At 66.6% G+C, this 56,609-nt stretch carries 51 protein-coding genes and 1 tRNA gene (1 of these 52 only partly in view); 13 read left to right on the top strand and 39 right to left on the bottom strand.

The features are described 5' to 3' along the window. The 3 genes in view from AC1VV3_RS03730 to AC1VV3_RS03720 are tightly spaced (at most 47 nt apart) and all read left to right on the top strand, a layout consistent with a single transcriptional unit that may run on beyond the window. Positions 1–148 carry the final stretch of an SDR family oxidoreductase gene (locus AC1VV3_RS03730; RefSeq protein WP_314465627.1) on the top strand. 590 nt of this gene lie to the left of the window's left edge, so the window shows 148 of its 738 coding nt (coding positions 591–738); its start codon lies beyond the left edge, outside the window; the stop codon is at positions 146–148. A gap of 47 nt (positions 149–195) precedes the next feature. Then, entirely contained in the window at positions 196–1,680 is a 1,485-nt protein-coding gene (locus AC1VV3_RS03725) for an aldehyde dehydrogenase family protein (protein WP_431567059.1), read from the top strand. Between the two features lie 19 nt (positions 1,681–1,699). Next, a complete protein-coding gene (locus AC1VV3_RS03720) occupies positions 1,700–2,527 on the top strand; it encodes a TetR/AcrR family transcriptional regulator (RefSeq protein ID WP_465128106.1) in 828 nt (275 codons plus the stop codon). Positions 2,528–2,586: 59 nt separating this feature from the next. Here AC1VV3_RS03720 and AC1VV3_RS03715 read toward each other — a convergent pair whose 3' ends face one another. From AC1VV3_RS03715 to infA, 14 genes are all read right to left on the bottom strand, one after another. Beyond that, positions 2,587–4,020: an efflux transporter outer membrane subunit gene (locus tag AC1VV3_RS03715; protein ID WP_431567058.1), complete on the bottom strand. Its 1,434-nt coding sequence runs from the start codon at positions 4,018–4,020 to the stop codon at positions 2,587–2,589. Next, the gene (locus tag AC1VV3_RS03710; protein ID WP_431567057.1) at positions 4,017–7,217 is read right to left on the bottom strand and encodes an efflux RND transporter permease subunit; all 3,201 of its coding nucleotides are present in this window, start codon (positions 7,215–7,217) and stop codon (positions 4,017–4,019) included. The genes AC1VV3_RS03715 and AC1VV3_RS03710 overlap by 4 nt, the downstream gene beginning before the upstream one ends. An 8-nt stretch (positions 7,218–7,225) precedes the next feature. Further along, positions 7,226–8,407: an efflux RND transporter periplasmic adaptor subunit gene (locus AC1VV3_RS03705; RefSeq protein ID WP_134093267.1), complete on the bottom strand. Its 1,182-nt coding sequence runs from the start codon at positions 8,405–8,407 to the stop codon at positions 7,226–7,228. Between the two features lie 288 nt (positions 8,408–8,695). After that, a complete protein-coding gene (locus AC1VV3_RS03700) occupies positions 8,696–9,718 on the bottom strand; it encodes a family 8 glycosyl hydrolase (protein WP_132263161.1) in 1,023 nt (340 codons plus the stop codon). A gap of 32 nt (positions 9,719–9,750) precedes the next feature. Continuing rightward, entirely contained in the window at positions 9,751–10,212 is a 462-nt protein-coding gene (gene bcsD / locus AC1VV3_RS03695; protein ID WP_132263159.1) for a cellulose biosynthesis protein BcsD, read from the bottom strand. Continuing rightward, entirely contained in the window at positions 10,209–13,712 is a 3,504-nt protein-coding gene (locus tag AC1VV3_RS03690; RefSeq protein WP_431567056.1) for a cellulose synthase subunit BcsC-related outer membrane protein, read from the bottom strand. The genes bcsD and AC1VV3_RS03690 overlap by 4 nt, the downstream gene beginning before the upstream one ends. After that, entirely contained in the window at positions 13,709–18,175 is a 4,467-nt protein-coding gene (gene bcsA, locus AC1VV3_RS03685; RefSeq protein WP_431567055.1) for a UDP-forming cellulose synthase catalytic subunit, read from the bottom strand. Before bcsA ends, AC1VV3_RS03690 begins: the two co-directional genes overlap by 4 nt. After that, complete coding sequence (locus AC1VV3_RS03680) at positions 18,172–18,903, bottom strand: cellulose synthase operon protein YhjQ/BcsQ (RefSeq protein ID WP_132263155.1); 732 nt, start codon at positions 18,901–18,903, stop codon at positions 18,172–18,174. The genes bcsA and AC1VV3_RS03680 overlap by 4 nt, the downstream gene beginning before the upstream one ends. Beyond that, complete coding sequence (locus AC1VV3_RS03675) at positions 18,903–19,250, bottom strand: hypothetical protein (RefSeq protein WP_132263153.1); 348 nt, start codon at positions 19,248–19,250, stop codon at positions 18,903–18,905. Before AC1VV3_RS03675 ends, AC1VV3_RS03680 begins: the two co-directional genes overlap by 1 nt. 261 nt (positions 19,251–19,511) lie before the next feature. Further along, positions 19,512–19,587, bottom strand: a tRNA-Phe gene (locus AC1VV3_RS03670). Between the two features lie 139 nt (positions 19,588–19,726). Further along, entirely contained in the window at positions 19,727–19,882 is a 156-nt protein-coding gene (gene yacG, locus AC1VV3_RS03665) for a DNA gyrase inhibitor YacG (RefSeq protein ID WP_132264136.1), read from the bottom strand. A 74-nt stretch (positions 19,883–19,956) separates the two neighbouring features. Beyond that, positions 19,957–20,931 carry a ribonuclease E/G gene (locus tag AC1VV3_RS03660; protein ID WP_431567054.1) on the bottom strand — a complete coding sequence of 325 codons (975 nt, stop codon included), beginning with the start codon at positions 20,929–20,931 and terminating at the stop codon, positions 19,957–19,959. Continuing rightward, a complete protein-coding gene (locus tag AC1VV3_RS03655; RefSeq protein ID WP_431567053.1) occupies positions 20,924–21,541 on the bottom strand; it encodes a Maf family protein in 618 nt (205 codons plus the stop codon). Before AC1VV3_RS03655 ends, AC1VV3_RS03660 begins: the two co-directional genes overlap by 8 nt. Before the next feature lie 2 nt (positions 21,542–21,543). Beyond that, positions 21,544–21,789 carry a translation initiation factor IF-1 gene (infA, locus tag AC1VV3_RS03650; RefSeq protein WP_132263148.1) on the bottom strand — a complete coding sequence of 82 codons (246 nt, stop codon included), beginning with the start codon at positions 21,787–21,789 and terminating at the stop codon, positions 21,544–21,546. A gap of 355 nt (positions 21,790–22,144) precedes the next feature. Here infA and AC1VV3_RS03645 point away from each other — a divergent pair, with 355 nt between their 5' ends. The 3 genes from AC1VV3_RS03645 to AC1VV3_RS03635 all read left to right on the top strand — a co-directional run bounded on the left by AC1VV3_RS03645 (position 22,145) and on the right by AC1VV3_RS03635 (position 29,796). Further along, on the top strand, positions 22,145–24,805 hold the full coding sequence (locus AC1VV3_RS03645; protein WP_431567052.1) for a TonB-dependent receptor: 2,661 nt from the start codon (positions 22,145–22,147) through the stop codon (positions 24,803–24,805). 146 nt (positions 24,806–24,951) lie between these two features. Beyond that, positions 24,952–26,895, top strand: a complete 1,944-nt coding sequence (uvrC, locus tag AC1VV3_RS03640; protein WP_431567051.1) for an excinuclease ABC subunit UvrC — start codon at positions 24,952–24,954, stop codon at positions 26,893–26,895. A 198-nt stretch (positions 26,896–27,093) separates the two neighbouring features. After that, on the top strand, positions 27,094–29,796 hold the full coding sequence (locus tag AC1VV3_RS03635; RefSeq protein ID WP_465128103.1) for a M1 family metallopeptidase: 2,703 nt from the start codon (positions 27,094–27,096) through the stop codon (positions 29,794–29,796). 113 nt (positions 29,797–29,909) lie between these two features. Here AC1VV3_RS03635 and AC1VV3_RS03630 read toward each other — a convergent pair whose 3' ends face one another. From AC1VV3_RS03630 to AC1VV3_RS03595, 8 genes are all read right to left on the bottom strand, one after another. Further along, positions 29,910–30,770 (bottom strand): transcriptional regulator, encoded by an 861-nt coding sequence (locus AC1VV3_RS03630; RefSeq protein WP_431567049.1) that lies wholly within the window; start codon positions 30,768–30,770, stop codon positions 29,910–29,912. After that, entirely contained in the window at positions 30,767–31,921 is a 1,155-nt protein-coding gene (locus AC1VV3_RS03625; RefSeq protein WP_431567048.1) for a GNAT family N-acetyltransferase, read from the bottom strand. Before AC1VV3_RS03625 ends, AC1VV3_RS03630 begins: the two co-directional genes overlap by 4 nt. A 130-nt stretch (positions 31,922–32,051) precedes the next feature. Beyond that, positions 32,052–34,145 carry a sodium-translocating pyrophosphatase gene (locus AC1VV3_RS03620; RefSeq protein WP_314465596.1) on the bottom strand — a complete coding sequence of 698 codons (2,094 nt, stop codon included), beginning with the start codon at positions 34,143–34,145 and terminating at the stop codon, positions 32,052–32,054. A 138-nt stretch (positions 34,146–34,283) separates the two neighbouring features. Then, positions 34,284–35,243 (bottom strand): thiamine-phosphate kinase, encoded by a 960-nt coding sequence (gene thiL, locus AC1VV3_RS03615; RefSeq protein WP_482961956.1) that lies wholly within the window; start codon positions 35,241–35,243, stop codon positions 34,284–34,286. A gap of 82 nt (positions 35,244–35,325) precedes the next feature. Continuing rightward, positions 35,326–35,772 carry a transcription antitermination factor NusB gene (nusB, locus tag AC1VV3_RS03610; RefSeq protein WP_134093033.1) on the bottom strand — a complete coding sequence of 149 codons (447 nt, stop codon included), beginning with the start codon at positions 35,770–35,772 and terminating at the stop codon, positions 35,326–35,328. Continuing rightward, complete coding sequence (gene hisD, locus AC1VV3_RS03605; protein WP_431567046.1) at positions 35,769–37,058, bottom strand: histidinol dehydrogenase; 1,290 nt, start codon at positions 37,056–37,058, stop codon at positions 35,769–35,771. The genes nusB and hisD overlap by 4 nt, the downstream gene beginning before the upstream one ends. Next, positions 37,058–37,726, bottom strand: coding sequence for an ATP phosphoribosyltransferase (gene hisG, locus AC1VV3_RS03600; protein ID WP_132263134.1), 669 nt, complete (start codon positions 37,724–37,726; stop codon positions 37,058–37,060). The genes hisD and hisG overlap by 1 nt, the downstream gene beginning before the upstream one ends. 70 nt (positions 37,727–37,796) lie before the next feature. Further along, positions 37,797–38,069, bottom strand: coding sequence for a BolA family protein (locus AC1VV3_RS03595; RefSeq protein WP_207912811.1), 273 nt, complete (start codon positions 38,067–38,069; stop codon positions 37,797–37,799). Positions 38,070–38,108: 39 nt separating this feature from the next. Here AC1VV3_RS03595 and AC1VV3_RS03590 point away from each other — a divergent pair, with 39 nt between their 5' ends. Further along, positions 38,109–38,708 carry a J domain-containing protein gene (locus AC1VV3_RS03590; RefSeq protein ID WP_132263131.1) on the top strand — a complete coding sequence of 200 codons (600 nt, stop codon included), beginning with the start codon at positions 38,109–38,111 and terminating at the stop codon, positions 38,706–38,708. Between the two features lie 45 nt (positions 38,709–38,753). Here AC1VV3_RS03590 and AC1VV3_RS03585 read toward each other — a convergent pair whose 3' ends face one another. The 7 genes from AC1VV3_RS03585 to AC1VV3_RS03555 all read right to left on the bottom strand — a co-directional run bounded on the left by AC1VV3_RS03585 (position 38,754) and on the right by AC1VV3_RS03555 (position 43,038). Beyond that, positions 38,754–39,212 (bottom strand): SRPBCC family protein, encoded by a 459-nt coding sequence (locus AC1VV3_RS03585; protein WP_482961955.1) that lies wholly within the window; start codon positions 39,210–39,212, stop codon positions 38,754–38,756. A gap of 26 nt (positions 39,213–39,238) precedes the next feature. Next, the gene (locus tag AC1VV3_RS03580) at positions 39,239–39,904 is read right to left on the bottom strand and encodes a glutathione S-transferase family protein (RefSeq protein WP_431567044.1); all 666 of its coding nucleotides are present in this window, start codon (positions 39,902–39,904) and stop codon (positions 39,239–39,241) included. Beyond that, complete coding sequence (locus tag AC1VV3_RS03575) at positions 39,901–40,416, bottom strand: VOC family protein (protein ID WP_431567043.1); 516 nt, start codon at positions 40,414–40,416, stop codon at positions 39,901–39,903. The genes AC1VV3_RS03580 and AC1VV3_RS03575 overlap by 4 nt, the downstream gene beginning before the upstream one ends. Next, positions 40,413–41,039 carry a glutathione S-transferase family protein gene (locus AC1VV3_RS03570; protein ID WP_431567042.1) on the bottom strand — a complete coding sequence of 209 codons (627 nt, stop codon included), beginning with the start codon at positions 41,037–41,039 and terminating at the stop codon, positions 40,413–40,415. Before AC1VV3_RS03570 ends, AC1VV3_RS03575 begins: the two co-directional genes overlap by 4 nt. A gap of 133 nt (positions 41,040–41,172) precedes the next feature. Further along, on the bottom strand, positions 41,173–41,979 hold the full coding sequence (locus AC1VV3_RS03565; protein WP_431567041.1) for a VOC family protein: 807 nt from the start codon (positions 41,977–41,979) through the stop codon (positions 41,173–41,175). Continuing rightward, complete coding sequence (locus AC1VV3_RS03560; protein WP_134093027.1) at positions 41,976–42,362, bottom strand: DUF1428 domain-containing protein; 387 nt, start codon at positions 42,360–42,362, stop codon at positions 41,976–41,978. The genes AC1VV3_RS03565 and AC1VV3_RS03560 overlap by 4 nt, the downstream gene beginning before the upstream one ends. 10 nt (positions 42,363–42,372) lie before the next feature. Further along, entirely contained in the window at positions 42,373–43,038 is a 666-nt protein-coding gene (locus AC1VV3_RS03555) for a glutathione S-transferase family protein (protein ID WP_431567040.1), read from the bottom strand. 140 nt (positions 43,039–43,178) lie between these two features. Between AC1VV3_RS03555 and AC1VV3_RS03550 the strand changes: the two genes are divergently transcribed. Both AC1VV3_RS03550 and cobS read left to right on the top strand, forming a co-directional pair. After that, on the top strand, positions 43,179–43,946 hold the full coding sequence (locus AC1VV3_RS03550; RefSeq protein WP_465128102.1) for a winged helix-turn-helix transcriptional regulator: 768 nt from the start codon (positions 43,179–43,181) through the stop codon (positions 43,944–43,946). A 156-nt stretch (positions 43,947–44,102) separates the two neighbouring features. Further along, on the top strand, positions 44,103–45,095 hold the full coding sequence (cobS, locus tag AC1VV3_RS03545) for a cobaltochelatase subunit CobS (protein WP_132263117.1): 993 nt from the start codon (positions 44,103–44,105) through the stop codon (positions 45,093–45,095). An 84-nt stretch (positions 45,096–45,179) separates the two neighbouring features. Here cobS and truA read toward each other — a convergent pair whose 3' ends face one another. Next, entirely contained in the window at positions 45,180–45,926 is a 747-nt protein-coding gene (gene truA, locus AC1VV3_RS03540) for a tRNA pseudouridine(38-40) synthase TruA (protein WP_431567038.1), read from the bottom strand. Between the two features lie 96 nt (positions 45,927–46,022). On the opposite strand from truA, the gene AC1VV3_RS03535 reads away from it, so the two are divergent. After that, positions 46,023–46,589: a cupin domain-containing protein gene (locus AC1VV3_RS03535; RefSeq protein WP_243654073.1), complete on the top strand. Its 567-nt coding sequence runs from the start codon at positions 46,023–46,025 to the stop codon at positions 46,587–46,589. 3 nt (positions 46,590–46,592) lie between these two features. Here AC1VV3_RS03535 and fmt read toward each other — a convergent pair whose 3' ends face one another. Beyond that, a complete protein-coding gene (gene fmt / locus AC1VV3_RS03530) occupies positions 46,593–47,504 on the bottom strand; it encodes a methionyl-tRNA formyltransferase (protein ID WP_431567037.1) in 912 nt (303 codons plus the stop codon). Between the two features lie 60 nt (positions 47,505–47,564). On the opposite strand from fmt, the gene recR reads away from it, so the two are divergent. The 3 genes from recR (at position 47,565) to AC1VV3_RS03515 (ending at position 50,472) form a co-directional block, all read left to right on the top strand. After that, entirely contained in the window at positions 47,565–48,161 is a 597-nt protein-coding gene (gene recR / locus AC1VV3_RS03525) for a recombination mediator RecR (RefSeq protein WP_132263112.1), read from the top strand. Between the two features lie 62 nt (positions 48,162–48,223). Then, on the top strand, positions 48,224–48,793 hold the full coding sequence (def, locus tag AC1VV3_RS03520; protein WP_431567036.1) for a peptide deformylase: 570 nt from the start codon (positions 48,224–48,226) through the stop codon (positions 48,791–48,793). A gap of 68 nt (positions 48,794–48,861) precedes the next feature. Then, positions 48,862–50,472 (top strand): DNA recombination protein RmuC, encoded by a 1,611-nt coding sequence (locus AC1VV3_RS03515; protein ID WP_431567035.1) that lies wholly within the window; start codon positions 48,862–48,864, stop codon positions 50,470–50,472. A 3-nt stretch (positions 50,473–50,475) separates the two neighbouring features. Here AC1VV3_RS03515 and AC1VV3_RS03510 read toward each other — a convergent pair whose 3' ends face one another. From AC1VV3_RS03510 to AC1VV3_RS03475, 8 genes are all read right to left on the bottom strand, one after another. After that, positions 50,476–50,907 carry an META domain-containing protein gene (locus AC1VV3_RS03510; RefSeq protein WP_431567034.1) on the bottom strand — a complete coding sequence of 144 codons (432 nt, stop codon included), beginning with the start codon at positions 50,905–50,907 and terminating at the stop codon, positions 50,476–50,478. Between the two features lie 50 nt (positions 50,908–50,957). Continuing rightward, positions 50,958–51,803: a TrmH family RNA methyltransferase gene (locus AC1VV3_RS03505; protein WP_431567033.1), complete on the bottom strand. Its 846-nt coding sequence runs from the start codon at positions 51,801–51,803 to the stop codon at positions 50,958–50,960. Next, complete coding sequence (locus AC1VV3_RS03500) at positions 51,800–52,078, bottom strand: HPr family phosphocarrier protein (RefSeq protein ID WP_132263103.1); 279 nt, start codon at positions 52,076–52,078, stop codon at positions 51,800–51,802. The genes AC1VV3_RS03505 and AC1VV3_RS03500 overlap by 4 nt, the downstream gene beginning before the upstream one ends. Beyond that, positions 52,075–52,482, bottom strand: a complete 408-nt coding sequence (locus AC1VV3_RS03495; RefSeq protein WP_132263101.1) for a PTS sugar transporter subunit IIA — start codon at positions 52,480–52,482, stop codon at positions 52,075–52,077. Before AC1VV3_RS03495 ends, AC1VV3_RS03500 begins: the two co-directional genes overlap by 4 nt. A gap of 55 nt (positions 52,483–52,537) precedes the next feature. Further along, a complete protein-coding gene (gene rapZ / locus AC1VV3_RS03490) occupies positions 52,538–53,416 on the bottom strand; it encodes an RNase adapter RapZ (protein ID WP_243840873.1) in 879 nt (292 codons plus the stop codon). A 149-nt stretch (positions 53,417–53,565) separates the two neighbouring features. Beyond that, positions 53,566–53,994, bottom strand: a complete 429-nt coding sequence (locus tag AC1VV3_RS03485; protein WP_431567032.1) for an HPr kinase/phosphorylase — start codon at positions 53,992–53,994, stop codon at positions 53,566–53,568. Between the two features lie 2 nt (positions 53,995–53,996). Continuing rightward, a complete protein-coding gene (locus AC1VV3_RS03480; RefSeq protein WP_132263097.1) occupies positions 53,997–55,574 on the bottom strand; it encodes a sensor histidine kinase in 1,578 nt (525 codons plus the stop codon). A gap of 66 nt (positions 55,575–55,640) precedes the next feature. Further along, on the bottom strand, positions 55,641–56,444 hold the full coding sequence (locus AC1VV3_RS03475) for a response regulator transcription factor (protein ID WP_132263095.1): 804 nt from the start codon (positions 56,442–56,444) through the stop codon (positions 55,641–55,643). Positions 56,445–56,609: the final 165 nt, after the last annotated feature.

The raw sequence follows: 56,609 nt of genomic DNA, 5'->3' as shown, positions 1-56,609 counted from the left end.
CCACGGCGGTTGCGCCGCAAAGGGCATCGACCTGCGCACGCGGCCGATCTCGCAGACCGAAAACGTCACCGGCGTGTTCCGCTCAGTGCTCGACCTGCCGCCAGACGTGCGCGTGCTGCACGTCTCGGTCGGGGCGCGCCGCCCATGAACGCTCCCGATCTCGTGCAAGAACCCGTTTCCGCCAAGGACCCGAACATGACCACTCTTCCCGAAGCCAAGCTCTATATCGACGGCCAACTGCGCGGCGCCAGCAACGGCGCCACGTTCGATGTGATCAGTCCCTGGACGGGCGAGCCGGTGGGCAAGGCCGCGGATGCCACTGCCGATGACGTGAACGCCGCGATTGCCGCGGCCCGCCGCGCCTTCGACGAAACCGACTGGGCCACCAATGTCGAAAAGCGCGTGGCGCTGGTCAAGAAATACCGCGAGCTCTTCGAAGCCGCGCGCCCGCGTCTTGGCGAACTGGCGATGTACGAGGCCGGCGCGGCGCAAGGCGCGGTGAACCGCGCGCATGTCGACATGGCGCTTGACGGTTGGGACGATTACATGCGCGTCTTCGACCAGCTGGAGTGGGAAAAGGACTACGGCGAGAAGCCGGCCTTCGGCATGATCCACAAGCGCGTCGGCGTACGCGAGGCGGTGGGTGTGGTCGGTGCGATCACGCCTTGGAACGTGCCGCTCTATGTGAACATCGGCAAGATGGTCGCCGCGCTGCTGGCCGGCTGCACCGTGATCCTGAAGCCCGCGCCGGATACCCCGGGCATGGGCGCGATCTTCGGCGAACTGGCCAAGGAAGCCGGTTTCCCGGATGGCGTCATCAATGTTGTCTTCGGCGCCGATCCGGCTCTGGCGGGCGAAATGCTGGTCACCGATCCGCGCGTGGACCTGATCTCCTTCACCGGCTCCACCGGCGTCGGCAAGCGCATCATGGAGCAGGGCGCGCCCACGCTGAAGCGCGTGTTCCTCGAACTCGGCGGAAAGTCGGCCAAGATCGTGCTCGACGACGCGCCGAATTTCGCGATGGAAGTGGGCATGGCGATGCTGGTGTTCCACGCCGGGCAGGGCTGCGCCGTGCAGTCGCGTCTGCTGGTGCCTAGGAGCCGCTACGACGAAGCCAAGGCCATCCTCAAGGGCGCCTATGGCAACTTCGGCGACAACTGGGGCGATATCGCCAATCCGGCGCATATCATGGGCCCGGTGATCTCCAGGCGTCAGATGGAGCGTGTGAAGAGCTACATCGACCTTGGCCAGGAAGAAGGCGCAACCCTGCTGGCGGGCGGCAATATCCGTCCCGACAAGGGAGGCGGTTATTTCGTGGAGCCTACCTGCTTCGTGGACGTTACCAATGACATGCGGATCGCCCAGGAAGAGATTTTCGGCCCGGTGCTTGTCGTCATTCCCTACCAGGACGACGAGGACGCCGTGCGGATTGCCAACCAGAGTTCCTATGGCCTATCGGGCGGTGTCAGCTCGGGCGACCTGAACCGGGCCATCAATATCGCCAAGCGCGTGCGCACGGGTTCGATGAGCGTCAACAACGGCATGTGCATTGCCGGCGACATTCCGTTCGGCGGATACAAGGCGAGCGGCATGGGCCGCGAATGGGGCGTTGAAGGCATTGAAGAGTTCACCGACGTCAAGATCCTCGCCTGGCCGGTCGGCCAGGTCCAGGCAGCCTGACGGCGAACGGCCCGGCCCGGTGGAATCCACGTCGCAGGATGCCGGGCCAGAAGCTGCCGGGAATCAGAAGATAGCGTCCGAAGAGACTGGCAAGAACGAGACTGGCAGGGACGAGGCGGCGATCGGGCTTTCCGCTTTGCCGCCCTTGCTGGCTGCGGCCGTCACGGACGCCAGTGCGGGGATCAGCCACAACCTTCACGGACAGCGGCTGGGCAAGAAAGGTCGGATCACGCGCGAGCGCATTCTCGCGGCTGCGATCGAACTGGTCGAGAAGACCGACGAACCCGTCACGCTGGGCGCGGTTGCGCGTGCAGCGGGGCTGGGGATGACCTCGCTCTACAACTACTTCACCGATTTCACGGAATTGCTGCTGGCGATCCTCGAGCCGGTCATGGGCACCGCTCAGGAGGAATATTTCGCGCAAGTCCGCGACTATTGGCCTGACGACGACTTGTCCTCGCGCGCCATGTCCTTCGTGCGATCGTACCACCAGTTCTGGGCCCGCCACACCGGACTGCTCCACTTGCGCAATGCCATGGCGGACCAGTTCGACGTTCGCATCATGCATCAGCGCGTCAACTCCACCCGGCCGTTGATCGGTCTGTTCGTGGCGCAGATGGACCAGCGCGGAATCCTGGGCGATACTGCCGTGCTCATGGCCACGACGCTGATGACCGGGATCGAGCGTTCGATCACGCTGGCGACCGACCGCAGGCTGCGGCGCATCCTGGGCACGCTGCCCGGGCGGCGGGACGAAAGCCTGCTCGAGATCAACGCCCGGCTGATGGAGCTGGCCATCCGCGACACGCGTGAGCGCGCGGCCGCAGAAGAGGCGCAGTCCCGTTAAGGGACTGGCCAGGCTTCAGCCGCGGTAGGCTTGAGCCGCGAACTTGCCTGAATTCTGCCTCACTGGCCCGATGCAGGCGTGGCCTGATCGCCGCCGAGCACGCGGTAAAGCGTGATGCGATTGCTCGCCGCAGCAAGACGTACCGCGATTTCCTGCTGCCTGGCGCTGTAGAGGCTGCGCTGCGCGTCCAGGTTTTCAAGCGAACTGGTGATGCCCTGCCGGTAGCTGGCCTCGGTCAGCCGGGCGGTATCGGAGGCGGCCTCGGTGAAACGGGAGGCAGCGCGCATCCGCTCGTTCAGCGTGCCCTGGTCCGCCAAAGCGTCGGCCACTTCGCGGAAGGCGGTCTGGATGGCCTTTTCGTAAGTTGCCAGTGCGGCGTCGCGCTGGGCCTTGGCGACGTCGACATTGGCCACTCGGCCACCGGCGTTGAAGATCGACCAGCTGGCATTGGCGCCCAGGCTTGCCGTGAAGGCGCCCTTGTCGAACAGGGCGGACAGTGCATTGCTGGCGAAGCCGAGCAGGCCGGTCAGCGAGATCGAGGGGAACAGCTCAGCCCGCGCCGTGCCGATATCGGCATTGGCCGCGCGCAGCGAATATTCGGCTTCCACCACGTCGGGGCGGCGAAGCAGGACTTGCGAACTGGTGCCCGCTGGCAGGACGGCGAGCGACTGGTTCACTTCGTCGACGCTGGCGGGAAGCAGGCTCTGGTCGAAATCCGCGCCGACCAGGAGGCGGATCGCGTTCACATCCTGCGCCAGTGCCGTTCTCTGCGACGCGACATCGCCGCGCGCGGTTTCCAGCACTTGTTCAGCCTGCCGCAGATCGGTGCGCGGGGCAACGCCGCCCTTGAGGCGGGCGCTGGTGAGCGTAACGCTACGCTCGGCATTGGCGGCCGTGGCCTGGGCAATGCGGAGCAGGTCGTTGTCGGCGGCGTAATTGGCCCATGCCTGCGCGAGGTCTGCGACGAGGCCGAGGCGAACCGTGCGCGCTGCCGCCTCGGTGGAGAGGGCGGTGTCGCGCTGGGCCTGGGTGGCGCTGGCATATTTGCCGAAGAAGTCGAGTTCGAAGCTCGAGATACCGCCCTGCACGGAATAGGAGGTGCGGTCTCCCGTCCCGTTGGTGCCTGATCCGTTCGTCGTGCTGCCGCTGCCCGCTTCGGTGCGCGTGACCGATCCGGTGACACCCACGGCCGGGAACTGGTTCGCGCGGACCACCCTGACTTGCGCGCGGGCGGCGGCCAGGTTGGCCGCGGCGACCCGCAAGTCACGGTTGTTGGTGAGCGCCTGTTCTACCAGCGACTGCAAGCGGCGGTCGCGGAAGATCTCGGCGTAGGACACCAGTGGCAGCGCCGCCTCGCTCTGCGCGAGATAGGCGTCTCCGACCGGCCAGGAGACCGGGACGGGCGGGGCCGGCGCGACATATTTCGGGGCCATAGAGCAGGCGCCGAGCGCGAGGGTAAGCGCGGAAAGACCCGTGAAACGAGAGCGGATCATGCGGCGCCTCCCTTGCGCGCGCGGCGCTCCTGCATGCGGCGGCGGACCGAGGCGATGCCATCGCGTACGCCGCGGCGAACGAGCACGAAGAAGAGCGGGATGAAGAAGATCGCCAGCAGGGTTGCGGTCAGCATGCCGCCGACCACGGCGGTGCCGATGGCGATGCGGCTGTTGGCGCCGGCACCGCTGGCGATGGCCAGAGGAACCACGCCGAAGATGAAGGCGAAGCTGGTCATCAGGATCGGCCGCAGGCGGATGCGGGCGGCTTCGAGGGCAGCGTCGATCACGCGCTTGCCCTGTCGCTCGGCCTGTTCGGCGAACTCGATCATGAGGATCGCGTTCTTGGCGGCCAGACCCATCGTCGTAAGCAGGCCGATCTGCAGGTAGACGTCGTTTTCCAGCCCGCGCAAGGTGACGGCGAGGATGGCGCCGAGCAGACCCAGCGGAATGACCAGGATCACCGCGATCGGGATCGACCAGCTCTCGTAGAGCGCGGCGAGGCAGAGGAACACGACCAGGAGCGAGAGTGCATAGAGCAGCGGCGCTTGGCCCGAGGAGAGCCGCTCCTGATAGGACGATCCGGCCCAGGCGACGGCGGTGCCGGGGATCTGGCTGGCCAGTTCCTCCATCACGTCCATGGCCGTGCCGGAGCTGACGCCGTCCCCGGGGCTGCCTGAGAATTCGTAGGCCTGAAGGCCATTGAAGCGCGAGGACGTGCTGGGCGCCGTGGACCAGCTGATCGTCGAGAAGGCCGAGAAGGGCACCATCTGGCCGCTCGTGCCGCGCACGAACCAGTTGGCGAGATCCTCCGGCCGGGACCGGAACTGGGCGTCACCCTGGACGTAGACACGCTTGACGCGGCCCTTGTCGATGAAATCGTTGACGTAAGTGCCGCCCCAGGCCGTTTGCAGCGTGGAATTGGCATTCGCCGCCGTCACGCCGTAAGTCGTCAGCGCGCGGGTGTTGGAATTGACCTTCAGGGTCGACACGTCGGGAAGGTCGCTCAGGCGCACGTTGGTGAGGCGGTCGTCGGCGCCGGCCTTGGCCAGCAGTTCGTCACGCGCCTTCTGGAAATCGGCGCGGGCCATGCCGTTGCGGTTCTGCAGTTCCATCGTGAAGCCCGAAGACGAGCCGAGACCCCGGATCGCGCCCGGAACCAGTGTGAATACTTGCGCATCGCGAATGCCGCGGAACGCGCCATTGGCCCGCTGGACGATGGCATCGGCGGTGTTCTTGCTGCCCGGGCGTTGCTCCCAGTCCACCAGCGTGACGAAGGCCTGACCGGTGTTCTGGCCTGCCGCACCCTGGCCGCCGCCCGAAAGCGTGAACATGCTGGCGATGTTCGCCTTTTCGTATTTGGTGAAATATTGCTCGACCTGGCGCTGCACGTCTTCGGTGCGGGTGCGCGGGGATCCGGCCGGCAGGCGCCACTGAACGATGATCGTGCCCTGGTCCTCGTTCGGCAGGAAGCCGGTGGGCAGGCGCTGGAACAGGCCGTACGTGGCGACGCAGGCAATGGCGAAGAGCAGCAGCCAGCGCCACTTGTGCTCGACCACGCGGCCGACGCGGTGGGCATAGGCCTCGGTCAGATTCTCGAAGCTGCGGTTGAACCAGGTGTGGAAGCGCTCCCAGGGCCTCACGACCCAGGGCATCCGGCGCTGGACCCAGCTGGGGACTTCCTCGCCCTCGATGTCCTTGGGCTTGAGCAGGGTGGCCGTCAGCGCCGGGCTGAGGATCAGCGCGACCAGCACGGACAGCACCATGGCGACCACGATGGTCAGCGAGAACTGGCGGTAGATCACGCCCGTCGAACCGCCGAAGAAGGCCATCGGCAGGAACACCGCCGAGAGCACCAGCGCGATCGCCACGAGCGCCGTCTGGATTTCCTCCATCGACTTGATCGTGGCCTCGCGCGCGGACATGCCCGGGTTTTCCTCAAGCAGCCGCTCGACGTTCTCCACCACGACGATCGCATCGTCCACCAGCAGGCCGATGGCGAGGACGAGGCCGAACAGGGTCAGCGTGTTGATCGAGAACCCGGCCACGTAGAACACCGCGAACGTGCCCAGCAGCACGACCGGCACCGCGATCGCCGGGATCAGCGTGGCGCGCCAGCTTTGCAGGAACACGAACATGACGATGACGACCAGCACGATCGCCTCGAACAGCGCCTTTTCCACTTCCGCGACGGAGAGCTTGATGAAAGCGGTGGAATCGTTGCCGTACGTATAGGCGAGGCCGTCGGGCATGCCCTTGGCCAGCTCGGTCATTTCCGTCTTCACCAGCTCCGCCGTGGCCAGCGCGTCGGCGCCCGGCGAGAGCGAGATCGAGATACCGGCGCCGGGGTGGCCGTTGATGCGGCTGATCGAGCTGTAGTTCTCGGCGCCGATCTCGACGCGGGCGACATCGGCAATGGTGACGACGGAGCCGTCGCTGTTGGTCTTGAGCACGATGTTGCGGAACTGCTCGGCCGTCTGGAGGCGCGAGCCGGCCGTGACGATCGCGTCGATCGCCTGGTCCTTGGGCGAGGGCAGGCCGCCGATCTCGCCGGCGGCGACTTCGGTATTCTGGGCGGTGATCGCCGAGGTGACGTCGCTGGGCATCAGCGCGACGGCGGCAAGGCGCGTCGGATCGAGCCAGATGCGCATCGCGTGGGGCGCGCCGAAGACGTTGACGTCGCCCACTCCGGAAATACGCGAAAGCGGGTCCTGGATGTTCGAAGCCAGATAGTCCGACACGTCCTGGTTGGAGCGGGTGTCGGTCTCGTCATAGACGGCCACGAGGAGGAGCTGGTCGGGGTTGGACTTGGTGACCGTGACGCCCTGGTTCTGCACCGCCTGCGGCAGGCGGGAGAGCGCGGACTGGACCTTGTTCTGGACCTGGACCTGCGCGATGTCCGGGTCCGTGCCCTTGGTGAACACGGCGCTGATCGAGGCCTGCCCGCGGTTGGAGGACTGCGAGCTGAAATAGAGCAGGCCGTCGATGCCGGTGAGCTGCTGCTCGATCACCTGGGTGACGCTGTTCTCGATCGTTTCGGCCGAGGCGCCATTGTAGGTGGCGCGGATGTTCACCTGCGTCGGCGCGATGTCCGGGTATTGCTCGTTCGGCAGGTAGGCCAGCGCGCCGAGGCCCGCCAGCATGACGATGATGGCCAGAACCCAGGCAAAGATCGGTCGGTCGATGAAGATGCGCGACATGGGGTGGCTCAGTTCCCCTTGGCGGCGGGCCGGCCGCCGGCATTCGCCCCGCCGGATTTGCCTTCACCGGGCTTGCCGGAAGGCGGGGCGATAGTCTGCGCGCTCGACGCCGCGACCGGCGTGATATCCGCGCCCTGCTTGAGGCCGTTGAGGCCCTGAACGATGACCTTGTCGCCCTTCTTCAGGCCGGCTGTGACCACGGCGTTCACGCCCTGCGTGCGATCGGCGGTGACCTTGCGGCGCGCGGCCTTGTTGTCGGCGCCGACGACCATGACATAGGCCGAACCGTCGAAATCGCGCTGGACCGAATTCTGGGGGATGAGGAATGCGTTGGGATCGGTGGCCTGATCGAACACCGAGGAAACGAACATGCCGGGCAGCAGCAGGCCGTCCGGATTGGGGAAGCTGGCGCGCAGGGTGACGGTGCCGGTGTCGGGATCGACGGTCACTTCCGAGAACTGGACGGTGCCCGGCAGGGCATATTGCGATCCGTCGTCGAACTTGAGGTGGACTTGCGTGCTGCCGGGATTGACGCCGCCGGCCGCCAGCTTCCGCCGCAGTGCGGTGAGATCGGAGGCGGACTGCTGCATGTCGACGTAGATCGGGTCCATGCGCTGGATGACGGCCAGGGGGTCGGTCTGGCTGGCGCTGGCAAGCGCGCCGACGGTCGAGAGCGAGCGGCCGATGCGGCCACTGATCGGCGCGGGCACCGTGGTGAAGCGCAAGTTGATCTTGGCCGTATCCAGCGTGGCCGCGTTCTGGGCGATCGAGGCCTTGGCCGAGCGCGCGGTGGCCAGCGCGTCGATATAATCCTGGCGGGCGACGGCTTCCATGTCGGCCAGCGGCTTGTAGCGCTGGGCCTTGGCGGATGCCGCTTCGGCGGTGGCGCGGGCGCTGGTCAGGTCGGCCTCGGCCTGGTTGACGGCGGCGCGGTAGAGGCTGGGGTCGATCTGATAGAGCGGTTGCCCGGCCCGGACCATCGACCCTTCGGTGAAGAGGCGCTTGACGACGACACCGGTGACCTGCGGGCGGACTTCGCTGGTCTCGAAAGCGACGGTGCGGCCACTCAGCGTGACGGCCAGGGCGACCGAGGACGGCTCCACGACGACGAAGCCCACTTGCGGGGCTGCGCGCTTGTCATCCTTCTTCTCCCCCCCGGAACAGGCCGCGAGCAGCGCGGCGGAAAGCATGGCAAATGCCACCCGGCTCGCAGAGAGACGCAGGGAAAGGCGCGGCAGCGAAGCCGCCACAGGGGAAGAAGACGTGATTTTCAAGTCGCGCACCGTCAAAAGTCGTGTCGGCGCAGCTATTCAGCCTATTGTTGCCGCCCGCAAGCGGGCTTTTCGCAAGTGCGACAATTTGCGACCAAATACGAAGATTCTGGTGCGTTTTCGGCTCACCTATACGTCAAACACCCCCGTTTCCGGGGGTGTCCGAGATGTCCAGCCGATCGGGACGTCCTATTGGCGCGAAACGCCCTACTGGTACCGCGCGAGCATCTGGAGCGAGGCGGCGTAATAGTCGTTGGTCAGCTGCGAAGGCTGGGCGCTGCCAAGCAGTTTGCCCACGACAGCGGCGCCGCCTGCCGAAAGGGCGTAGTTCGCCTCCTCGCCGGTGACCACGTCCACCCAGGCCGGGATCGGCTTGTTGGCGGCAAGGCAGGAGCGCCAGTAGCCGGCAATGTCCGGAACCAGCGACTGCCGGCCGCTGAGCGCGGCATAGAGGGGCACGCGGATGGCGTCGTAGCCGAAGCGGGGGGGCTTGTCCCGCGCCGGGGCGACCTGGTTGGGCGCGCTGATGACCACCCAGTCGCTGGGCAGATGGTGGGTTCCGAAGCGGGAAAGGCGAGTGATGGCCTCGCAATCGCTGATGATCGGACCCCAGACCTGCTGGCCGTCGAGCTTGGTAAAGGCGTCCATCGCGGGCCAGGCGAAATAGGACAGGTTCAGCGTGACTTCCTCGCCCTTCACGAAGCCCTGGACACCGGGCAGCAGCAGGCGGCGGCCGTGGCGTTCGACGACGCAGTGGCTGCGGATCGAGGAGCGGATCTGCGCGGCTCGGGCGGTGTAGTCGCCCCGGTTCCAGCGCTGCCCGGCCATGCCGAGGGCCCAGGCGATGACGAGATCGCCATCGGTGGCGTTGTTCTGGTCGGCCACCGGGTTGGGCGAGGCGGGATCGTAGCGCCAGGCATGGAGCGCCATGTCGGTGCGCGAGAGGTGGCTCTGCGTCCAGCCGGCGATCCGTTCGAATGCCTCGGTATCGCCTGCCTTGTAGGCGAAAAGCAGGCCGTAGCTCTGGCCTTCGCTATGGCTGATGCCGTTGTTGCCGGTATCGACGATACGGCCTTCGGGATTGACGTAGAGGTCGCGCCAGGTGCGCCAGCTGGCGTCGCGCACGGGTGCGCGGCTTTGCGCGTCGGTGTTGCAGGCAGCCGTCATCGCCAGCATCAGCCCCAGTGAGAAGTTGCGGCGGTTGATGCCGGTGTCGAGAAGGAAATTCATGCCGATGCTCTTTCGTTGATCGACGGAAAGGCTCAGCGGCCGTGGCGCAGTTCGATCACGTCGCCCTGCCATTGGGCGACCGTGTGCAGCGCCGGGCCGCTTCCGAGCACGCGGAACCACGCATCGTAGGCGCCTTGCAGCAAGCCCAGCAGCATCGTGTTCCAACTGCCCTGCTGGTCGGAGGCAAGGGCCTTGGGCAGGTTGCGGTGGTGGACGACGATGGCATCGTCACCCACGGCCAGTTCGATCTCGCCCCAGCCCAGGTCCTGCCAGAAGCCGTTGATGCGGGCGCAGAGCACGGCTGCATCGCTGACGCCTTCCAGCGGCTCCAGCGTGGCCATGCGCCGGCCTATGGCCGCGAAGAAACCCTGCGCCTGCGCGGAAGGTGCGCCTTCGCAGACTTCGGCTGCGGCCATCATCGCGAAGAGCGCAAGGCCCCCTGCGCCGCTCTGTTCGCCCTCGGAACGAGGGGAGGGAAATGCGTGAAGTTTCATCGGCCGGTGCTCCCGAAATTCTGTCTCACGCCCAATAAGCTCCGGAACTCGTCATAAGATCCGAAGGTGTTGTAGCTGGCCTCGCCGCCGATGCGGGTGGTGGGGCTCAGCTTGTAGTAGATCGACAGGTCGCTCGACACGGCGAAGCCGGTCTTGCTGATGCTGTCGTAGTAGGAACGCACGTCGTTGTTCGCCGCCTTCAGCACGTCGAGCGCAGCCTGCAACTCGTCGTTGATCGGATAGAGGTTGGTCTGATCCTGCTTGTAGCTTTGGAAACCGGGCGTGAACGAGGCGCGGATATCGAAGAGTTCGTCTTCCATGGTGTAATTCACCGGGAAGCCGACGCTGATGAAGTTCTGCGGGCTGAAGTAGCCGCCGTTGCCCCAGGTGAAGTAGTTCTGGCTCTTGTCGTAGCCCTGGTAGTTCACGTTGAGGCCCACGGTGAGGTTGGCATGCGTGCCGTGGTAGGCGCGCAGGTAGCCGCCGACATTGGCCTCGAAACCGTCGTTGCGGGCGACGTTGGTGCCGCGGAAGCGGTAGTAGCGGCCTTCCGCGTAGACGCCGCTGCCATCCTCGTCATAGGAAAGCCCGGCGCCGCCTGCCGAGCGCATGACCTGGCCCCAGCGCATGCCCGTCACCGGATCGCGGGTGCCGGCGTAGGACAACACGCTGTCGGTCACGGGCTGGCGCTCCGCGAAGACCTTGGCGCGCACGGTTTCGGACAGCTTGGGCGAGGCTTCTGCGTGGAAGGTGGCCTTGGTCTTGCCCATGCCGACCGGGGTGGTGCCGCCTTCGAGCTTGACGGTGTCGCTCTCGTAACCCGCCGTGAAGGCGACGCCCGAGGCGTTCTGGGTCTGGGCCGAGGGGAAGACCGAGGGCTGTTCCAGGACGATGGCCGCCGCCTCGATCAGGCCGTTGAGGCCGAACCGTGCCTGACCGGACTGGTTGGCCCGTCCGGCATCGATCACCGAGGCTTCCGCCTTGGCATAGACCCGGCCGCCCGGCGCATCGGTGGAGAAGCGGGCCGAACCCTTGATCTCGTCCAGCTGGCTGAGGCCCGCTTCGCCCGAGCGGCGGCGGTATCCGGTGACGATGTCGGCGCGGGGGCCGCTGTCCTGGGAAAGGTCGGCGATCTGCGACTGGATCTGCGCCATGACCGGATCGGCCGAGTAAGCGGTGGCCGAGCCTGCATCCATGCCCGCGTCGGCCAGTCCGCTTCCGTAGCTGCCGCCACCATACGTGTTGCCGCCATAGCTGCCGTTGCCGGCCGCCGGGTAGGGTGCTGCGGTCATGGCGGGGGCGCCGTAGCCCGAGGGCGCGCCATAGGCGGGTGCCGCGCCATAGTTCGAAGGCGCGTCGTAGCTTGCGGCCGAGCCATAGCTGGCGGCGGGCGCGCTCGGGACGCGGGTGCCGCCGCCCAGAGCGAAGGGGTTGACCGGCTGAGGCGCGGCGACGGCGCGGCCCCGGAACGGGTTGGAGCCGCCGGCCGGGGTCATGGCCGCGAAAGGATTGCCGCCGGCAAGACCCTCGATCGAGGTGCCGCCCTGGCCGCGCGCATAAAGGTTCTGCGCATCCTTGAGCAGGTTCATGGCTGCCCGGTCATTGCCGCGCGCGCGCTCCACATTGGCGAGCGAGAGGCGGACCTGGTAGTCCTGCGGGAAGGCACGGAGCACGTCGTTCTGGGCGCGGCGGGACAGATCGTTGTCCCCGGCCGCCTGCGCGGTTTCGGCCAGGCCGAGCAGGGCGTCCTTGTCGCCGGGCTTGCGCGCCAGCACGAGCTGCCAGGTCTGGGCCGCGCGCGCGGGCATCTGGCCGCCCTGGTAGAGGCGGGCGAGACCGGCAAGGATGTCCATGTTCTGCGGAGAGGCGCTCCAGGCGCTCTGCAGGATGTCGAAGGCCTCGGCGAAGCGGCCTGCCTGGCGCGAACGGTCGGCCTGGCTGACGAGCAGGGCGGCGTTCATGCGGGCATAGGCCTGTTGGCCCTCGGCCGAAGTGCCGGCCATGGCGCTGGCGCGCTGGAGTGCCTGCTGCGCGAGATCGTCGCGGCCGACGCGGGCGAGGACGCTGATCAGGCCCTCGTAGTCGGCAATGCCCGTGACCTGGCCCTGCATGGCGTTTTCCGCCACCGCGGCGGCGCCCTGGGCATCGCCAAGGTCGTAAAGGGCATTGGCGACGGCGGCCTGCTTGCCGACCGGAATGGCCGACATGGCGCCCAGCTGGCGGAGCGAGGCGAGGGCCTGGGCCTGTTGGCCGCTGGCGGCCATGGCCTTGGCGCGGGCGATCGCGGCGTCGCTCTTCACGCCGATGGCGAAAGTGCGCATCGGTGCGGTGCGCTGTGCCTCTGGGATCATGTCGATCAGGCGAGCGGCTTCGGGCGCGCGGCCGAGATCGTTGTTGAGCAGGGCGGCGGCGTAGAGCGCGTCGGGCTGGCCCATCGAGGTCAGCGAGCGCAGCAGCGATTCCGCTTCGGGAATGCGGCCGCGGCGGATCTGGAACTCGGCGAATTCGTAGCGGATCCACGGGTCGGTCGGATCGAGCACGAGGCCGTTCTGGAACTCGCGCATGGCGCCCATGTCATCGCCATTGGCGGCCGCGGCCAGGGCCCGGCCGCGGGCGGCGCGCATCTGCAGGCGCTTGTCGTCGGAACCGCCGCCCTGGCCAGCCTGGCGGTAGAGATCGGCGGCGTCGGCGTAGCGGCCCTGCTTCTCGTAGATGTCGGCCAGGATTTCGAGCGCGGGCGCCGGTTCCTTGTAGCCCGAGCGGATCAGGCCCTCGGTCACCGACTGTGCATCGGCAAGGCGGCCCTGGGCCACGAAATTGCGGGCATCGGCCAGCCCGGCAAAGAAGCGCGCGGAGGCGAGGCCTTCGGCCCATTGGCTGGCCTTGCCGTAACGCGAGGCCTGTTCGAGGTAATTGGCCGCCTCGGCGAAATTGCTCTCGCGCAGGCGCACGAGGCCCAGGCCGCCCAGGGCGTCGGGGTCGCGGGAATTGACCGAAAGCGCGCGCTGGAACTGGCTGGAAGCCGAAGCGAGATTGCCGTCCTCCAACGCGTCGAAGCCCGCGACGCGGGCCTGACCGGCGCGATTGGCCGAAGAGGTCGGTGCAGGCGTGCTGCGCGTCGGCACCGCGGCAACGCGCGCGGGCTGTTGCTGCACCGGCTGCGGGGCCGGCGTGCGCGCCGGCGCAGGCTTCGGGGCGGCTGCCTGCCTCGGTGCGGGCGCGGCCTTGGGAGCGGGCTGCGGCGCCGGCTTCGGCGCTGCGGGCCGGGCATTGAGGGCCTGGTTCACCGCGGCACTGTTTGGATCGAGCGCCTTGGCGCGTCGCAGCGCCTGCTGGGCCAGATCCTCACGCCCCTTGGAGCGCCAGTACTTCGCCTGCTGCAACAGGGCGTCTACCCCGGCCGCCTGGGCATGAACCGATACCGGGCTTACGCCGGCGGCCGCGGTGGAGAGCAGCAGGGCCAGGCCGACGAGGCGCAGGCGGGTCTTCGCGGAACTCATGCGTTGTCGTCCTGGTGGCCGAGGCGGCGCTGCGCCTGGCGACGGAAGTAGAGGTAGGTCGGGCCGGCAAGGATCGCGGCCAGGAACAGCGAGAACAGGCCCATCAGCATCGGACGCTGGCTGAACCAGTAAGCCAGCTTCATCCAGACCGGCAGCGAGCCGACCCAGTAGCGGTCTCCGATGGCGAAGCTGGTCATGCCGTCGCCCTTGGTCACCGCGAGGTCGCCCTGGATGGCGGCGTTGATCTTCACGTCGGACATGCCGTCGACCAGGGTGGGCAGCGCGCCGGCGTTGTCGGCCAGCATCGCGACCACGGTGCGGTCGGACGAGTAGGGCGAGCGGAAGCTGACGATCCCGGAGAAGCCCCGCGCATTGTAGACGAGCGGTGCAGCGGCCATCGGGTCGTTGCGCTCGGTGCCGCCGAAGAACGAGGTGGCATATTGCAGAGGCGAGCGTTCGGTCACTTCCAGGTGGCCGCCGACGTAGCGCACCGGCGCCTTGTCGAACAGCGAGCCGGCCGAGGCCAGTTCCACGCCGCCCACGACCAGCACGTCCTGGTCCTGCAGCTCGCTGGCGCTGGCCGAGGAGCTGACGGTGATCCCGGTCACCGGAACGCCGGTGGAGTCACCGAAGCGGCCCATCAGCGCGAGGAAGGCCTCGACCGAGGAGGGCGAGGGATTGGCAGCCATCACCACCGTGGTTTCGGCAAGGTCGGGCGCCGCGGTGAAGGGGAAGCCGGCGCCGGCGAACGTCGCCAGGTCGGGCATGAGGATCGCGTGGTAGGCCGAAGTGAGGTCGATCGTGCTGGTGGGGTCGATCGACGTGCGCACGTTTTCTGGAAGAGTGCCGGTGCACTTCTTCTTGTCGGCGATGATGAGGTTGTAGTCGAGCGCCAGCTCGTTCTGTCCGAACAGGTTGTAGCGCGGCAGCACGACCGTGGCCGAGGAGTCCTCGCTCTTGGCGCCGCGCGCGCCGAACAGGTTGGTCCACCAGGTGGAGCTGAGCGGCAGCGTCTTGAGGTACTGGCCATTGAGCGAGGCATCGAGGCGCGAGGCGCGCTGGTCGAGCCAGTCGGCCGTGGGATAGCGGTAGGTCAGGTTCAGGCGGCCGCCTTCGCGGGGCCAGAAGAACAAGTCCGGCGCGACGCGGAAGCTGGCGGTGAGCGGACCGGGACGGAAGCCCATGCCCTGCAGTGCGTAAGCGGGCATGATCTTGCCCAGCTGCACCGGCTTGTCGGTCGAGATCCAGCGCAAGGCGCCGTAACGCGGCCAGGCGGGGATGCGCACACCGTCGAAGGACATGCGCTGTCCGCCGAACACGCCGCGGCCCAGGGCCACGGCACCGGCAGCGATGCGAAGGTCGGCGTCGCCCCGGCCCATCAGCACCAGCAGGGTGCCGGTGGGATCGACCGGGTTGCGCACGGCCGCGGCGCTGGGACCGGTCGCGGGTGCGATGTCCAGGCCGGGGATCGACTGGCCTGCCTTGAGGAAGACCACGGCATTGCCCTTGGGCAGCGAGCCGTAGACCGGCTTGAACGAGAAGCCGCGATAGGAGGCCAGCGAGCCGAGCCAGGATGCCGTGGCGGCTGCGGCCTCAAGCTCGCCCTTGTGCGGCTGTCCGGCAAAGACGAAGGGCATGCGCAGCGGCACGTTCTGGCCCTTGTCGAAGAACGGCAGCGGCAGGCGCGAGAGGTCGGGCTGGAAGGTCAGCGCCTGGTATTCGACCTCGAGGAACGAGCGAGTATTGCTGATGTTCGCCCAGAGCGAGCTGTGGAACGGATCCTCGCAATCTCGCGCGTAGTGCCCCAGGAAGCGGATGTTGAGCTGGTTGTCGCCCGGCAGGAGCAGGGCGGCGTTGATCGGGATGCGCAGGACGTGGCCGGCGGCCTCGCCGCGGGTCAGCGGCACGGCCTGGACCACTTCGCCGTTCACGATCACCACAAGCTGGCTGATGTCGTCCAGCATCTGGGCGGACCACGAGAGCTGCAGCGTGAGCACGGCCGAGGTCACGACGCGGTCCTGGCGCATGCCGAAGGGAATGCCGATTTCGCCCTGGGTGCCCTGGAGGCGGATCGGACTCGTGACGCGCATGTCCTTGAAGGTCAGGCGCTCGCCAAGCCCGCTGCGCGGCGGGGCGGCGGCGTCGGCCGGTCCGTTCGCGGCGGTTTCCTGGGCAGGCGTCGCTGCGGACCGGGCCGGCGCGGCGTGGACTTCCTGGCTGCCGAACAGCACGGTGGCCACGCCCAGCGCAAGCGCGGCGGCCACGCCGGCCGCCTTGGCCAGCGGCAGCAGCGAACGCATGCCCTTGGCTTCCTTCGTCACCTCGGGGGCGGGCAGGGCCGGCATACGGGCAGCGATCTCGGCCATTTGCCGACGTTCGGAGAAATTGAGACGCAGCATGCGCTTGATCGTTACCATGTCGACAAGAATGATATCTGCCAGCGAGCGAAGCGCGCTGACTTGCGGGTTGGGGCCGGTGGGCTGCCAGGCGTCGGCACGGCCCATGACGGCGCGCACGAGATGGCGGTTCGCCAGCATGTCCAGCTGTTCGAAGCGGACGTAGGCATTGCTGGAGCGGGTGCGCATGGTCTTGACCGGGATCGAGAGCACTTCGTCGCCCATGGCCATGGTGATGTGCGTCACCTCGACATCGCGCAGCGGCAGTTCCGGCGGCAGCGAGAGCGCGGCGCCGCCCATCGAGATGTCGATGGTGGTCGCGCTGACGACATGGCCGGAAGCGAGGTAGGCCGTGACCGGCAGCGAGACCGGAATACGAATGTCCTGCCGCGCCTGCCGGGTCTCACGCGCCACCGAGACGGCGGCGAGCAGGATGATGAGGCTGAAGGTCGCCCAGGCGCAGTTCAGCACCAGCGTATCGGTCTGGATGTTGAACATGTAGGGGAAGAAGGCCCATTTCACGACGGCGAGCAGGATGCCGCCCACCAGCAGGCCGATGCAGACGAGATGCGGCCGCACGATCGCCCAGTCGAAATAGGTCTTGTCGAGCAGCGAGCCCTTGTCGGTCACGTTGAACTTGCCCTTGCGGGGCTGCAGCCAGGTCATGACCGTGGGCTTCACGAGGTGGAAGGCCAGGATCGTTTCGTAGACTTCGCCCCAGTAGGGGCGGCGGTCTCCGCCCTGCGTGCGCTCGTTGGCGATCGAGGAGCAGAACAGGTGCGGCATGGCATAGGCGAAGATCAGCGAGGCCGAAGCCTGGATGATGTTCTGGCCGAAGATCAGGTAGGCGAGCGGGCTGGTCAGGAAGGCGATGCGGGGCAGCGGATACTGGAAGTGCAGCATCGCGTTGAGGTAGCAAAGCCGCTGCTGCCAGGTGAGGCCCTTGCCGGTCAGCGGGAAGTCGATACGCAGGATCTGCGTCATGCCGCGGGCCCAGCGGATGCGCTGGCCGACGTGGAGCACGAGGCGCTCCGTGGCCAGGCCGGCCGAAAGGCGGGCGCTGATATAGGCGGTGTTCCAGCCGGTGCGCTGCAGCTTGAGCGCTGTATGGGCGTCCTCGGTCACGGTCTCGCCCGCGAAGCCGTTGGTTTCCATCAGCGCCTCGCGGCGGATGATCGCGCAGGAGCCGCAGAAGAAGGTGGCGTTCCACAAGTCGTTGCCGCCCTGGACCGCGCCGTAGAACAGATCGCCCTCGCCGGGCATGTCGCCCATGGTCGAGGCCAGGTTGCGCTGCACGGGGTCGGGCGAATACATGTGGTGCGGCGTCTGCAGCAGCGCGAGCCGCGGGTCGGTCTGGAACCAGCCCACGGTCAGCTGCAGGAAGGCGCGGGTGGGAACGTGGTCGCAGTCGAAGATGGCGATCAGTTCGCCGTCGGTCTTCTTCATCGCCGCGTTGAGATTGCCCGCCTTGGCGTGAAGGTTATTGTCGCGCGTCAGGTAGCCGCAGCCGGCTTCCTTGGCGAAAGCGCGGAATTCGGGACGCTTGCCATCATCGAGGATGAAGATGCGGTAGCGGTCGACCGGATAGTCGAGGTCCATCGCCGCGAAGACCGTGTTGCGCACGATCTCCAGGCTTTCGTTGTAGGTGGGGATGTAGATGTCGACGGTGGGCCAGGTCTCGGGATCGCCCTTGGGCTCGATCACCGGGCGGTCCAGCGGCCAGCTCGTCTGGATGAAGCCCAGGATGAGGATTACCCAGGCGTAGAGTTCGGCCAGGTAGAGCCCGGTGCCGAACAGGAATTCGGGCAGGGTGCCGAAAGCCAGCGTCTGCGTCGTGCGCCAGAACATGTAGCGCGTGGACATGAGCACGGCCAGCAGCCCGAGCGCGAGCGCGCCCTTGCGGCCGGGCCAGCGCTTCATCACCAGCGTTCCCAGGATCGTCACGCCCGCGAACATCCACTGGGCATTGGTGTCGAGAGGGACCCCGATCACCATGGCCGCGATCAGGGCGATCGGAACGATCGCCAGAAGTCTGACGGCGCGGTGCGAAACGAGATTTCGGATCATGCGGCGAGGCTCACCGGCGCGACCCAGCTGTTGGTGGTGGAATCGAGGGTGGGCGCGATGGCCTCCGCGATCTGCTTCACGTCCGCCAGGGCCACGCTGGCCGGCGCGTAGCGGCCGAGCATCTGCAAGGTGGCGATGGCTTCGGGCACGGCTTCGTCCATGCGGATGCGGCCGATCAGGCGCTGTCCGGCCAGTTCGCGGATGAAGGCGGCACCGTGGCGGCCAAGGCGGCGCGTTTCGTCGAGCGCATTGATCACGAAAGCGGTGCGCGCCAGGCCCTCGGGGCCGGCTTCGCCGAAGACCTGCGGCAGCAGGGCCAGGGTGTCGGGCTGGGCATTGATGGTGCAGACGTGCGCGCAGGCGTGCTCGATCAGGCGGCGCGCCAGGCGGGTGTCGCCGGAGGGCACGTCGACGACCAGGACGCGTTCCTTGCCGGGCTGGAAGTAACCCAGCTCGTTCAGCATCGGCACGAAGTCGAGATCTTCGGCCGCGCGGCGCCAGCTACGCAAGTTGATGCCGCCCACCAGCACCGCCTCGTCGGCCGGCGCGGTGATCGCGGGAAGCGACGTGGCGGGAGAAAGGCCGAAGTGAAGCGGCAGGGAATCGCGCGCGGCGACGCTCACCACGGTCACGTCCGCGCCCTGCGCCGACAGACCCATCGCCAGATGAGCGGCAACGAAAGTGTTCCCGGTCCCCCCCTTGGGACCGTGACAGACGATCATCGGCATCAGATTTCCCCCCGGGCGCCAAGGTCCGACAAATGGCGCAACATCGCTCGTACATCGCGAACGGGCTCTTCAACAACTGATTTTGCAATCGATGGTGAAACAGAATGTTGCTCATAGCGGCTGAAGAGGTTCTTCAGCGGCTCCGCAGCGAGTTCCGGGTCGGAATTTTCCGTCTCGACAGGCGGCGCTTCGGCAGCCGTCTGGTCGAGCGTCTGAAGGCGTGGATCGCGCAGCAGGGCTTCGAGGATCGGCCAGAGTTCGAGGTCGGAAAAGCGATCCTCGAATTCTTTGTACGCGAATTCGTTGCGGCCCAAGCGGTCCAGCAAATTCCTGGCATCAATGCGCATGACAATCCCCGTTGTTGCCCGAACAGGACTGACAACTAATGGTTAACATCGTATTTATACGTGAAATCCCGGTCCGAAAATCCTGCAATCGCAGTTTATTTTTCGATTCGGCCCGCAATTCTGTCACCGCGAGGATACATATGTTCACTTTGGAACACGCGCGCGGGTACGCCCCTCACTAATGCGAGAAAGCTAACGGAGATGTCCAGAGGCTATGTGAGGGGAGGCCCAAAAGGAAAAAGCACCACCCTCCGAAGAGAGTGGTGCCCGGGGACGGGATCGAACCGCCGACACCATGATTTTCAGTCATGTGCTCTACCAACTGAGCTACCCGGGCTTACCAAACCGAGTTTGGTCATCGTGCGAGACCAAGCTTTTCAGCGAATTTTTCGGCTGCCGAGGCGGCCGTTCGCTGCTGGTGGCGGGCCTATGAAGAACATGAACCGGCTTGGCAACCCTAAAATGACACGATCATTTCAATCGTCCTGTGGATAAAGGTCCGAGTCCGGATTTTGAGGCGCGGGCGGGCCGGGAAGGGCATAGCCGTCTTCCAGCCACTGCAGCAGATCGCGGTCGCGGCAGCGCTTGGAGCAGAAGGGCGTATGTTCGACCGCGCGCGGCTTTCCGCAGATCGGGCACTTGCGATTGGGCCTGCCGCCAGCGCCTTGGCCCGCGGATTTGGCCGTGCTTGGATTTGTATCGTCGCTCATGAGGTGATCGCCTGCGCGAAACCGCCCGCCAGTGCAAGGCCCGGCTCTTCGCGCCAGGCCAGCACGCGTCCGGTGCGCCGTGCCAGTTCGGTTTCCCATTCCGGCCGCACTTTGGCGCGGATGCGGGGATGGGCGGTCAGCAGAAGCGTTCCGGGCTCCTGGACGCCTTCGGCCTGCCGCAGGAGCAGCCGCGCACAGGCGCCGGCCGGCTCGTGGCGCAGGCGGTGAAGCAGCGAGGGCCGTTCCAGCCGCGCCACCAGCTGGACGAAACCGAACCCGTTCATCGCCGTGTGCTGGTGCGGCCAGTGGTCCAGCGCCGCGGCCAGCGCCTCGTCCACCGCACGCCGGTCTTCCTTGCGCTCCAGCGAGGGGAAATCGATGCCGATCGAGCCGCCAAGGTCCAGCAGGCCCACGGCGCGCGCAATCGCGGGGATCGCCGCCAGCGCCAGGGCCCGCGGGGGGAGGGTGCCGTCGATGTCGATCAGGGTCATCGCCGGAGTAGGGATCACCAGGATCGCGCCGCCGTCGAAGGCCAGTTCGCCGTCCAGCGCTTCGGCGAAAAGCTCCGGCCAGGGGTCTTGCGGAAAGGCGCGGAGCGTGCGGACCGGGAGGCCACCGCCGCGCAGCGATTCCGCGAGTGTCGGCGCGGGACGGATCGGCGCGGCGCTGGGCCGCGCCTGCGCGCGCTTCAATCGGCCGGTTTCCGCCATGGCCGCGCGTGTCACTTCGACACGCAGCGTGGCGCCTTCGCTGGCTTCCGGCGGCAGGCCGTCGACCAGCGCTTCTTCGCCGGAAGCGAAGCGGAGCGTGCCGCGACGCGCGCCCTTCGTGCGGGAGAGCAGCACCGCGTCGGCCACTTCACCGGGGGTGAGGCGGCCGTGCCATTGCAGCCGGGCAGCCAGGACCTCGCCATTCTCGACCAGGATCGCGCGGCTCTCGCCGATCCCGTCCTCGACGAGCCACTCAGCCAATCGGGAAGCCCGCTGCCTGCAGCAGTGCACGGGTTTCGAACAAGGGCAGGCCGACGACCCCGGAATGGCTGCCGGTGATCGCGGCGATCAGGCCTTCGGCGCTGCCCTGGATGGCATAGCCGCCCGCCTTGCCGTCCCACTCGCCGCCGGCGATGTAGGCGTCGATTTCCTGCTTCGTGAGCGGTTTGAAGCGCACGATCGTTTCCGACAGCCTTTCGCGAAGCGTGCCGTCGGGCGATTTGAGGGCGATGGCGGAGAGCACGCGGTGGCGGCGGCCGGAGAGGAGGGCCAGGCAGGCGCGCGCGGTCGCCTCGTCCTCTGCCTTGGGCAGGATACGGCGGCCGCAGGCGACGACGGTGTCGCCCGCCAGGACATGAACATCGCCGGCTTCGGCCGGAAGCACCACGGCGAGTGCCTTCTCCCGCGCCATGCGGCGTGCATATTCGCGGGGAACCTCGCGGTCTCCGTGCGCTTCGTCGATATCGGCAGCGATGATGGCGTGAGGAACGATGCCCAGCCGCGCGATCAACTCGCGGCGGCGCGGGCTGGCCGAGGCGAGGACCAGTTGCGGGTCGTGCCGGGCTGCGGAGGCGTTTTCGGCAGGGGTCACGATCAGTACTGACCGGGGCCAGCGCGACCCGGCATAAAGCGGTAGGTGATACGGCCCTTGGTAAGGTCGTAAGGGGTCAGCTCGACGAGCACCTCGTCGCCGACCAGCACGCGGATGCGGTTCTTGCGCATCTTGCCGGCGGTATGCCCGAGGATCTCGTGGCCGTTTTCCAGCTCAACGCGGAACATCGCATTCGGCAGGAGTTCGATGACCCGGCCACGCATTTCAAGGAGTTCTTCTTTCGCCATTGGCGATCAATACCCGTAAGCCTGCTGCATGATTGGGGCGCGCCATAACCACGACTCGTCGAAAATGGAAGCCTTGCTTGGCGAACTCTTGAACGGGGCCAGCAGATAGCCCGTTTTCGCCGGTTGTCGTTTCAAAAATGCCGCACACGACATGTCGCTTGGGCGGATGCGCCTGCGAATAGTTGGCCGAACGCTTCCGGAACTGTCCTGCGACAAATGCATATTCTGTTGCGACAAAAAGTTACCCGCCCCGACCTTGCGGCATGTTCGCAGTCGCGGCATCAGCGCAGCGGGCCGAGAACAAGGCTCATTGGCGGGAAATATCTTTTTCAATCGGAGGTTTGATTTGCGGTGCGTGCATCTGGTCCCATGGGTTGGGCCACTGTTTGCCGGCGTGTGCCTGCCGGCGCTGGCCCAGGCGCAGGTCGTCCCGGCTTCGCCGGTAGGTGCAGAGGCCGCGATGATGACCAGCGCCGCCACCAGCACGGCCGTTGCCGGCGCCGGGATCGCCGCGGCTGTGAACCCCAGTGACGCATCGGTGCCGCCGGACGAGGACAACGACGACGATCCGCTGGAAGTGACCGGGGGGGATATCGTTGTCGTCGCCCCGCGCATCCTGGGCCAGCTGGACGTTCCCAACCAGCCGATCGCCACGTTCGACGAGGACGACATCGCCGCCTACGGCGTGGATTCGATCGGAGACCTGATCGATGCGATCTCGCCGCAGACGGGCAGCGGGCGAGGGCGCGGCAGCGGTACGCCGGTCATTCTCGTCAACGGCCAGCGCATCACCAGCTTCCGCGAGATGCGCAACATCCCGCCGGAGGCGATCCGCAAGCTGGAAGTGCTGCCCGAGGAAGTGGCGCTGCGCTTCGGCTATCCGGCGAACCAGCGCGTCGTCAATCTCATCCTCAAGGACAAGTTCTCGGCCACGACCGTCGCCGGAGAGTTCAACAATCCCACGCGCGGCGGCTACGACAATTACGAGCTGGAAAGCGGCATCGTGAAGATCGCCGGGCCGCGGCGGTACAACTTCAACGCGAAGTATACCGACACGTCGATGCTCACCGAGGACGAGCGCAATGTGCGGCAGGAGGACGGATCGCAGCCCACGGTGGCCGGCGATCCCGAGCCGGCGCGCTATCGCAGTCTTGCAGCCGCCGATTCCGAGTTCACGGTGGGCGGCAACATGACGCAGAACCTTGGCGACAAGGGCATGGCCGGATCGATCACCGCGAACGGCGCCTTCACGCACGAAGTATCGACCTCGCTTTCGGGGCTCGACACGGTGACGCTGACGTCGCCTGCCGGCAGCCAGGAAGTGCGCACGCTGCCCGATCCGCTGACCTCGCGCGTCGTTACCGACACGTTCGAGGCCGGGCTGGGCTACAACACCATGGTCGGCCGCTGGATGTTCAACGTCACCGGTGACGGCAGCTATACCGATGCCGGCACGCGCACCGATCGCAAGCGCGACCTTACGGGGCTTCAGGATGCGGCCGCGGCCGGTACGCTCGACATTGCCGGCGCGCTGCCCGTGGTTGCCGGGGCGGGCGTGGACACCGCGCGGAGCCGCACGCTCTCGCTCAGTTCCCTGGCCACTCTCTCCGGCACGCCCTTCATCATGCCGGCAGGCGATGCCAACCTGACCTTCAAGGGCGGCTACGATTTCAGCCGGGTGCAGAGCGAGACCCATTCGGATACCTCCGCCGCCAGCACGTTGACGCGCGGCGATGTCTCGGGCGGCGTCAACCTGGCGATCCCGCTGACCAGCCGCGGCGATTTCCTGGGCGGCATCGGCGATCTCGCGCTCAACGTCAGTGCTGGGCTGAACCACTTGTCGGACTTCGGCACGCTGACCGACTGGAGCGCCGGACTCACCTGGTCTCCCACCGAGAAGCTGACTTTCCAGGCAAGCTACCTGGTGGACCAGGAAGCGCCGACCCTGGCGCAGCTGGGCGCACCGAGCGTGCTGACCTACAATGTCTCGGTCTACGATTTCACCACGAATTCCACCGCGCTCGTGACCGTGCTGACCGGCGGCAACCAAGATCTGCGCAAGGAAACCCAGCGCGACATCAAGCTCTCGGCGACCTGGGAACTGCCCTTCATGGAGCGCTCCAACCTCATCCTGGAATACTTCCACAACCGCTCCTCGAACGTCAGCGAATCCTTCCCGATGCTGACTTCGGCGGTGGAGGCGGCGTTCCCGGATCGGGTGCAGCGCGATGCTTCCGGAAACCTCGTCTACGTCGACCGGCGCGCGGTGACCTTCGACGAGGAGACGAGTTCGCGTATCCGCTGGGGGCTCAATCTCTCGGGCAATCTCGGCAAGAAGGAGACCGGCGGCGGGCAGGGTGCATTCGGCGGTCCTCCGCCTCCGGGCGCAGCGCGCGGTGGTGACGGCGGCGCTCGTCCCTCGGGCGCTTCCGGTAGCGGCGCTTCCGGTGGTGGCCACCAGGCAGGCGGCGGCGGGCCCGGTCCCGGCGGTGGCGGTCCACCGCCGGGCGGTCCCGGCGGCCCTGGCGGCAAGGGCGGCCGCTGGAATCTGTCGGTCTATCATACCTGGCGCTTCACCGACCGCGTCAAGATCGCCGACGGCGTGCCGGAACTGGACCAGCTCAACGGCGAGGCCCTGACGGCGGGCGGCGTCCCGCGCCATGCGATCGAGGCCGAAGGCGGCATGTTCAAGAACGGCTACGGCTTCCGCCTCAAGGCCGAATGGGACGCGCCGACGCGGGTGGACGGCACCGGCCTGCCGGGCAGCTCGGACTTGCGCTTCGGCAGCACGTTCGACGTCAAGCTCCGCATTTTCGCGGATCTGGGAAAGAATGCCGATCTCGTGGCCAGAGTGCCGTTCCTCAAGGGCACGCGCTTGTCGCTCGTGGCGGACAACCTGCTGGATTCGCGGCAGAAGGTTACAGACCAGAACGGCGAAGTGCCGATCGCCTACCAGGCGGCCTATCGTGAGCCGCAGGGCAGGGTGCTGGGCATCGATTTCCGCAAGATGTTCTGATCACGCCGTCGTCCCGGACTGGCCTGCCGGCCATTGGCCAGCGGCGAACGCCGCCCATCGGCCCAGCGGCGGGAGATCCGGGACGACGGTGAAATCCCCTTCGCAGACCGCTTCCCCTTCGGCCGTTCAATCTCTATCTGGCCCTGATGGCGCGAACACCTGCCGGCACTCCCGAACACCCCCAAGGCACCGAACGCTTCAACGAGGAGCGGGCGACTTTCACCCTGCGCGGCTCCGAACAGCCCGATCTCCAGCAGGGGGTCGAGGCGATCCGGGAAACCTTGCGGACTCTGCCCGCCAAGCCCGGGGTCTACCGCATGCAGGATGCGCGCGGGGATGTGCTCTATGTCGGCAAGGCGCGGGTGCTGAGGAACCGCGTCGCCAACTATACCCAGTGGGAGCGGCTGCCCGGCCGCCTGCAGCGCATGGTCAGCCAGACGCGCAGCATGACCATCGTCACCACCAATTCCGAGGCCGAGGCGCTGCTGCTGGAAGCGCAGCTCATCAAGCGCTTTCGCCCCGCCTACAACGTGCTGCTGCGCGACGACAAGTCGTTCCCCTTCATCCTGCTGCGGTCCGAACATGAGTTCCCGCGCATCATGAAGCACCGCGGCGCGCGCAAGATGAAGGGCAATTATTACGGCCCCTTCGCCAGCGCCGGTTCGGTGAACACCACGATCAACGCCCTGCAGAAGCTGTTCCTGCTGCGCAGCTGCACCGACAGCTTCTTCTCCCGGCGCGACCGGCCCTGCCTGCTCTACCAGATCAAGCGCTGCTCCGCGCCTTGTGTCGGCCGGATCGACGAGGCGGGGTACGGAGAACTCGTGAAGGAAGCCAAGGACTTCCTTGGCGGCAAGTCCAACGCGGTACAGAGGAAGATCGAGAGCCAGATGGCCGAAGCCGCGGCCTCGCTGGACTTCGAGCGCGCGGCCATGCTGCGCGACCGCTTGCGCGCGGCCACATTCATCCAGGGTAGCCAGGCCATCAACGCCGAAGGCATGGACAGCGCCGACATCTTCGCCATGGCCTGCAAGAACGGCCAGATCGGCGTGCAGGCCTTCTTCATTCGCGGCGGCCAGAATTGGGGCCACCGCGCCTTCTTCCCGACGCATACCGAAGGCCTGTCCGAGGAAGAAGTGTTCCAGAGCTTCCTTGCCCAGTTCTACGAGGAAGTGCCGCCCTCGCGCACCATCCTGGTCGACCGCGAACTGCCCGAGGCCGAACTCATGGCCGAGGCCTTCCGCGAACTGGCGGGCGGCAAAGTCGAGATATCGGTGCCCCAGCGCGGCAGCCGCCGCCGCCTGATGGATCAGGCCGTGCGCAATGCCGTGGAGGCGCTGGACCGCCGCATGGCCGAGCGCGGCTCGCAGGCCAAGATCTGGCGCGAGATGACGGAATTCCTCGAACTGCCGGACCTGCCGCAGCGCGTGGAAGTCTACGACAACTCGCATATCCAGGGCAGCAAGGCGGTCGGCGCGATGGTGGTGGCCGGGCCGGAGGGTTTCCTCACCAGCCAGTACCGCAAGTTCAACATCCGCGAGGCGCAGAGCAACGACGATTTCGCGATGATGCGCGAAGTCATGACCCGTCGTTTCGGGCGCGTGCAGGAAGAGGACCCCGAACGCGAGAGCGGTATGTGGCCCGACCTCGTGCTGATCGACGGCGGCAAGGGCCAGATGAGCGCCGTGAAGGACGCGCTGGAGGAACTCGGCATCGAGGACGTGAACCTCATCGCCATCGCCAAGGGGCCGAACCACGGCCGCGAGGGGCGGGAGATATTCCACTTCCCCGACGGGCGCGAAAAGATGCTGCCGGTCAACTCGCCGCTGCTGTTCCATCTCCAGCGCCTGCGCGACGAGGTCCACCGCTTCGTCATCGGCGCGCATCGCGCCAAGCGCAGCCGCGCGATCACCGCCAGCCCGCTCGACGAAATTCCCGGCATCGGCCCGGCCCGCAAGCGCGCGCTGCTGCTGCACTTCGGCACGGCAGGCAAAGTGCGCGCCGCCAGCCTGGACGACCTTCAACGCGCGCCCGGCGTCAGTGCGGCGGTGGCACAGACGATCTACGATTTCTATCATCCGAACGGCTGACGGGGCGCGGCGAAGGAGGCCGATAGCCGCGGTTCCACCCTCCGCGCCGAAGGACCAACAGCCGACTCCCATCGACGAACGACATGAGCCTCGCGTGACACTGCGGCGAAGTTCGCGCTAGGACGCGCGCATCCGCTGGCGCGCGGGGGCAGCCCTGCGCATCCGCAACAAAGCCGATTTCCGGAGCTTCAGCCCCTCATGCGTTCTTCCTTGCGTAATCTCGCCACGGCCGGCGCCGTGATTGCCCTTGTCGTTTCCGCGCAGGCCTTCGCCGCAGCACCTGCCGCCGTTCCTCCCGCCGCCTCGGGCGAGGCCGTGCCGCTGGCCGAAACCGTCCCCAGCGACCTGCCGCGCAACGCCCGGCCCAGCCACTACCGCATCGAAGTGACCCCCGATGCCAAGGCACTGACCTTCAGCGGCATCGCCTCGATCGACCTCACCGTCTTCACCGCCACCGACGCACTCACGCTGCACGGCAATGGCCTGGCGGTCTCGTCCGCCAGCCTGGTCGCCGCCAACGGCGTCACCCTTCCGCTCCAGACGAGCGCCGACGAGAACGCGCAGACCTTGCGCTTCGCCGCCGGCAAGACGCTCGCGCCGGGCAAATACCGCCTCGATGTGACTTATGCCGGCAAGATCGGCACTCAGCCCTCCGGCTTCTTCGCGCTCGACTATCCCGACAAGCGGACCGGCGCGGGCAACCGCGGCGAAGTGCGCGGGCTGTTCACCCAGTTCGAAGCGCCTGACGCGCGCCGGTTCGTGCCCAGCTTCGACGAGCCGAGCTACAAGGCGACCTTCGACCTTTCCGCCGTCGTCCCCGCAGACCGCATGGCGATCAGCAACATGCCGGTGAAGGGGCAGGAAATGCTGGCGGGCGGGCTCAAGCGCGTCACGTTCGGCACGACTCCGAAAATGAGTTCCTACCTGCTGTTCTTCGGTGTCGGCGATTTCGAGCGGACCGCGAAAAAGGCGGCGGACGGCGTGGACGTGGGCATCATTTCGCCCGCGGGCAGCGGCGCTCAGGCCGACTACGCGCGTGACGGCCTCGCCCAGATCCTTCCCTGGTTCGACGACTATTTCGGCGTGAAGTTCCCGCTGCCCAAGCTGGACAACATTGCCGCGCCCGGCTCCTCGCAGTTCTTCGGCGCCATGGAGAACTGGGGCGCGATCATGACATTCGAGCGTATCCTGCTGCTCGATCCCGCCGTCACCAGCCCTTCCGGCAAGCAGAGCATCTACAGCGTGCAGGCGCACGAAACCGCGCATCAGTGGTTCGGCGATCTCGTGACGATGGCCTGGTGGGACGACATCTGGCTGAACGAAGGCTTCGCCAGCTGGATGGCCGACAAGGTCACCGATCACTTCAACCCGGAATGGAACTGGAAGCTGGGCGGCATCGACGGCCGCGAAGGCGCCATGGCGCTCGACGCGCTGCCAACCACGCACCCCGTCGTGCAGAAGGTCCGCACGGTTTCCGAGATGGAGCAGGCCTTCGATTCGATCACCTACCAGAAGGGGCAGGCGGTCATCTCGATGCTGGAGGACTATGTCGGCGCCGATACCTGGCGCACCGGCATGCAGACCTACATGCGCAGCCATGCCTATTCGAACACGGTCAGCAAGGACCTCTGGGCGGCCATGGAATCGGCGGGCGGCAAGGACGTGGACCTGATCGCCGAGGCGTTCACCCATACCCCGGGCGTACCGCTGCTGCGCGTCAAGGTATCCGCCTGCGCGGCCGGCAAGACGCGCCTCGACCTGACGCAGGACGCCTTCTCGCTCGATCCCTCGACCCGCGGCGGCAAGACGCCGACCTGGCCCATGCCGCTGCTGATCCGCGCCGGAAACGGGGAGCCCACGCGTCATCTCATGACCGGCAGGACCGACAGCGTCACGCTGGACAGCTGCGATGCCGTGCTCGTGAATGCGGGCCAGCTCGGCTATTACCGGACGCTCTACGATGGCAAGGCGCTCGATGCGCTGGTTTCCGGTTTCGCGTCGCTGGCGCCGATCGACCAGTACGGCCTCCTGCGCGACAACCTTTCGCTGTCGCTGGCGGGTTATCAGGACATGTCGGCGGGCCTGCGCCTGCTGTCGGCCGTACCCGCGACGGCCGATGCCACGCTTTCGGGCAAAGTCGTCGGCCAGTGGGAAGGCGTCTACGGTCTGCTCGACGATGCCAAGGTCAAGTCCAGGCTCGCCGCGCGGATTTCGAAGACCTGGGCGCCGCGTCTGGACAAGCTGGGCTTCGACCCGGTCGCAGGCGAGCCGCTGACCGACACCAAGCTGCGCTCGCAGCTGATAGACACGCTCGGCACGATCGGCGACGCCCGTGTCGTTGCCGAGGCGCGCCGCCGGCTCCAGGGGCTCGCCGCCGATCCCAAGTCGCTTGACGGTCCGATGAAGGCCACCTGGCTGAGCGTGGCTGCGGCCAATGCCAATCGTGCCGACTGGGATCTCCTGCGCCAGCAGGCCGCCAAGGCCACCGGCTTCGTGGAACGCCAGCTCTACTATACGGACCTCGGCATGGCCGGGGACGAAGCGATCGCCAAGGACGCTCTCGCGCTTGCCATTTCCGGCACGCCCGATGCGACCAGCGCCTCGCAGATCATCACCACGGTCGGCCGCGCCCATCCGGAGATGACGTTCGACTTCGTTCGCGCGCACCAGCAGGCGATCGACGGGCTGATCGAGCACTCCGGCCGCGCCCGCTTCTTCGCGCGCATCGTCGCGTCGAGCACGAACCCGGACATGGTCGGCAAGATCGAGGCCTATGCCGCAACGCTTCCTGCGGATGAGGCCAAGCCGGTGGTGCAGGCTCTGACCGGACTCAAGGAGCGTCTGGCCAATCGTCCCCGCCAGCGCGTCGAGGTCGCGGCCTGGGTGAAGAAGACGAAGTAAGGGGGCGCAATTCCGGGGGGTGACCCCCGGGCCCTCGGAATGGCGACATCCCGCATTGCCGGGCAGGGCGGAGAACAGGAGAGGCAGGGGGGCCTGGATCCCCTGCCTCTTCCTTATTTGCCGAACCTGCGAAGCACGCGCCACCCGAAAGCCTTTATCCGGTTCCGCGCGGGCCAGCGCTTCGTTCGTCCCGGCGAGAGGCCGAACCCTCGCAGCCAGCCATTGAAGGCCCGCGCATCGGCCTCCGCAAAGCTCCATTCGGAACGCCAGGTGATCGACAGGGAAACCGATGGCGCGCCGCCGTTGCGCACGAAATGGGGCGCCATGACCGGGACATAGACCGCCTCGCCCGCGCTCAGGGCGAACTCCGTGCCTCCGGGCAGGAGGTCGTCGTGCCACTTGAGTTCGCGGCCGCCGCCCGTGTGGTAGGTCTCGTGGACCCGGTCCGGCGCGAAGCGGGGATCGCCGGCGGGGAACTGGGTCATGACCTTGGTGCCGCGCACTTGCAGCAGGATGTTGTGTTCGGGGTCGAAGTGATAGGGCGTGACGCCGCCCGCCGAAGTGACGAAGGCAAAGGCCTGAAGCTTCATCATGCGGCCGGTTTTCGCCTCGATGGCGGGGCGCAGCTCATCCAGCAGCTCGCCCAGAAGGCGGGCGTAGCCAGGGTCCTGTTCGATGTTCTTGATGACGGCCCACGAGTTGGTCGTCTCGATCTCGCGGATCGTGCGGCCGATGGGGATGCCGGTGGGCGCGGGCTTGCCGTCGATGCCAAGCGGCTGGTTGCCGAAATTGTACTCCGCCGACCCCGCCGGCAGCGATTCCGCAAGGGCGGCAAGCGCTTCCAGCGTCATCAGCGGATGCTCGCCAAGGGCATGGGTCAATTTGTGCGGCACTTCGGGGTAATTGGCGGAAAAGCGGGCGCGCGCCTCTTCGGAGAAGACGGCAGCGCCTCCGGTCTTGGAAAACAGGTTCACAGGTTTCCTCCTGCGGGACGGCGCGCGATTTCCGCGCGGACGAAGTGGCGGAACAGGCGGCGGCGGAGCGGACCGCCGATGGCGATCGAAATTCGCGCGACCGTGCGGCGCTGGCGCCAGAGATGGTCGATCATCGGGTGGTCGGCCGCGGCGCAGCTGTCGGTCCAGGCGATGTCGTCGCGCTCCAGCACGCGCAGGTTCTCCCGCTGGAGCAGGACCCCCGGCGAGTATCGGGAGTAGCCTTCGTCGAAAGCGGTCTTGAAGGAATAGGCGCCCGGCGGGGTCAGGAAGCTGGCCAGCATGGCGATGGGCCGGCCGTCGAGCATGAGCGAGAGACGTTCGAGACGGCCCCGCCGGGCCGCGCCTTCCAGGCTTTCACGCAGCAGGGCGGTCGTTTCCGGCTGGTTGGCCAGCGCCGATCCGGCCTTGCCCTTCCAGCCAGAAGCCTCCAGCGCGAGGAAGGCGTCGCACCATGCGGCCAGGCCGTCCTCACCGGAGTGTCGCTCGACATCCACGGTTCCCAGTTCCGCCAGGCGGCTGGCCTGTCGGCGCAGTTCCTTGCGTTTCTTGCCCGATAGCGAGGCCTCCAGATAGGCGTCGCCGGTCAGGTCCGAGGCGAGCAGGGCGCGCTCCTCGCGGTGCACCACTTCGGACTGGCGCGGTTCTGCGGCAAGCAGCGCCGAAAGGGCGGCGTGAACGGGGCCGTCGACGGGAATGCCGCGCAAGTGGAGGAACAGCGCCTGTCCCGCGTGACCATCCGCCCAGTCCAGCACCGCGCGCCAGAACGCGGCCTCCGCGCCCCGTGCCACCAGCGGGACGCCGCAGAAGCAGTTGTCGTGAAGCCAGCTTGTCAGGTTCGGCACCGGCCAGCGATAGTAGCGGGGTGTTCGCAGGATCGGCAGAAGCCCGGCCAGCTCTCCGGCCCGCTCGAACCGCAGGATCATCACGTCCTGTCCGCGCGCGAGGTGACGCAGCGAGGGCAGGAGATACCAGCTTTCGAAAAAGGGATTGGGCTCGCTCGCATCCAGCGCGAGCCGGTCCCAGGCGGCGATGTCGGCCTCCAGCGCACGCCACGGGACGCAGCGCAGCGAATCGGGCGCCGCCGCCGGAGCGGCGTCCCTGCGAACCGAATGGGCCTGGCGGTCGAACATGGTGCTTGCGAGCCTGCTTATCCTTCAGCAGCCTCTAGCGCCCCGGCATCAAGGAAGTGCTAACGCCGCCTTCCATGCCAAAGCCCCGGCGGATCGCTCCGCCGGGGCCGGCCATCATGGTCTTGTCGTTTCAGCCTGCTGCCAGCGCGGCAAGCAGGAGCAGGGCGACGATATTGGTGATCTTGATCATCGGGTTCACCGCCGGTCCGGCCGTGTCCTTGTAGGGATCGCCGACCGTATCGCCCGTCACCGCGGCTTTGTGAGCTTCGGAGCCCTTGCCGCCGTGATGGCCGTCCTCGATGTATTTCTTCGCATTGTCCCAGGCGCCGCCGCCCGAGGTCATCGAGAGCGCCACGAACAGGCCGCCCACGATCACGCCCAGCAGCAAGGCGCCGAGCGCGGCGAAGCCGTTTTCGGTGCCCGCGACCGCCGAGATCACGAAGTAGACCACGATCGGCGCCAGCACCGGCAGCAGCGAGGGCACGATCATCTCCTTGATCGCGGCCTTGGTCACGAGGTCCACGGTCCGGGCGTAATCGGGCTTGGACTCGTAAGTCATGATGCCGGGATTGGCCTTGAACTGTTCGCGCACGTCCACCACCACATCGCCGGCCGCGCGGCCCACGGCGGTCATGCCCATGGCCCCGAACAGATAGGGCAGCAGCGCGCCGAGCAGCAGCCCGACGATGACGTAGGGATTCTCCAGGCTGAAATCGACATTCAGGCCGGGGAAGAACTCCCTAAGATCGTTGGTATAGGCCGCGAAGAGCACCAACGCGGCAAGGCCCGCCGAGCCGATGGCATAGCCCTTGGTCACGGCCTTGGTGGTGTTGCCCACCGCATCCAGCGCGTCGGTCTTCTCGCGCACGGCGTCGTCCAGACCGGCCATTTCGGCGATGCCGCCGGCATTGTCGGTGACGGGGCCATAGGCGTCCAGGGCGACGACCATGCCTGCCAGCGCCAGCATGGCGGTAGCCGCATAGGCGATGCCGAGCAGTCCCGCGAGCTGGTAGGCCACGATGATGCCGGTGACGATCACCAGGGTGGGCAGTGCGGTGGCCTCAAGACTGATCGCAAGTCCCTGGATGACGTTGGTGCCGTGGCCGGTCTCCGAGGCCTTGGCGATGGAGCGGACCGGCCGGTAGCCGGTGCCGGTGTAATATTCGGTGATCCAGATGATGAGGCCGGTAATGACCAGCCCGACCAGCGAGCAGTAGAACAGCGTGCGGCCGGAGAAGTCCGTTTCGCCGATGAGGGCGTTCATATCTCCGAGCGAATAGCCGATCGCCCACCAGATGGCCGGCACCGAGAGCACGGCAGTGACAAGGAAGCCCTTGTACATGGCGCCCATGATGTTCTGCGATCCGCCGAGGCGGACGAAGTATGTGCCGATGATCGAGGTGACGATGCAGACGCCGCCGATCAGCAGGGGCAGGGCCATCAGGCCGGAAAAATTGTCGATGCCCTTCATGAGGAGGGCGGTCAGCACCATGGTAGCGCCGACAGTGACGACGTAAGTCTCGAACAGGTCGGCAGCCATGCCGGCGCAGTCGCCCACGTTGTCTCCCACGTTGTCGGCGATGACGGCGGGATTGCGGGGATCGTCTTCCGGGATGCCGGCTTCGACTTTGCCGACAAGGTCGGCGCCGACATCGGCCGCCTTGGTGAAGATGCCGCCGCCGAGGCGGGCGAATATCGAGATCAGGGAAGCGCCGAAGGCGAGGGCGGTGAGACCCTGGACCACGGTGCGGTCTTCTCCGCCCACGGTATGTCCGCCCGGCCCGGTGAGGTACCAGTAGAACACGGCGATGGCGAGCAGCGCGAGGCCGGCCACCAGCATGCCGGTGATCGCACCGGCACGGAAAGCCAGGGTCAGGCCCTGTTGCAGGCCGGTCTGCGCGGCGGCCGCGGTGCGCACGTTGGAGCGGACCGAGATGTTCATGCCGATGAAACCGGCAAAACCGGAAAGGATCGCGCCGATCACGAAGCCCACGGCCGAAACGGTCCCGAGCGTGACGACGATAATCAGTGCAACGACGATCCCGACAACCGCGATCGTCGAATACTGCCGTTTCAGGTAGGCTTGTGCGCCTTCCTGAATGGCGGCGGCGATTTCCTGCATCTTTTCGTTGCCGGCTGGAGAGCCGAGCACTTGGCGGCTGGTGACGAAGCCATAGAGAATGGCCAGAAGCCCCAGGACAATTGCGATCGTGACTGGATTCACAAAACGCCCCCTTTTCCCAATATGTAACGACGGGTTTTCCCGCTCGATACGACTAGGGCTATAGGGAAGCTCGACTAGTGGCAAGCGCCTTGATAAGCCGGGTTAGTAAGGTTTCCGTCGCAAGGTACGACGAGGCGCTCAATGCTGGTAACCCAAGCGCTCGGGCAGGGGTGCGGGCTGGCCCTGCCACTCCAGCGCAATATCCGCGCCTTCTGCCACGGCGCCGATCGGCCGGACATGCGAGCCCGCCGCTGCGGCCGCCGCACGCACATAGGCGCTGTTCACGGCAGGCGCGGTGAACAGCAGCACGTAGTCGTCGCCCGCCGTCATGGCCTGGAGCCTCTGTTCCAGACCATCGCCGACAGTGGCGACCAGCGCTCTGGACAGCGGCACGTCGTCGGCAGTGATGACGATCGAGACGTCGCTGGCCTTGGCCATGCGCCGCGCATCCACCAGCAGGCCGTCGGAAACGTCCATCATGGCGGTCGCCAGGGGGGCCAGCGCCACGCCCAGCGCCGGCTCGGGCATGGGGCGGTGGTACCGGTCGATCAGCCAGCCCGCTTCGGGCGTCTGGACCCGGCCTCCCGACGTCAGCAGCTCCAGGCCGAGCCCGGAATCGCCGATCGTGCCGCTGACCCACAGCAGATCGCCCGCCTGCGCCCCGCTGCGCGAGGGCACGGGGCAATCTTCCGGCCCGCGGCCGAGCGCAGTGAGCGAAAAACTGCGCGCCGAACCCTTGGGCATGCGTACGGTGTCGCCGCCGAGCAGCGGCAGCCGGAAATGCCGGCAGGCGAGTTCCAGCCCGGCCAGAAACGCGCGGTCCCAGTCCTCTTCGCCCAGAGCGTGCGACTTGAGGCAGCCGAGCGGTTCGGCGCCTTTCGCGTTCAGGTCCGAGGCGTTGACCGCCACCAGTTTCCACGCGACATCTTCGGGCGGATCGCCGGGCAGGAAATGCACGGCCTCCACCAGGGTGTCCATGGTCAGGACCAGCTTCTGTCCGCCGAGTTCGAGGACGGCGGCATCGTCCGCCAGCCCGCGCGCGGCGGGGCTGACGGCAATGGCGCGCAAGGCGTCGATGAAGGCGAATTCGCGGCTCACGCTGAGACCATGGGCCGCGCCGGGCCCCTTGTCGAGATCAGGCCTTGAGGATCATGCCGCGCGAAACACGCAGCGCGGCGCGTCAGCGGACCGACTTCGCCACGGCATCGAGCACGCCGTTCACGAACTTCGCCTCGCGCGCGTCGAAGAAGGCATGGGCCACGTCGAGATATTCGCTGATCGCAGCCGCGGTGGGCACGTCCGGGCGGGCCATCAGTTCGTAGGCGCCGGCGCGCAGGATCTGCAGCATGGTCTTGTCGAGGCGGGGCAGCGCCCAGCCTTCGGCCAGCTTGCCGGTGATCAGTTCGTCGATCTCGTCGCGGCGGGCGATCACGCCCTTCACCACGTCGTCGAAGAACGCGACTTCGGCCTTGGCGTACTGGTCTTCGTCGATTTCCGCACCCAGGCGGTGACGGTGGAACTCGTCCAGCAGCGTGGGAAGCAGGGTCGCTTCCATCTCGAACTGGTAGAGCGCCTGAACGGCCGCGAGGCGGGCGGCCGCACGGGCCTGCTTGGAATAATTCGTCATTGGCCGAGCCTTATGGAAATGGAGCGCGCATGCGCAGGAAGCCCTTCCGCATCGGCAAGGGCGACGGCGGCGGGGCCAATGGCCTCAAGCGCCGCCTGATCGAGCTGGATGAAGCTGGTGCGCTTCATGAAATCGAGGACCGAGAGGCCCGAGGCGAAGCGCGCGCGCCGCCCGGTGGGCAGGACGTGGTTCGGGCCGGCCACATAGTCGCCCACGGCTTCGGGGGTCATGCGGCCGAGGAATACCGATCCGGCATGGCGGATCTTGCGGAACAGGCTTTCGGGATCGTCGGTCGCGATCTCGACATGCTCGGCGGCAAGCGCATCGGCCAGGATCGGCGCCTGTTCCAGGCTCTCGACGACGACGATGACGCCGTATTCGTTCCAGGACTGGCGGGCGGTCGCCTGGGTGGCGAGCGCGGAAAGTTCCAGCTCCACGGCCTCGGCCACGGCATCGGCAAAGGCCGCGTCGTCGGTGATGAGGATCGATTGCGAAGTCGGGTCGTGCTCGGCCTGGCTCAGCAGGTCGGCGGCAATGCGGCGCGGTTCGTTCTTCGCATCGGCAATCACCAGGATTTCGCTGGGGCCGGCTACCATGTCGATGCCGACTACGCCGTAGAGCTGGCGCTTGGCCTCGGCCACCCAGGCATTGCCGGGGCCGGTGATGACATCGACCGGGGCGATCCGCTCGGTACCATAGGCCAGTGCGCCGACGGCATGGGCACCGCCCACGCGCCAGACCTCGTCCACGCCCGCGAGATGCGCGGCGGCGAGCACCAGGGCATTGACCTCGCCCTTCGGCGTCGGGGTGACGACGACGAGACGCTCCACGCCGGCCACTTTCGCGGGGATCGCGTTCATCAGCATCGAGGAAGGATAGGCCGCGCGGCCGCCCGGCACATAGAGCCCGGCGGCATCGACCGCGCGCCAGATCGCGCCGAGGCGCACGCCGGCTTCGTCGGTATAGTCGCGGTTTTCCGGGAGCTGGGCGGCGTGATAGGTGCGGATGCGGTTGGCAGCCAGTTCGAGCGCATCGCGCAGGGTCGGCTCCAGGCCATCGAAAGCGGCGCGGCAGGTCTCGGCATCGATCTGCCAGCCGCTCTCGTCAAGGTCGTGGCCATCGAAACGTTCGGTATATTCGGCCAGGGCGGCATCGCCGTTCTCACGCACGGCGGAGAGGATCTCGGCCACATCGCGCGCGACATCGACAGCACTTTCGCGGCGGTCGGCGACGACACGCTGGAACGCCTCGGCAAAGCCTGCGTCCTTGCTGGAAAGCCGCAGCATCAGGCGGCCGCCTCGCGCGTCCGGGCATTTTCGGCCACCAGCGCGCGGAAACGCTCGACCAGTGCGGCCACGCGCTCGTCAGTCTTGAGCGCTGCGCGATTGACGATCAGGCGGGCCGAAATGTCGAGGATGCGGCTGGTCTCGACAAGGCCGTTTTCCTTCAGGGTGCGCCCGGTGGAAACGAGATCGACGATGCGGCTCGATAGTCCCAGCGTCGGCGCCAGTTCCATGGCGCCGTTCAGCTTCACGACTTCGGCCTGCACGCCCAGCTTTTCGTAATGGCGGCGCGTGAGGTTCGGGTACTTGCTGGCGACGCGCAAGTGCGACGGCAGGGCGCCCCCGACTTCGCCTTCGCGCTCCGCCACGGAGAGGCGGCAGTGTCCGACATCGAGGTCAACCGGCGCGTAGAGGTCCGGGTAGGCGAATTCCTCGACCACGTCGGAGCCGACGATCCCGACTTGCGCCGCGCCATGGGCCACGAACGTCGCCACGTCGAAAGCGCGCACGCGGATCAGGCGCGTGTCGCTGTTCTCGCAGGCGAAAGAGAGCGCGCGAGACTTCTTGTCGTGGAATTCCGCCTCGGGCACCACGCCGGCGCGCGCCATCAGCGGCAGCGCCTCGTCGAGGATTCGGCCCTTGGGCACGGCGAATGTCAGGGTTGTCGGCATGGTGCGCGCATTTAGGCTGCCATTGCGCAAAGGGCAACCGGGGATAACGGGCGTCTGACGACCCGGCCTGTTATTCGCCTGGGGCGCGGGCCTTGATGGCAAGGGCATGGACGCGCGTTCCGGGAATGTCGCCGAGCGCGGCATTGACGAGACGCTGGCGTTGGAGGCGGGAAACGCCGGTGAAAGCAGGGGTCTCGATCTCGATGGTGAAATGCGATTCGCCGGTGCCATCGTCGCCCATATGGCCGGCGTGGCTGGCGGAATCATTGATTACCGCGAGGTGGGTGGGGGCGAAGGCGGCTTCGAGAAGCTGCCGCATTTCCTGTGCGATCGGTCCGGTCATGTCTTCCATTTAGACGCAGCTTATCCCATCTGGAAGCCGGTGAGACATTCTAGATTTCATGGCAGGGTCGAATCCGGCGGACGCGAATGCAACTGGCCGGGATGTGAGGAAGCGGGCGAGTTTCGCGCGCCGGGCGTTCGTTTGCCGGGTTTCGACGGGCCGGGCGACTATCGCTGGTTCTGCCTCGACCACGTTCGCGAGTTCAATTCGGGATACGACTATTTCGACGGCATGAGCGCGGAGGAAATCTTCCGTGCCCAGTCGCCGCTTCATGGCTGGGAAGCGCAGAGCCGTGCCTTCCGGCCGGACGCCGGCGTGGACGGAACGCCGCGGTGGGCCGATTTCGCGGACCCGCTGGAGGCGATCAGCGGGCGGGCGAGGGCCCATGTCCGGCAGCGCCAGGCCGACATGAAGCCGCAGAACATCCGCTTCACGCCGGAAGAGCGCCGCGCCCTGGAATTCCTGGGCCTGGACGGTGACATCGACAGCAAGACCCTGCGCCTGCGCTATACCCGGTTGCTCCGGCAGTATCACCCCGATCACAACGGCGGAGACCACAGCCACGCCGAGCGGCTTCAGGGCGTGGTGGAGGCCTACCAACTGCTGCGAAAGTCTTCGGCAATGGCTTCGGCCGGATAGGCGTTCAGCCGGGGGATCGAGAACTTGCGGCGGATGTGAGCCTGCTCAGGCCCCCTCCGCCTCGCAGATTTCGGCGAGTTGATCGGCGCAGGCAGACCAGCCGTCCACGAAGCCCATCTCTTCGTGCTGCTTCTTCGTTTCGCTGCTCCAGTGACGAGCCGAGGCGGTGTAGCGAGTGCCGTTGCCTTCGCTTGCCACTTCCCAGATGCCGATCATGAAGGGGCCGGAGGGCTGGAAATCGGCAGTGACGGCATCGGTTGTCACGAAGCGGCGGCCTTCCTCGTAGGCGATATAGATGCCGTTCTGCGGCGCTTCCTCACCGTCGGGGCGATACATCGTCATCCGGCAGGCGCCGCCGGCGCGCTTGTCCTGCTCATCAATCTCGACCCGCCAGGGGCGAGGGCACCACCATTCCTCCTGGCGATTGGCCATGACGTCCCAGACTTTCTCCACGGGGGCGTCGATGAAGCGCGTGATCGAGAGTTCGTTGCTGGCATCGTTCACGGACAATCTCCTCAATCGCGAATCATTCAGTCGCGGTCCGGCGCGCCGAGCGGGAAGTAGGCGCGGAAGGGTCGGGCATCCTCGACGCAGCGCGCGACAGAGGGCAGGGACAGCAGATGCGCGCGCCATTGTCGCAGGCGCGGCCTGTCTTCCGGGATGGGGTGGACCCAGTCGGCATAGAACAGCGATGGCGCCGCCGCGCATTCGATCAAGGTGACCTGATCCATCGGCGGATAGAACTGCAGCCAGCCTTCCAGCCAGGCATAGACCCTGTCGAGTTGGGCGCGCGCTTCCGCGCAGCGGGCAAGGTCGGGGTTCTTGCTGTCGCGGATATATTCGTTCACGACGATCTGCATCACGTTCATGACGTAGTTGTCGAACACGCGGTCAAGCATCCGGATCGCCGTGGCCGCATCGGGATCCTCGGGAACCAGCGTGCCGGGCGCGATGAGATGCCGGTCGATATATTCGACGATCGTCGTCGCTTCGAACAGAAGGTTCTCGCCATCGCGCAGCACCGGGAACTTGCCGAGCGGGCCGGCGGTCTGGACGACTTCGGCATGTTCGGGGTGCTCGGCATCGATAATGCGGAACGCGAAAGGCACGTCATAGGCGTAAAGCGGGATTAGCGCCTTCCAGGTGTAGGACGAGAACGGATGGCCGAAAAGTTCCAGGCTCGGTTCCGGATTCATGCGCCGGTTCCTTGCCCGTCATGACCGGCGACGGCGGCCTCGATCGCCGCGATGTCGATCTTGCGCATCGTCATCATCGCCTCCATCCCCCGCTTCGCTGCCGCGCGGTCCGGGTTGGTAAGGGAATCGCTGAGCGCCTTGGGGGTTATCTGCCAGGAAAGGCCCCACTTGTCCTTGCACCAGCCGCACATGCTTTCGGCCCCGCCATTGCCGACGATCGCATCCCAGTAACGGTCGGTTTCCTCCTGGTTCAGAGTTTCGACCTGGAAGGAGAAGGCTTCCGAATGCTGGAAAGTCGGGCCGCCGTTGAGGCCGATGCATTCGATACCCATGACCGTGAATTCCACGGTGATGACGTCGCCCTGTTTCCCGTCCGGATAGTCCGTGGGAGACTGGACGACGCGGGTGACGTGGGTGTCGGGGAAGACCGAGGCATAGAAATTCGCCGCTTCTTCCGCCGCGCCGTCGTACCAGAGGCAGACGCGGTTCTTTGCAGGGCGATCGGCGGTCATTTCTTCATCTCCCCGATCAGGGTGTTGTCCACGGCCTTGGCGGCCTTGTAGCCTTCCCGCGCCTGGAAACGCTCGGCGTAGGCGACGAAAGCGCGGCGCGGCGGCATCGTGCCGAACGTGAGCCCCCAGTCGACCGCGCTGCCGACGTAGACGTCCGCCATGGTGAAGCGTCCGCCGCAGACATAGTCGGCCTGGTCGAAATGGCTCTCCAGCGCGTTAATCGTGCGCTCGAAGTTCCCCCAGCCAGCCATCGGCTCCTGCTCGGGCGTGGGTTCGCACTTGAGGTGGCGGGAGGTGATCGCCTGTTCGACCGGGCCGGAGGCAAAGAAGGTCCAGCGGTAATAGTCCGCCATTTCGGCATCGTTCGGCAGCAGCCCGGCCTCGGGATGCATCTCCGCCAGGTAGAGGCAGATCGCCGCCGCTTCAGTGACGACCCGGTCTCCGTCTTCGGCATGGTGGACGATGGTGGGCACTTTGCCCATCGGATTGACCGCCAGGAAACTCTCCGGCTTGTCTTTCCAGTCGATCAGGATCTGCCGATAATCGGCCCCGACTTCGTGCAGCGCCCAGCGCGCGATCTGCCCGCGCGACATGGGATTGGTATAGAAGGTGTAGTCGGCCATGATCCTACTCCATCGTCCTGCTTGAAGGCGGAACAATCATGGAACATCGTTCCGCCGTCAATGGCCTTTCGTTCCTGTCGCGTCCCGGTCTTTTTTCGGGGGCCGATCGTTCGGAGACCAGAGGTTTCGGGGATCAGTCGCCTTTCGGCCCGACCAGTCCGAAGCCGGCGCCCTGAGGATCGAGCGCGACGATGATCCACTCACCGCCCGGCACTTCGTGCGGTCCCATCAGGACCTTGCCGCCATTTGCCTCCACCGCCGATTTTGCCTGTGCGATGGAGGGCACGCCGAAGTAGAACATCCAGACCGACGGCTGGCTTTCTTCCTGCCGCTGCATGATCGCGCCCAGCGTCTGGCCGTGGTGCCCGATGAAGCAATAGTCGCCCATCTCGCCCATCGACATCTTCTCGTCGAACGTGAAGCCGAAGTGCTTGCCGTAGAAGGCCATGGACCCGGCCTGGTCGGGGCTGGCGAGTTCGTTCCAGCGCACCCGCTGGTTCTCCGTGACGGAGAAGACGTCACTGGCAGCATCCGGCTTGTCGGCAGGTGGGACCGGCTTCATCAGATAGATCGGCACGCCCTGCGGATCGGCGACCATGGCGATGCGGCCGACGGGCAGGTCCGTGGCCGGCATCTGCACTTTTCCGCCCTCGGAAGTGATCGCCTCCACCGCGGCATCCACGTTCTCCACGTAGAAATAGGGGAGCCAGATCGGCCTTGCGCCGCCTTGCGCCATGTCCTCGGTAATGGCCATCGCGCCCCCGGCCATGCCGCCGTCGTCGCGAACGATCATGCGGTAGTCGAGGCCTCCTGCCTCGGGATCGGCATGAGTGGCGATCGTCCAGCCAACGACCTCGCGATAGAAGGCGGCGGCGCCCTCGATGTCGCTGGTGAGCAGTTCGTACCAGATGAAGCTTCCGACGGGATTGGCCACGGTCATTCTCCCTGTTCGGTCTGGGGCAGCACGACGACGGACTGGAAGCCGCCGAAGATCATGCGGGCGCCGTCGAACGGCATGGGGTTCTTCTCGGGGTCGAAGCGCGGGTCGGTCTTCATCAGTTCCATGAGCAGGCCCATCTGGCGATCGCGGGTGCCCTTGTCAGGCCATTCGATCCAGCTGAAGCAGACCACTTCGTCCTCCTTCGCCGCGACGGCGCGGAAGAAGTCGGTCTGCTTGCCGTGCTCGACATCGTCTCCCCAGCATTCGACGATGCGCGTGGCGCCGTACTCCATGAAGTAAGTGTCGAATTCCCGGGCGTGGGCGATGAATTTATCCTTGTTGGCGGCAGGGACGGCAATCACGAAACCATCTACGTAAGGCATGGCTATTCTCCTAAGTGGCGGGAGAGGCGTAGCTTTCGAGTTGTTCGGCAAGGGCCCGGCGGAAGGCCGGACGGTTTTCGCCGCGCGCCTTGTAGGCGGCGAGCGCGGGAAACTCTGCGAGGATCGCGGTATGGTCCAGGCTGCGCAGCACGGTGACCAGCAGGATATCGGCGATGGAGAAATCTCCGGCGATCCAGTCCTTGTCGCCGAGCGCGGTCTGGGTGGCGGCGAGGCGCGACTGCGCCAGCTTCACCGCGCTTGGCCGCGCTTCGGCTGCCCAGGGTTTGCCTGCGTGGAAGATATCGAGCGCGCCGATCTGCGCGACGAAGGGCTCCACGCTGTTGAGGGCGGCGAACAGCCAGGTGATCGCCAGCCAGCGTGCGCCGGGGTCGGCGGGCAGCAGGCGTTCGTCCTGCTCGCCCAGGTAGAGCAGGATGGCGCCGCTTTCGAACAGCTTGCGCGTGCCGTCGTCGAAGGCGGGGACCTGGCCGAAGGGTTGCCATTCCCGGTAGGCATCGGGGCGCGGGTGATAGACGTCGAGTTCCTCTACCCGGTAGTCCCGGCCCAGCTCTTCGTGCGCCCAGCGCAGGCGAAGATCGCGGACCTGCCCGCGAACCGGCGGCGGAACGTCGGCATAGGCCGTGAAGACGGTGGAAGCGGTCTCGCTTCGAGGCATCGACACTCTCCTGTTCGCATGACCACGGCCTGTGCGGCACGGCCATGAACGGCGCCCGTTGCGGGCTCCGATCGGTGTCGCCCTGGACCGGGCGATTCGTTATTGCAGGAGCCTGGGCAATCAGGTTACAAAAAGCAACTATGAAGTTGAAAAAGGAAACCGGCTCCGGGTCGAAGCGGCCGGGCGGCGCGGTGAACGAACCGGAAGATACCAGCACGCAGGCCGCATTGCACGGACGCTGGTATCGCGACGCCTGCGGCGCGGCTTTCGCCATGGAACTCGTGGGCGAGCGCTGGACCCTGCCGATCGTGCGCGAGATGATGCTCGGGCCGCGGCGCTTCAACGGGTTGCGCGCCTCGCTGCCCGGAATCAGCGCCAAAATATTGACCGAGCGACTGGGCAGTCTGGAGGCTTCGGGCATCGTGCGGCGCGCGGAACTTCCGCCGCCGGCTTCGATCAAGGTCTATGCGCTGACGGAGTGGGGACTGGCGCTGGAGCCGGTCATGCAGGAGCTGGGCCGCTGGGCGGTGCGCTCGCCGGGACACGACCCCTTCCTGCCGCTGACGCCGGTGGCCTTCATGCTTTCCCTGCGCACGATGATCGAGCCGGCGCGGATCGGTGCACTTGCCTTGCGGGTGGTGTTCGATGTGGCCGGCCAGGCTTTCGTCGGCACTTTGGGGCAGGGTGAACTGGGCATCGCCCCGGCCGGGGAAGAGGTCGGGGCTGTCGATCTGCGCTTCGCTGCGGAAACCGCGACCGATTTTCTCCCGGTGTTCTATGGCAAGCGCTCGGCCGAAGAGGCGGGGGGGCGATTGTCGATAGAGGGCGACCCGGCACTCGCTGCGCGTTTCATCGATCTGTTCGCGCTGCCGCGGAAACTCGGGCGCGCCGACGATGCAGGGGATTGAGGCCCGTCGCCCATCACAAGCGTGACCAATGCTCTTGGCGGCGGACGACCCCGACCTTTCACGGAAGCAGCGCCTGTCGGCATCGCGCCCTGGTTTTACCCATAAGCCGCAAAGCCTGTTGCGGTGCAGCGCTCGCTTGTCTACGCGAGTGCAACGATGACTGAGACCGAGACCATGAAAGCCGAGAACCGAGACGCCACTGTGCTGGCTGCTCCCGACATCGAACTCGACGTGCGCGAGACTTTCGGAATCGATATCGACTGGAAGGTGCCCGCCTTCTCCGTCGCCGACGAGCGCGTTCCGGATCTGGACGAAACTTACGTCTTCGACCCGGACACCACGCTCGCGATCCTGGCCGGCTTCGCCTACAATCGCCGCGTCATGGTGCAGGGCTATCACGGCACCGGCAAGTCGACTCACATCGAACAGGTTGCCGCGCGCCTCAAGTGGCCGTGCATCCGCATCAACCTCGACGCGCACATCAGCCGCATCGACCTGATCGGCCGCGACGCCATCGTCCTGCGCGACGGTCTGCAGGTCACCGAATTCCGCGAAGGCCTGCTGCCCTGGGCGCTCCAGCACCCGGTGGCGCTGGTGTTCGACGAATACGACGCGGGCCGCCCGGACGTGATGTTCGTCATTCAGCGCATCCTCGAAACCGAGGGCAAGCTGACCTTGCTCGACCAGAACCGCGTGATCCGCCCGGACCGCAATTTCCGCCTGTTCGCCACCGCCAACACGGTCGGCCTCGGCGATACTTCGGGGCTCTATCACGGCACCCAGCAGATCAACCAGGGCCAGATGGACCGTTGGAACCTGGTGGTCGGCCTCAATTACCTGCCCGAGCCGGTAGAAACCGACATCGTCACCAAGAAGGTGCCGCAGGTGGATGCCAAGGTCGTCGCCAACATGGTCAAGGTTGCGGACTTCACGCGCCAGGGCTTCATGAACGGCGATATCTCGACGGTGATGAGCCCGCGTACGGTGATCACCTGGGCGCAGAACTCGGCCATCTTCAACGACGTGGGCTTCGCCTTCCGCCTCTCGTTCCTCAACAAGTGCGACGAGACCGAGCGCGTGATGGTGGCCGAATACTACCAGCGCGTCTTCGGCAAGGACTTGCCCGAGAGCGTGGTCGGCAAAGTCTGACCTTCGAATTGCGAAACAGGAAAAAGGGAGGCTGCGGCCTCCCTTTTTTATGCTCGCCTAGGATCGCGACGCCTCAAGGCTTCGTCAGCTGTCCGGGTAGATGGCCTTGACGAAATAGAGCCCGTCCGGCGGCGAATTCAGGCCCAGCGCCTGCCGGTCGCGCGCTTCCAGCGCCTCGGCAACGCGCGCTTCCGTCCAGCGGCCCATGCCCACCAGCGCCAGGCAGCCGACCATCGAGCGGACCTGGTGATGCAGGAAACTGCGCGCCTCGGCCTCGATCAGCACCATCTCGCCTTCGCGCCGCACATCGAGCCGGTCGAGCGTCTTGAGCGGGCTTTGTGCCTGGCAATGGGCCGAGCGGAAGGTCGTGAAGTCATGCAGCCCGACCAGCGTCTGCGCCGCGCGGTGCATGGCGGCCGCGTCGAGCGGCTTGGGCACCTGCCAGGCCTTGCCGCGCTCCAGCGTGAGCGGCGCCCGGCGGTTGGCGATACGATAGACATAGGCGCGGCCGATGCAGGCGAATCGCGCATGCCAGTCGTCCGGCACGATCTGGCAGGCGACCACCGCGATCGGATGAGGCCGCAGCCGCGCATTCATGCCCTCCATGAACTGGAAGGGCGTGAAGGGTTTGGCGATGTCGATATGGGCTCTCATGCCCAGGGCATGAACCCCCGCGTCAGTGCGCCCGGCGGCATGCATGCTCGTGGTCTCGCCGGTAAGGGCGAAAGCCGCTTCCTCGACGCTCTGCTGCACCGAAGGACCGTGCGCCTGGCGCTGAAGGCCCATGTAGGGGGCGCCGTCGAATTCGAGAGTGAGGGCAAAGCGGGTCATCGCGCCGCCGATACAGGACTGTGCGCGGACTGCAAACGCCTTGGCTCACGGCCGCAAGCGGCGCATCCTCACGGGCGCTTCATGGGAGAAGGCAGGATGAGCGACGAAAGGACTATCGCCGAGCGGCCCCGCTTCGAGACGTTTCGCGGCGGCGCGGCGCTTTCGCTGGACGAATGCGGCTGCATGACCCTGGCAGGTGAGGCGCCGAACATGCTCGCGGCGCTGCCGCTCTTCGCGAGCGCCGGGCCGGAAACCGGGGAACGGGTGGACGTGCCCTATCGCCGGCCGGGCATGAGCCTGGCGCGGCTCCAGTTGAAGAGCGGCTTCGCCTTGCCGCTGCACAGCCATGACTGCGATTGCCTGTACTATATCGTCGCGGGCAGCGTCGAACTCGGCACCGAAACGCTGTCGGCAGGCGACGGCTTCTTCGTGGGCAGCGAGGTGCCCTATGCCTATGTGGCCGGACCGGAGGGCGCGGAAGTCCTGGAGTTTCGCGCTACCGACAGTTTCGACATCCGGGTGCGCGACAAGTCGCCGGCAGGCTGGGCCCGCGCCGCCGAACGGGTCCGCGACGCGCAAGCCAGATGGGCGAACGAGCCGCCGCCCGCTCCCCGTCTCTCTGGCGGCCAGTTGCCCGAGCGCCAGGCGCCCGAGCCGTCGTGACGATCAGCCGAGGCGCGTGCCTGCCGGTATCGGCCGGCCGCGCAGCAGGTCGGCCGTGTCCATAGCAGGCTTCCCGGCGCGCTGGATGCGGGTCACGCGGATGGCGCTGTCGGCACCGCACGCCACGGTGAGCGCTTCGTCGAGCGTCAGGCCAGGCTCGCCCGAACCTTCGGCGACGTCGGCCGCCAGCACTTTGTAGCGCTCACCCTCCAGTTCGAAGAACGCGCCGGGCGCGGGCATGAAGGCGCGAACCTGACGCTCGACCTGCTCGGCGGTCTGCGTGAAGTCGAGCCGGGCATCGGCCTTGTCGATCTTTTTTGCGTAAGTGACGCCGTCTTCCGGCTGGGAAACGTGGCGATGGACGGCCAGGTCGCGCAGCGTGCCGACCATCAATTGCGCCCCTTTTTCCGCCAGTTCGCTTGTCAGCTCGCCCGCCGTCTTGCGCTCGATCGTGGTGCGCAGGGTGGACAGCATCGGCCCGGTGTCCAGCCCGGCCTCCATCTGCATGATGGTGACGCCGGTGGTGGGATCGCCGGCGAGGATCGCCCGCTGGATCGGCGCCGCCCCGCGCCAGCGCGGCAGGATCGAGGCGTGGATGTTCAGGCACCCCAGGCGCGGCGCGTCCAGCACCGCCTGCGGCAGTAACAATCCGTAAGCGGCGACCACGGCAATGTCCGCCTCCAGCGCGGCGAATCGGTCCTGTTCCTCTGCGCTGCGCAGCGAGACGGGGTGCCGCACTTCGATCCCGCGCATCTCCGCTTCCTTGTGCACGGGCGAGGGCGTCAGCTCCTTGCCGCGCCGGCCACCGGGGCGGGGGGGCTGGCTGTAGGCCGCGACGATCTCGTGCCCGGCCTCCACCAGCGCGACCAGCGCGGGCACTGCGAAGTCGGGCGTTCCCATGAAGACGATACGCATGGTGTGGGGAAATCTCCGAAACACTTCCTCTAAGGCTCCGGAGGCCCTATCCCCGGCGCCATGGCATCGCAAGAGATCGAGACGCTTACGGCCGCGCTGTCGCGCCTTCCCGGACTTGGCCCCCGTTCCGCGCGGCGGGCCGTGCTCTGGCTCATCAAGCGGCGCGAGACCTCGCTGGTGCAACTGGTGGAGGCACTCGGCGCCGTGAAGGAAGCGCTGGTAGAGTGCGCGACCTGCGGCAATATCGACACGACCAACCCTTGCGGCATCTGCGCCGATCCGCGCCGCGACGCCGGCTCGCTCTGCGTGGTGGAGGAAGTGGCGGACCTCTGGGCGCTCGACCGGGCGCGGCTCTTCACCGGGCGTTATCACGTCCTCGGCGGTCGTCTTTCCGCGCTTGACGGCGTGCGCCCGGAAGATTTGACGATCGACCGGCTGCTCGTGCGGGTGGAGGCCGGCGGCATCGACGAAGTGGTGCTGGCCATGAATGCGACGCTCGAAGGGCAGACCACGGCGCATTACATTGCCGAGCGTCTTGAAGGGCTTCCGGTGCGCATTACCCAGCTTGCCCACGGCCTGCCGGTGGGCGGTGAACTCGACTATCTGGACGAGGGTACGCTGGCCCAGGCGATCCGTGCACGGCGGCCTGTGAGCTAGCCGATCACTGTCATCGAAGCGTCCATCTTGCGAAAAACCGCCATCGCGACTATCTGCGCCCCATGGCTATCCGTGAAATCCTCGAAGTTCCCGATCCGCGTCTCAAGCAGGTTTCGGTCCCCGTCGAAAAGTTCGACGACGAGCTCAATACGCTCGTCGAGGACATGTTCGAGACCATGTATGACGCACCGGGCATCGGCCTGGCCGCCATCCAGGTGGGCGTTCCCCTGCGCGTTCTGGTGATCGACCTTCAGCCGGACGACGAGGATGCCGAGCCGGAAGTGTGCACCGCTCACGGTGATCATCACCACACGCACCAGCCGACCAGGAACGAGCCCCGGATCTTCATCAATCCGGAAATCCTCGATCCTTCGGAAGAGCATACCGTCTACCAGGAAGGCTGTCTCTCGGTCCCAGAGATCTATGCCGACGTGGAGCGCCCCTCGCGCATCCGTGCCCGCTGGCAGGACCTCGACGGCACCGTGCACGAGGAAGACATGGAAGGCCTGATGGCCACCTGCCTTCAGCACGAGATGGACCATCTCGAAGGCATCCTCTTCATCGACCACCTCTCGCGCCTGAAGCGCCAGATGGCGCTCAAGAAGCTGGACAAGCTGCGCAAGGCGGCGTGATTTCCGCTTCGGTGGAAAATCCCCGATAAGGGCTGGCGTTCCTGAAACGTTCCGGATAGGCTTCCGGAATGGAAATCGCTGTCGCCGCACTTTTCGCGCTCGTTGTCGGTCTTGGTGCCGGCTGGTTCTTCGGGTCCCGACCTGCCGCCGAATGGCGGCAGCGGCATGAGACGCGCGACCGTGAGGCGCGCGATCTCGACGAGCGCTTCCGGGCAGCGATTCGCGACCTGGCAGGCGCCACGGAGCGCGCCAGCCGGGCCGATGACCTTGCGGCATCGCTGGAACGCACCCGGGCCGAACATGGCCTGGCGGTGGACCAGCTGCGCAAGGACCATGGGGAGACGGTTGAGCGCCTGCGCTTCGAGCATGTCGAGATTCTGGACCGCACGCGCGGCGAATTGACCCAGGTTCTGGAACGCACGCGGTCCGAGCATGCCGGTCTGGTCGATGGCTTGCGCCGCGAGCAGCGCGAACTGGCTTCCGAACTCGCGACGCTGCGCGAAAAATCCGCCAATTTCGACGAACAGAAGCGGCTTCTGCTGCAAGCGCAGGAAGCGCTGCGCAAGGAATTCGAGAATGCGGGTGCGAAGGTGCTCGCAGGGGCGCAGGATGCTTTCCTGCGCCGCGCCGGGGCGCGGTTCGAGGAGAGCGAGAAAGCCAATGCCGAGCGCATCGCCACGCTGCTGGCGCCGGTCGGCGAGCGCCTCAAGTCCTACGAACTGCAGGTATCCGCGCTCGAGGCCAAGCGGGTCGATTCGTTCGGCCAGCTCACCGGCCTGATCCAGTCGATGCGCGAAGGGCAGGAAAAGGTGCGCGAGGAGGCGCAGCGGCTCGGCAATTCTCTGCGCAATGCCCCCAAGGCGCGAGGGCGCTGGGGCGAGCAGCAGCTTCGCAATGTGCTGGAGCAATGCGGTCTTGCCGAGCACACGGACTTCGTCACCGAGCATTCGATCGACACCGAGGAAGGCCGACTGCGGCCGGACGCGATCGTCAACATCCCGGGTCAGAAGCGCCTGGTGATCGATGCCAAGGTCTCGCTCAATGCCTATCAGGAGGCCTTCGAGGCGCAGGACGAAACGACTCGTGACGCCGCGCTGCGCCAGCATGTCGCCTCGATGCGCAATCACGTCCAGACCCTGGGCGCCAAGAGCTATCAGAGCCAGTTCGAGGACGCGCCGGATTACGTGGTCATGTTCGTGCCGGGCGAGCACTTCGTGGCCGCTGCACTGGAGCAGGATCCCGAACTCTGGGACTTCGCCTTCCGCAACCGCGTGCTGCTGGCCACGCCGACCAATCTCGTCGCCATCGCCCGCACCGTGGCACAAGTCTGGCGACAGGACGGCCTGGCGCGCGAGGCGCGCGAGATCGGCCGGATGGGCGGCGAACTCTACGACCGGTTGGCCACGGCCAGCGAGCACATGAAGCGCGTGGGCGCGGGTCTCGAATCGGCGGTGAACAATTACAACAAGTTCGTAGGCAGCTTCGAACGCAACGTACTCAGTTCGGGCCGGCGCCTGCGCGACAAGCACATCGAGATCGGCAAGCGTGAGATCGACGACGTGCCGCAGATCGAATCAATGCCGCGCTATGGTGCCGAAGCCGTGGCCGAGGAGATCGAGGCCATTGCCGAGACCAGGCCCGCCGTAGAGGATAATCCCCTGTCGGAAGCGGCCGAATAGGCCTCAGCTGCCGTCAGCGGTGCGTGTCGGTCGTTCGATGGGGCCGCCTTCGCGAACCAGTTCGGCCGTGTGCCCGCTCGATTGCAGGATCATGTGATTGCCCTCGACGGCGAAGCGGGGCGTTGCGACGAGCAGGGCGTTCACGGCCTTTTCCTGGTCCCAGGCGGGAACGGTGCAGGTCATTTCGGTAAGGGCGAGGGGCCCGGCGATCAGGCGCTCCTCGTCGATGCGCCAAGGGCCGTCCATGCGGTTGCAACCGACCTGAACGCCCACCTTGCGTCCTTCGAAGGTCAGGCGCGCATCCGTGGACTCGGGGCGTTGCCCGTCGATCAGGGCAAAGCGCCAGGTCGTGCGGGCCAGGGGCGAATCGTCGCCCTGTATGGAACAGGCAGCGAGGGGCGACAGGAGGCAGAGAGATAGCAGAGCGGCACGCATGATGCGGCGCACTCTACACGTCCCAGATGATGCCCGGATGAACGCCCTTTTCAGTTACCGTCCTGACGATGGGGTCCGTTAAGGTGTGCCAGGGCTTCGTAGGCCAGCACGGCACCCGCCACGGCGGCGTTCAGGCTGTCCGCCCGCCCGCGCATGGGAATGGTGACGCGCAAGTCACAGGCTTCCTCATAAGCTTGCGGCAGGCCCTGCGATTCGTTGCCGACCATCAGGAAGCACGGCGCGGCGTAAGGCGCCTGGCGATAATCCGTGGGATCCCGCAGCGAGGCCGCGACGAGCTGGCCATCGCCGGCCCGCAACCAGTCCTGGAATTCGTCCCACCGGGCGATCGCGATCTTTTGCGTGAAGATCGCCCCCATGCTGGCGCGCACCGCTTCGACCGAAAAAGGATCGGCGCAGTCGTCAAGCAGGATCAGCCCGCCGGCACCGACGGCATCGCCCGTTCGCAGCATCGTTCCGAGGTTGCCCGGGTCGCGCAGGGCCTGTGCCACCAGCCAGATCGGGGCCGAAGCGCGGTCTAGATTGGCAATGCGCGTGTCGAACTCGGCGAAGACGCCAGCGACGGCCTGCGGATTGTCCTTGCCGGTGACCTTGGCGAGAATTTCCTCGTCCATTTCGACGATATCGCCGCCAGCCTCCGCGACAGCCTGTTCGAGCGCATCGAGAAGAGGGTGTGGTTCGCGGCCGATAGCCATGACGAGCATCTCCGGCACGATGCCGCATTCGCGGGCATCGGTCAGAAGGCGCAGGCCCTCGGCCAGGAAGCGCTGCTCCCGCTTGCGGTGCTTCTTCTCGCGCAGAGAGCGCAGGAATTTGACCAGCGGGTTGGAGAATCCGGTAATGGTGCGGCGGTAGACCGCGCGGTCGGAAGGCGTCATTCTTCGCCGAAACCGTCACGCACGAGCGTGGCGAGGACCGCAAGCGCATCCTGCGCGCCTTCGCCCTGGCAGGCGATCTCGATGCTGTCGCCCTTGGCGGCACCGAGCATCATCAGCCCGAGAATGGAATTGCCGGCCGCTTCGGTCCCGTCCTTGCCGACGGTGACCAGCACGGATTCCGGCAGTTCGGCGACGTGGTTGACGAACTTGGCACTGGCGCGGGCATGAAGGCCGCGCTTGTTGACGATCAGCACCGTCTCACGCGCAGCGCTCATGCGGCGTCCTGCCCGAGGTATTCGCTGGCGATCGTGATGTAGTTACGCCCGGCATCGCGCGCGGCTGCGGCAGCGTCGCGCACGGACATGCAGGCACGCGCCTTGGCGAGGCGAATCAGCATGGGCAGGTTGATTCCGGCGATCACTTCGACTTTGCCGGCCTGCATCAGCGAGATCGCGAGATTCGAGGGCGTGCCGCCGAACAGGTCGGTGAGGATGATGACGCCTTCGCCGCTGTCGACGGCTGTGATCGCTTCGGCAATCTCGCTGCGACGGCGCTCCATGTCGTCGTTGGGACCGATGCAGACGGTGGCGACCGCGGACTGGTCACCGACGACGTGCTCCATCGCGTGTACGAATTCCTCGGCAAGATTGCCGTGAGTGACCAGGATCATGCCGATCATGCTGGGGTTAGGCTCCGAATTTCCTGCGAATGCGACCGGGTTATATAATCTTCTTTCACGCCACCGGACCCCTTCGAGAATTTCCCCCCTCGAGCAGATCAGCAGCCCGCGAGCCCAGGTTGCGATGCAACAATGTGGGCGAAAAACCCGCTTCGCGCAAGGCCGCTGCCATCTGCTCGGCGGTAAAAACGGAGCGGTGTCGCCCTCCGGTACACCCGAAGGCAATGTGGAGATAGGCCTTGCCCTGGGCGCGATACCGCGGAAGCAGGAGCAGCAGAAGGTCGCGAATCCGCGCAAATGCTTCGTCGAAAGCAGGGTCTTTGCGGATATAGTCGCCCACCGGGGCGTCCTGTCCGGTCATCGGGCGTAACTCCGAATCCCAGTGCGGGTTCTCCACGAAGCGCATGTCGAAGACGAAGTCGGCCAGCGGGGGCATTCCGCGTGAGAAGCCGAAGCTGGACACCGTGATCGTCAGGTCTTCCGGCTCGTCAGTGGCGAACCGCTCGCGAATCGCGCGTTGCAGGTCGTTAGACGTGAACTCCGTGGTTTCTATCAGGATGTCGGCCCAGCGGCGCAGCGGCGCCAGCAGTTCGCGCTCGGCCCGAATGCCGCTGTCCACCGGTGCGTCGGCCGCCAGGACATGGCGCCGGCGGGTCTCGTTGAAGCGGCGCTCCAGCTCCTTGCTCGAACAGTCGAGGAACAGCGTGGTGACTTCCAGATCCGCGCGTTCGCCCAGCGCTTTGACCTGTGCGATGACCCGCTCCGGATTGAAACCGCGGGTACGGCAATCGAAGCCGATCGCGAGCGGCGATGGGTCGTCCGAGGGTTTGCCCTCGATCATGCGCTCCAGCAGACGGACCGGGAAATTGTCGATGATTTCCCAGCCGAGATCCTCCAGCACCCGCAGGACCGTGGTCTTGCCGGCACCGAGCATGCCGGTCACCAGCAACACTTTCTGTCGGCGGGCGGGCTGAGTCGGGTCGAGAGGGGCCGGGGAAGCCGCTCCGGGGGGGAGATCGTCCTGCATCCGGGGCTGTTTGCGCCCCGGCGCGGGGAAAGAAAAGGGGCGATCTTACAGGTTTGTCACCCGGTGAGACCATAATGCAACAACGCCAGCTCAACCTTCAGCGCCAGGGGCCCGGCATCGGGCCAAAGGCGCAGCGCAGGTATGGCGATGCCGCCGAGGTCGATGGTATCCGCTGCTTCGATGAAACGCGGCGCGGCGGGGTCGAGCGTGACCAGCAGGGCCACCGGCGCCTCGTCGGCGCAGGGGAAGGGCAGAATGCCGAGATTGCGCACTTCCACCAGGCCCCGCGTGTGGGGGTGCGGCCGCGCCCAGAGGCGGCCGCTTGCCGCTTGCAGCAGAATGCCGTCGTCCCCCACCAGACGGGCGCCGCGGTCGATGAGCGCGAGGGCCAGGCCAGACTTGCCCGTGCCCGATGGCCCTTCGATCAGCACTGCGCGGTCCCCGATGGCGACGCAGGTGGACTGCCGGGCGAAAGGCGCGGTCATCTTCATTCCCCCTGCCACGCGGGCAGCGAAAGGAGCAGCCGTGCGCCATGCGTGCCGTCCGTGCGGTCCGTGGCGCGCAGCTTGCCGTAATGCGCCTCCACGATGGTGCGGGCGATGGCCAGGCCCAGGCCCGAATGCTTGCCGAACTCCTCGCTGTTCGGCCGCAGCGAATGGAAGCGTTCGAAGATGCGCTCGCGGGCGGCTTCCGGGATGCCGGGGCCGTGGTCGGACACGGAGAGAGTGACGCGGCCCTCGCTGCGGCCCACCGCGACTTCGATCGGCGTGCCGCCCGGCGAAAAGGAGATGGCGTTGTCGAGCAGGTTCTGGAGCACGCGTTCCAGCCGCGACGCGTCGCCGGGAACCAGGAGGTCGCCGTCGGCCTCGCGGATGATGCGGACCGGGCAGGCGCCGTTGACGCCGCGCTGCTCACGCTCCGCGACGAGCGCGCGGACGAGGCGGAGCATGTCGACCGGCTCGAACGTCGTGCGGCTGAGCTCCGCATCGATGCGGCTGGCATCGGCGATTTCGGTGACGAGGAAATCGATCCGCCGCACGTCGTCCTTGGCGATGCCGATCAACTGGCGCCGCAAGGAAGGCTCATCGACGCGGTCGAGATTCTCGAGCGCGCTGCGCAGGCTGGTGAGGGGGTTTTTCAGTTCGTGGGCGACATCGGCCGCGAAGCTCTCCACCGCGTCGATGCGCTGGCGCAGGGCGCCGCTCATGTCCGAGATCGCGCGGGCCAGCAGGCCGATCTCGTCGCGGCGGTCGGGCAGGCGCGGCACGATCACGCTGCGGTCGCGGCCGAGCCGCACGCGCACGGCGGAGCGGACCAGCTTGCGGAGCGGCTCGACGATGGTGCGCGCCAGGAACAGCGAGAGCAGGATCGAAACGGTGAGCGCAGCGCCGACGATGATGGCGAGCGTCTGGCGGGCCATGCGCACGTTTTCGGTAATGTCGCGCGCGTTGCGGGTGACGAGCAGCGCCTCTCCGCGGTGCCCGACCGGGGTTGCGGCGATGATCACCGGTGTACGGTCTGGCGCGGCCTTGTGGCTGACTTCGGTGCGTCCGCTGGCAAGAGCAGCAGCCACTTCCGGCCAGGCGGAGGCGCCGGCGCCGGGCGCATCGTGGTAATCGGCGACCGGCGGTGAGCCGAGGACCCAGTCCATGCCCTTGTCCAGCGCGCGGGCGGCATCCTGGAACCAGGGCTCCGTGGCGGGATCGATGAGGGTGTAGGAGGGCCTGGCCAGCGTGAAGCTGTCTGCCGCGAGCTTGCCGTTGCGGTCGAACAGGCGCAGGCGCAAGGCCTGGCCGGAGCCGATGCGGGCGATCAGGTCGCGGCGGCGTTCGGCCTGTTCGCCGTTCAGCGTGATGGCGACGACTTCGGCTTCCGCGCGGGCCAGGCGGAAGCGTTCGTCCAGCAATTCGCGGCGGTAGCTGTCGATGTAGAACAGGCTGCCCGCCAGCAGGGCCAGGGCGATCACGTTCACGGCGAGGATGCGCGCCGTCAGGGAGACGCGCCAGGACAGGCCGAGCCTGACCGGCAGAGGGGCCTTGCGCCGCTTGCGGGTGGGGCTGGACATCACGGCCGGGCGGAGGGGTGCAGAGGCGCGGGCGGGTTGGCGAGGGGCCGGAGGCGGCGGTGCGGTTCAGCCATCGGTGAACGAATAGCCGGCGCCGTAGAGCGTATCGATGGCCGAGAATTCGGGGTCGACCCCGCGGAACTTGCGGCGCAGGCGCTTGATATGGCTGTCGATCGTGCGGTCGTCGACGTAGACGTCCTCGCTATAGGCGGCATCCATCAGCTGGTTGCGGCTTTTCACGACGCCGGGCCGCAAGGCGAGCGCTTCCAGGATCAGGAACTCGGTAACGGTCAGCGAGACCGGTTCGCCATTCCAGGTCACCTGATGGCGCGCGGGGTCGAGGCTGAGGCGGCCGCGTGTCACCGGGTCGGGCAGGTTTTCCTGCACGGTCTCCTCGCTGGACGTCTTCGCCAGTTCGCTGCGGCGAAGGATCGCGCGAATGCGGGCGATCAGCAGGCGCTGGCTGAACGGCTTGGTGATGTAGTCGTCCGCGCCCATCGCCAGGCCGAGCGCCTCGTCGGGTTCCTCGTCCTTGGAGGTCAGGAAGATCACCGGCAGGCTGGACTGTTCGCGCAGCGCCTGGAGCAAGTGCAGCCCGTCCATGCGCGGCATCTTGATGTCGAAGATGGCCAGGTCCGGCGGATTCTCCAGCAGTGCCTTCAGCGCCGTTTCGCCATCGGTATAGAGGCGCGTGGCGAAGCCTTCGGCCTGGAGACCTATCGACACGGTGGTCAGGATGTTGCGGTCGTCGTCCACCAGCGCGATCGATTGCTGGCGGACGGGCGCCGGCAGGGTCTCTTCGGGGGAAGGGCTGCCCGTGGCGGGGGAGCCGGCCGGGCCTGGCGTGGAAGATGCCGTGGATTCAACCATGGATTGCGCTGCGTTCCTTCCGTGCAATCGAACGCCGTGACTAGCGGCTGCCGGCCTGGCCGTCCACGCCTTTGCGATTCGTCCCGAATTTGCCCCGGAATGGTCGAGGTGCATTCGTCCTACCTCCCCCGCTCCATTTATTTTTGCAAAAATTTGACGGAAAAG

This window comes from Novosphingobium sp. BL-S-34 (assembly GCF_056857015.1).
The sequence above is the reverse complement of the archived record's forward strand: the minus strand, read 5'-3'. Positions and strand labels throughout refer to the sequence as shown.

Coding starts and splice junctions, on each gene's coding strand:
- AC1VV3_RS03725 (WP_431567059.1), top strand. CDS start 196: ATGACCACTCTTCCCGAAGCCAAGCTCTATATCGACGGCCAACTGCGC.
- AC1VV3_RS03715 (WP_431567058.1), bottom strand. CDS start 4,020: ATGATCCGCTCTCGTTTCACGGGTCTTTCCGCGCTTACCCTCGCGCTC.
- AC1VV3_RS03710 (WP_431567057.1), bottom strand. CDS start 7,217: ATGTCGCGCATCTTCATCGACCGACCGATCTTTGCCTGGGTTCTGGCC.
- AC1VV3_RS03705 (WP_134093267.1), bottom strand. CDS start 8,407: ATGCTTTCCGCCGCGCTGCTCGCGGCCTGTTCCGGGGGGGAGAAGAAG.
- AC1VV3_RS03700 (WP_132263161.1), bottom strand. CDS start 9,718: ATGAATTTCCTTCTCGACACCGGCATCAACCGCCGCAACTTCTCACTG.
- bcsD (WP_132263159.1), bottom strand. CDS start 10,212: ATGAAACTTCACGCATTTCCCTCCCCTCGTTCCGAGGGCGAACAGAGC.
- AC1VV3_RS03690 (WP_431567056.1), bottom strand. CDS start 13,712: ATGAGTTCCGCGAAGACCCGCCTGCGCCTCGTCGGCCTGGCCCTGCTG.
- bcsA (WP_431567055.1), bottom strand. CDS start 18,175: ATGATCCGAAATCTCGTTTCGCACCGCGCCGTCAGACTTCTGGCGATC.
- AC1VV3_RS03680 (WP_132263155.1), bottom strand. CDS start 18,903: ATGCCGATGATCGTCTGTCACGGTCCCAAGGGGGGGACCGGGAACACT.
- AC1VV3_RS03675 (WP_132263153.1), bottom strand. CDS start 19,250: ATGCGCATTGATGCCAGGAATTTGCTGGACCGCTTGGGCCGCAACGAA.
- infA (WP_132263148.1), bottom strand. CDS start 21,789: ATGGCGAAAGAAGAACTCCTTGAAATGCGTGGCCGGGTCATCGAACTC.
- uvrC (WP_431567051.1), top strand. CDS start 24,952: ATGGCGCGAACACCTGCCGGCACTCCCGAACACCCCCAAGGCACCGAA.
- AC1VV3_RS03635 (WP_465128103.1), top strand. CDS start 27,094: ATGCGTTCTTCCTTGCGTAATCTCGCCACGGCCGGCGCCGTGATTGCC.
- AC1VV3_RS03625 (WP_431567048.1), bottom strand. CDS start 31,921: ATGTTCGACCGCCAGGCCCATTCGGTTCGCAGGGACGCCGCTCCGGCG.
- nusB (WP_134093033.1), bottom strand. CDS start 35,772: ATGACGAATTATTCCAAGCAGGCCCGTGCGGCCGCCCGCCTCGCGGCC.
- hisD (WP_431567046.1), bottom strand. CDS start 37,058: ATGCTGCGGCTTTCCAGCAAGGACGCAGGCTTTGCCGAGGCGTTCCAG.
- hisG (WP_132263134.1), bottom strand. CDS start 37,726: ATGCCGACAACCCTGACATTCGCCGTGCCCAAGGGCCGAATCCTCGAC.
- AC1VV3_RS03595 (WP_207912811.1), bottom strand. CDS start 38,069: ATGACCGGACCGATCGCACAGGAAATGCGGCAGCTTCTCGAAGCCGCC.
- AC1VV3_RS03580 (WP_431567044.1), bottom strand. CDS start 39,904: ATGAATCCGGAACCGAGCCTGGAACTTTTCGGCCATCCGTTCTCGTCC.
- AC1VV3_RS03575 (WP_431567043.1), bottom strand. CDS start 40,416: ATGACCGCCGATCGCCCTGCAAAGAACCGCGTCTGCCTCTGGTACGAC.
- AC1VV3_RS03570 (WP_431567042.1), bottom strand. CDS start 41,039: ATGGCCGACTACACCTTCTATACCAATCCCATGTCGCGCGGGCAGATC.
- AC1VV3_RS03565 (WP_431567041.1), bottom strand. CDS start 41,979: ATGACCGTGGCCAATCCCGTCGGAAGCTTCATCTGGTACGAACTGCTC.
- AC1VV3_RS03560 (WP_134093027.1), bottom strand. CDS start 42,362: ATGCCTTACGTAGATGGTTTCGTGATTGCCGTCCCTGCCGCCAACAAG.
- AC1VV3_RS03555 (WP_431567040.1), bottom strand. CDS start 43,038: ATGCCTCGAAGCGAGACCGCTTCCACCGTCTTCACGGCCTATGCCGAC.
- AC1VV3_RS03550 (WP_465128102.1), top strand. CDS start 43,179: ATGAAGTTGAAAAAGGAAACCGGCTCCGGGTCGAAGCGGCCGGGCGGC.
- cobS (WP_132263117.1), top strand. CDS start 44,103: ATGACTGAGACCGAGACCATGAAAGCCGAGAACCGAGACGCCACTGTG.
- truA (WP_431567038.1), bottom strand. CDS start 45,926: ATGACCCGCTTTGCCCTCACTCTCGAATTCGACGGCGCCCCCTACATG.
- AC1VV3_RS03535 (WP_243654073.1), top strand. CDS start 46,023: ATGAGCGACGAAAGGACTATCGCCGAGCGGCCCCGCTTCGAGACGTTT.
- fmt (WP_431567037.1), bottom strand. CDS start 47,504: ATGCGTATCGTCTTCATGGGAACGCCCGACTTCGCAGTGCCCGCGCTG.
- recR (WP_132263112.1), top strand. CDS start 47,565: ATGGCATCGCAAGAGATCGAGACGCTTACGGCCGCGCTGTCGCGCCTT.
- def (WP_431567036.1), top strand. CDS start 48,224: ATGGCTATCCGTGAAATCCTCGAAGTTCCCGATCCGCGTCTCAAGCAG.
- AC1VV3_RS03515 (WP_431567035.1), top strand. CDS start 48,862: ATGGAAATCGCTGTCGCCGCACTTTTCGCGCTCGTTGTCGGTCTTGGT.
- AC1VV3_RS03510 (WP_431567034.1), bottom strand. CDS start 50,907: ATGCGTGCCGCTCTGCTATCTCTCTGCCTCCTGTCGCCCCTCGCTGCC.
- AC1VV3_RS03505 (WP_431567033.1), bottom strand. CDS start 51,803: ATGACGCCTTCCGACCGCGCGGTCTACCGCCGCACCATTACCGGATTC.
- AC1VV3_RS03500 (WP_132263103.1), bottom strand. CDS start 52,078: ATGAGCGCTGCGCGTGAGACGGTGCTGATCGTCAACAAGCGCGGCCTT.
- AC1VV3_RS03495 (WP_132263101.1), bottom strand. CDS start 52,482: ATGATCGGCATGATCCTGGTCACTCACGGCAATCTTGCCGAGGAATTC.
- rapZ (WP_243840873.1), bottom strand. CDS start 53,416: ATGCTCGGTGCCGGCAAGACCACGGTCCTGCGGGTGCTGGAGGATCTC.
- AC1VV3_RS03485 (WP_431567032.1), bottom strand. CDS start 53,994: ATGACCGCGCCTTTCGCCCGGCAGTCCACCTGCGTCGCCATCGGGGAC.
- AC1VV3_RS03480 (WP_132263097.1), bottom strand. CDS start 55,574: ATGTCCAGCCCCACCCGCAAGCGGCGCAAGGCCCCTCTGCCGGTCAGG.
- AC1VV3_RS03475 (WP_132263095.1), bottom strand. CDS start 56,444: ATGGTTGAATCCACGGCATCTTCCACGCCAGGCCCGGCCGGCTCCCCC.